We start from the raw sequence: 55461 nt of genomic DNA, 5'->3' as shown, positions 1-55461 counted from the left end.
GTCGTTGAAGAAGCCGGCCCAGCCCGGCCAGTCCAGGTTGATGGCGATGGTGCCGGAAGCAAAGCCCTGGCCGAGATCGTCCCAGAGATAGTTGGTGGTTCCGGCCGGCACGGCCTTGGCCTTGTAGAGGTTGACGAACCAGTCGAGCGCCCGGATTCCGGCCTCGGAGTTGAAGACCGGCTTGCCGTCCTTGTCGAGATATTCGCCGCCCTCGGCGACCACCATTTCATAGAAGCGGCCGTTGATCGCCTCTTCCTTGCCGGCGAACTGCGTGCCGTAGAAATTGGGCGGGTTGGCGAAGAACTCGGCTTGGTCCGTCACTTCCTTCCAGGTATCCGGCGGCACCAGGTCATAGCCGTATTTCGCCTTGAACTTAGCCTTGTTGTCGGCGTTCTCGTAGAGGCTCTTCTGGTAGTAGAGGGCGGAGACGTCGAACTGCGCGCGCGGCAGCATCTCCAGCTTGCCGCCAATGGTCGCCGCCTTGATCGTCGAAGGCACGAAGGCGTCGATCTCCGACTTCGGCAGCAACTTGCTGAGGTCGGTGTAGAGGCCCGTATATTGCGGCGCGAAGGACGAATGGTTCCAGCCGACGCACCAGTTGGTGCTGCCCGAGGCGATGTCGGATTTGAGCTCCTTGTCGATGTCGAAGCCGTTCTTCTTGGTCAGGATGTTGACCTTGGCGCCGGTGGCCTTCTCCCATTCGGGAATGCGCTCATAGAGCTTTTCATATTGCTGGCCGCCGATCAGCTTCACGTCGACGGTCACGCCTTCGAACTTGCCGGGCAGGTCGCCGGCAAGGGCAGTGCCTGCACCTGACGCAAGCACCAATGCACCGGCGCACACGCCGGAAAGCAGTCTGTTCATTTGGTTCCTCCCTGGGTGCGCCTTGGTGGCGACCGCAACTTGTCCGCGTGACAACAAGTGCTACATTCATATACAAACAAAACATTCATACATACGTCAAGGCGAATTTTGTTTCCGACACCCACGCGCCTGCGTATATGAAGAATCGAATTCACTGGAGGGATGCCCATGGACGACAGCGAAGACGAGCGCTACCGCGCGCCGGCGCTCGACAAGGGACTCGACATTCTGGAACTGTTGGCTGGTGTCGACGGCGGCCTCACCCAGGCCGAAATCGCCAAGAAACTCGACCGCAGCCCCAATGAGTTCTACCGCATGCTCGACCGGCTGGTGCGGCGCGGCTATGTCACAAGGCTTGACGGGGATCGCTATTCCCTGACCCTGAAACTGTTCGGCCTGGCGCAGTTGCACGCGCCGGTGCGGCGGCTGGTCTCCTACGCCACACCGCTGATGCGCGAGCTGGCCGAGACCTCGCAGCAGGCCAACCAACTCGTTGTTTTTGATCGAGGTTCCGCTGTTGTTATCGCGCAGCAGGAGGCGCCGAACTACTGGGGCATCTCGATCCGGGTCGGCTCTCATATCAGCCTTTTCGACACGGGTTCCGGCCACGTGCTGCTTGCCTTCCGCTCACCTGAGGAGCGGCAGATGATGATTTCCGAGCATGTCCGCAGCACCGACAAGACCGCACAATCGGCCGAATTCTACGCCCGCCTCGACCAGATCCGCGATCGCGGCTATGAGATGATGGCCTCGATGCAAACCGCCGGGGTCTATAATCTCTCAGCACCGGTGCGCGGTTCCGACGGCAAGGCGATTGCGGCGCTGTCGATTCCCTACATCAGCGTGATCAACACGCCTTCGGCACCGGATATGACCAAGACCATCGAGCTTTTGCTGGCCACGACCGGGAAGCTGTCGCACTTGGCTGGATCGGCTGTCGGCGCGGCGGCCTGAATTCTTATTTGAATGAAGAATTCCTCCGTGAGATGATTTGAAAATGCTGGAGGGAGGAGCCTCACCATGATCATCGACACCCATCTGCATCTCATCGATCGCTCGGCCCTGCGCTATCCCTGGCTTACCGGCGTGCCGCCGCTCAACCGTGATTTCTCCTATGACGAGTATGCCGCGGAGGCGCGGCGGGTCGGTGTCGAACGCGTGCTGCATATGGAGGTCGATGTCGATGCGGCCGACATCGAGGCGGAGACGACCAGGGTCGAAGGGCTGTCGCGGCAGCCGGGCAGCATGCTCGCCGGGGCGATTGCGTCCTGCCGGCCGGAAGAGCCTGGCTTTGCCGCCTATCTCGAGCGGCAGCGGACAAATCCCTTCGTCAAGGGCTTCCGTCGCGTCCTCCACGTCGTGCCCGATGACTTGTCGGAAGCTGCGCTGTTTCGCGACAACATCAAGCGGCTTGGCGGCACGGACCTGACTTTCGACCTCGTGGTCCTGCCGCACCAGATTCCCAAGGCGATCGCGCTGGCCGATTTGGCGCCCGACGTGCAGTTCGTGCTCGACCATTGCGGCGTCCCTGACATCAAGGGCGGGGGCGAACACCCCTGGCGCGAGCACATGGGCGAGATCGCGCGCCGGCCGAATGTCATGGCCAAGATTTCTGGCGTGGTCGCTTACGCCGATCCCGGCAGTTGGACCGTCGACACCCTGCGGCCCTATGTCGAACTCACGGTTCGTTCGTTTGGCTGGGACCGCGTCGTCTGGGGCAGCGACTGGCCGGTCTGCACGCTTGGTGGCGGCCTCTCGACCTGGGTGGCCGCGACACATGCGCTGCTTTCCGGCTGCGGCGTGGCGGAGCGCGAGGGATTGCTGTCCGGGAATGCCCGCAAGCTGTGGCGGTTGGAATAGTCGCGTTCAGATGGTCGTCCAGACGTGCCGTTCACGGCCGTAGAGCGAGACCAGCAGCACGATGATAAGGCCGAGCGCAGCCTGCACCGCCGAGGGTTGGAAGCCGAGCCCGATCAGCAGCGTGTTGATTTCGGTCAGCACCAGCACGCCGGCGATCGTGCCGAGATAGCTGCCACGCCCGCCGACCAGCGCGGCACCGCCGACGACCACGGCCGCGATGGTCTGGAACAGGTAGGGTTGGCCGACATCGCCATAGGCCGAACCGGTGAAGCCGAGCAGCAGCACGCCCGCGACGGCGGCGAAGAAGGCGCTCGCCGCATAGGTGACCACCCACATGCGGACCGGATCGATCAGTGCCAGCGGCGCCGCGCCCGGATTGCTGCCCAGTGCGTAGAGCCGCCGTCCATAGGGCGTCCGTTCCAGCACCAGGACGACGAGTGCCGCCAGCACGGCGAGACTGGGCACCAGCCACGGAACGGGCAGGGGGCCGGCCGATCCGCCGATCGATACGAAGCTGGAAACCACCGGTGGCGCGGAGCCTGACGGGAAGCCGGCGGTCCACAACAGCACCAGCCCCTGCACGATCATGCCGATGCCGAGGGTGACGATAAGCGGCTGGATGTCCAAACTGCGCGAGATCAGGCCGTTCAGTCCGCCGATGACCAGCGCCAGCACGCCGACGAGGCCGCAGACGAGAAAGAAGTTCCAGCCGTCGCCATAGAGCTGTGCCGCCACGACATTGGCGAAGCCGATGACGAAGGGGATCGAAAGATCGATGCCACCCATGATGACGACCAGCGTCTGTCCGATCGAGGCGACAGCCAGCAGCGACGCCAGCACCAGCATGGCGCGTACCGCGAACGGGGCCGAATAGCCTGGAATGAGAATGGTGCCGGCAAGGTGCAAAAGCGCGGCGACACAGAAAGCTCCGACGACGCGGGCATTGGTTGTCGCGAACAGGTTCCGGCCGGCCATTTCAGCGCCCCCTCGTGGCAAGACGTTCCTGCAGCGCGGTCAGCATCACCGCCAGCACCAGGATGGCGCCATAGGCGATCTGCAGCACGAAGGTGGAGACGTTGAAGGTCGTCAACACGCTCTGCAACAGGAAGATGTCGACGGCGCCGACAGCGGCGCCTGCCACGCCGCCACGTCCGCCGGCGAGGCTGACGCCGCCCAGCGCGACGGCGGCGATGGCGATCAGCGTGTAGGTCGGCCCGATATTGGGATCGGCGGAGCCGATCAGCGCGGTCAGCATCAGCCCGGCGCAGCCGGCTAGGATGCCCGCCATGACATAGGCGATGAAGCGTACGCGCGTGACATCGACGCCGGCGGTGTAGGCCGCGCGGTCGTCGCCGCCGACCGCCATAAGCTGATCGTAATAGGGCGTGCGCCGCACCAGCCACCAGGCGATGAACATCAATAGAAGCGGCAGCAGCGACAGCGGCCCGGCCAGCGCCTTGAGCCATGCCGGCGCCGGGCCGATCGGCGCCGGCAGGATCGTCAGCGTAATGCCGGTGAGGATCAGATAGGTGCCGAGCGTGGCCACGATCGGCTGGATGCGCACCACCGTCGCCAGGAAACCGTTGGCCGCGCCGACCAGCGCGCCGATGAGCAGGGCCGCCGGCACAAGCAACAGGGGCGACGAGATGCCTGCCTTGAGGAAAAGCACCTGGATCACGACAGCATTGACGAAACCCATCAGCGGCCCGACCGAAATGTCGATGCCGCCACGGCCGGCGAGGATCACCGGCGTCGAGGCGATTGCCGCGCCGACGAGAGGCGCGGCCAGTCCGACCAGCGCGCCCCAGGACCCCGGCTGGAAGCGCGCCGGGCTGAGGATGAGATTGACCGCAAGCAGGATGACCAGCAGCACGACAGCGAAGCCGACGCTTCGCGAAAGAGACGAAAGGCGCGGGTTCATGCCGCGCGTCCGAACATGGCTGTTATCACGCTATCGCTATTCATGGCTTCACCCGAGATTTCCGCGGCAACCTCGTTTTCCCTGAACACCAGCACGCGACCACAAAGCAGAAGAATCTCCTCGATCTCGCTGGACAGGATGACGAGCCCCATGCCGTCAGCAGCGAGACCGCGAAAGACATCATAGAGAACATGTCGCGTCGCCACGTCGACGCCGCGCGTGGGATCGTTGAGAAGCAGGATCGATGGCTGCAGCGCCAACGCCCGCGCCAGCAGCACTTTTTGCTGGTTGCCGCCCGACAGCGTGGTGATCGGCGCATCGGGTCGGGGTGCCGAAATGGACAGCCTTTCGCGATAGATGTCATAGCGCGCCTTGCGCGCCGCCGGGCTGATCAGGCCGAGGCGTGTATCGCGCGAAAGCGTCGCGACGGCGAAATTGTCGAGCACCGACTGTGTCGGAAAAATGCCGTTTGCGCGCCGGTCGCGTGGCAGATAGGCGATGCCGCTGGCGACCGCCTTGCGGAACCCGGTGATCTTGTGCGACGCGCCGGACAGGGCCAACTCGATCGAGCCGCCAAGCGGCGGAGTCAGGCCCGCGAGCATCTCGAGGAACAGTTCCTGGCCGTGGCCATCGAGACCGGCTAGCCCGACGATCTCGCCGGGAGCGATCAATTGCGTGATCGGGCTGGCTCTGGCCGCGATGACGAGGTCGCGGATGGCGAGCCCGCGAAAATCGGAGGCGGCGCGATCAGCCATGCGCCAGCTCCGCCGCCGTGCGCGGTGCCATTGCCTTCAACAGTTCAGCGGGCGTCGAAGCGCCGCGCTCTTCGGTGCGCACCACGCTGCCGCCGCGAAGGATCGAGATACGATCCGAAAGCGACATCACCTCGTCCATGCGGTGCGTAATGAACAGGATGAGGCAGCCTTCGCCGGCCAAGGTACGCATCAGCGAGAAAACGGATTCACGGTCGGCGAAGTCGAGCGCGGCGGTGACTTCGTCAAGGATCAGGATCTTGGGGTTGCGCACGACCGCACGGGCGAGAACAACGAGTTGCTGCGCGGCGAGCGGCAACAGGCCGGCTGGCTTGTCGAGAGGCACGTCGGTAATCGCGAAGCGCTTGAGCGCGGCGGCCGCCCGGTCGCGGCGCTCGTTGCGGGGCACTGTACGCCGGAGCAGCCCATCGAGGCCGAGCAGGATGTTGTCGGTCACGGTGCGGTCTGGTGCGATCAGCACTTCCTGAAACACCGTGGCGAAACCTTGCGCCTGGAAGGCCGAAGGGTTGCTGCCCGAAAACGGCTCGCCCTGCAGCAGGATCGTACCGCTGTCCGGCTGCACGATTCCGGACAAGAGCTTGACCATCGTGCTCTTGCCCGAGCCGTTCTCGCCCAGGATGGTGTGGATGGTCCCTGCCCGGAACGCGATCGAAGCGTCCGCGAGCGCGACCGTCTCGCCATAGCGTTTGGATATGTTCCTGATTTCAAGCATGCCGTGTTTCGAAGCTGGCAAGCCGGCTCCCGCAAAGAAGCCGGCCTGCTATGACTCTTAAGCCGGGCGTTACTTGGCGCAGGCGTCGGGCACCTTCGAGTAATCCCAGCCCTTGGTCGGTGCGGGGTTGGAGAAATAGGTGTCGAGCCATTCCTCCGGCATCGGGTCCTTCGGCGGGATCGGAAAGATCGAGACGGCATCCGGCGTCATGCAGTCCTTATACCAGGCGCCGAGATCGGCGTTGTGAACCGGCGGGATCGGGATCAGCAGCGTGTTCAGCTTCGGCTTTTGCCCGTCCAGCATACGCTCGCCAACGCGGAACAGCGTCTCGGCGGTCCAATGCGGCAGCACCGCATGGCCTTCGAAACGATACTTGTCCGGATTGGCTTTCCAGTAGCCCAAAGCATCACCCGTGATCGAACCGGTGATCAGCGGCGCCGGCCGGCCTGCCTCGGCGAAGGCTTCAGCGACGACACGGCTTTCGCTGCCGGTCGTCCACACCGCGTCGATCGGCGCCGGATTGGTGGCGATCGCCTGCAGCACGACCGTCTTGGTGACGTTCGCCGTCCAGTTACCGTTGACGGTGCGCGAGATCTTCAGCTTCGGGTTTTCCGCCAGCGCCTTGTCCGCGCCCTGACGCTCCTGCACCACGATCGGGTGGCCGGCAATGCCTTCGACCAGCAGGATGCTGGCGCCATCCGGCTCGGCCTTGCCGATCGCCATCATCATGTCATAGCCCCAGCGCGCATAGTTGGAATCGACATTGATCGCGTTCGGGCTGGTCACCGAACCAGCAGCCGTGATGAACGGGATGCCGGCCTTGGCTGCCGCGTCGATCGCATCGTCGAGCGCCGTCGCCGAGCCCGGGATCGAGGTGATGATCGAGCACTTCTTGTCGATGAAGGCGCGGATCTGGTTGATCTGCTGGCTGGCATCGTTGTTGGAATCCGACACTTCGAAGCTGGATACGGTGCCGTCGGCAATCAGCCCATCGACGAGGCGTTTCAACTCCTTGGTGACGGTGACCCGCCAGGGGTTGCCCTGATAGGATTCCGAATGGCACCATTTCCATGGCTTCGGCGGCGGGGTGAAATTGTCCCAGGCCGAAGGCAGCACCTTCTGCGGCGCGCCGTCATATTGCGCCTTGAGTTCGGTCGGCAGTCCGCCGATAACGCCCTGGACATCCTCGGCAAAGGCGGTCGTTGCAAGTGAGGCGAGTGCGGTTGCGGCCAGCAGGCCGTGGATCGTGTTTTTCATTATTGTCTCCTCCGTTCGGTTTTGGTTCAGGCTCCTCCACCGGCAGCGCCGGACACCTGCACTGGGTTACTTTCCCGGAACAGGCGATTGAGATCGGCGACGACCTGGCCGACGGGGTGGCCTGAAGTCACGCCGGAATTGACGCGATCGGACGCCGCTTGCTGGAAAGCCATATAGCCGTCATGGCGCGGTCGCACCCAAGCGCCCTCGAGCGTGGCACGCGTATCCCTGTAGAAATTGCCGGCCGCCGCATTGACCATCCGGTCTTCCCAGGCAGCGGCATGGCCCGGCTGACCGCCAGCGGCAGCATAGGGACCGCGTTGGACGTCGCCGCTGGAGATCCAGTAGGCGAAATCGATCGCGGCCTCCTTCGCCTTCGAGAAGGCCGATACGGCGATCCCGGTGCCACCGAGCGCCGAGCCGACCGGACCAGCGTTCCCGATGACCGGGATGTCGGCAAAGGCCAGCCGATTTGGGCGAAACCCGGCCATCGCATAGGAGACGTAGCCATAGATGAGCGGCGCGCAGACGATCCGGGAGCCGGCCTCTGCCATGCGTTCGGACACGGCAATCGGATCCATCTCGAAGCAGGCAGGATCGAGCAGCGCGGCCATCTCGCACATCCTCTCGAAAACTTCGCTGCCCGTCTCGACATCGATCAAATCGCGCGACGGATCGGTCGCGCAGGGATGCCCGAGATTGCCGGCCAGCGTATAGAAGGTCATCAGGCAATGCGGCGGCCGCAGCGGCAGCAGCACACGGCCTTGCCGGGCAAGATCGAGCACTTCGCTCCATGTCGCAGCCGGCGCATCGAGCGCCTCCGGCCGCCAGGCCTGGACCTGCGTCGCCGCATCGATGGGAAAGGCCCATTGCCGGCCTTGCCAGGCGTAGCTTGGATAGGACTGGCCGACACTGCCTGCGGCAAGTGCTGCGCGCTCGGCCTCGCGGCCCGCAACGTCGACGGATTCGAGGCAGCGCTCGGCCGTGATCTGCCCGACATGCGGATGGTCGATGACGATCAGGTCGTAGGCGCGCGCCAGTTCCTCGACCGGGAAGGATTCGAAATCCTGCAGCGAACGCATGTCCCATTCGATCGTAACGCCGGTCCGCTCCCGCCACAGCGCCGAGCACGCGACCATCGGATCGTGGCCGCGCGGATGGCTCCAGGTCATGCCCTTGAGCGAGGGTGCGCTCACAGGCCGAACTCCTCGCGGATTGCCACGCTGTGCTCGCCGATGCGTGGCGCCGCGCGGTCGACCTTGGCCCTGACACCATCGACCCTGAGCGGCGAACTGGTGGTGAGGATGGAAACATCGTCTTCGCGCGTCACCGTCTGCAGCATGCCGAGTGATTGGAATCCTTCGCTTGCCAGCATTTCCGGCCAGGTCAGCACCTTGGCGCACCAGATGTCGGCGGGCTCCAGGATGGCCAGCCATTCGTCGATCGTTTTGGTGGCGATCTTCTGCGCGATGATCGCCTTGATGTCGTCGCGGGCCGTAAACCAGGATGCCGGCTTGTCGCGATATGGCGCCAGTTCGTTCAGCGACAGCAGATCGGCCAATTTGGGGATCGGCGTCATGGCGATGGCGAGATAACCATCCTTGGCCGGATAGACTCCGTATGGCGCCGAGAGGTAGGCGTGCGCACTGCGGAAGCTCGATCGCCTGGGCAGGCGGCGGCCGTCATTGAGATGCGTGGTCAGCACCTCGAACTGGAAGTCGACCAATGCTTCCAGAAGGCTGGTCTCGATATGGCTGCCCTGGCCGGTGATGCCGCGCCGCACCAGGGCGGCCAGGATGCCTTGCGCGCAGGCCGCGCCCGCCAGCATGTCGCCGATGGCGAGCCCGAACGGCACCGGCCCCTGGTCCTCGTCGCCGTTCAGCCACATGACGCCGGAGCGCGACTGCGCCAGCAGGTCCTGGCCGGGGCGTTTCACCCATGGGCCTTCCTCGCCATAGCCGCTGATCGAGGCATAGACGAGCCGCGGGTTGATCTTGTGCACGGCCTCGTAGTCGAGGCCGTGGCGCTCGATGACCCCAGGCCGGAAATTCTGGATCAGCACATCCGCCTTGGCCAGCAATCCGCGCAACGCCTCGAGGTCAGCTTCGTTCTTCAAATCGATGGCGAGGCTTTCCTTGGCCCGGTTGATGGCATGGAAGATGGTGGAATCGCCGCCGATCTCGGTGTCGCTGAGATAGAGCCGGCGCGACAGGTCGCCGCCGTCAGGACGCTCGATCTTGATGACGCGGGCGCCGAGGTCGAGCAGCCTGAGCGAGCAGTAGGGCCCGGACAGGAACTGGCTCATGTCGACGACGACGAGGCCGGCAAGCGGCAATTCGGCTGCTGCCGGCATCGCTATTTCTCCGTCTCGCCGACGAAATCGGCGGGGTTGCGGTACTTCACCGTCTGCAGATGCTCGCAGTAGAGAACGAGCTCGCCTTCGCCCTTGAACACTTCGTAGCTGGCGCGGATCAGCCCCATCTCCTTGTAGCGGGGCTTCTTGTCGAGATTGGAGCGGATCGAATAGATCGTGTCGCCGATGAAGACAGGCTTGATGAACCGCAGCTTGTCGTAGCCATAGGAAAAAGCATTGACGCAGTTGGTTGCGACCAGCCCCAGCCCCGCCGAAAAGACGAAGGCGCCGGCGATCAGCCGCTTGCCGAATACGCCTTCGCTCTCGGCAAACATCTGGTCCTGCACATAGGGGTGGATGTCGAGAACCAGCGTATTGAAAAGATGGCTGTCGCCTTCCGCCATCGTGCGCCGCAACGAGCGGATTTTCTGGCCGACCGGCCAGTCCTCGTAGAACCAGTTCTCCGCGTTCCATACCGGCAAGACGGCGTGCTCTTGAGGCATGTTTTTGGGATATGTCGAAGCGACGCCGACAGTGGGGGCGAAATCATTCATGGGTGATGGCTCCGGCGCTCTCGCAGGAGGCTTCGAGCAATCGTTGAACACGCCTCAAAGCGTTCGAATGCACGACATCTCCTCCCAGCAATCTTCTTTTGTAAATAGTATTTTCACATATGGGGTTGCGTTGCAAGCGAGGACAGGCGAAATTTTGGGCGCTGGCGCGCTGAAGCGCCGGCGGGCAGGGGAGGAAAATCATGAGCAACGCGCGGCTGGTCTTTGTCGGTAGCCTGAACCGCGAGGCGCCCTATTTTCAGGGCGGGCGGGGCGTCGGCCTCGGCGTTTACAGCTTCGACGAGCAAACGCTGGAAATCCGGAAACTGGCCGAGACCAACGACGTCGACAACCCGACATTCCTGTCGGTCACCCCGGACGGTTCGCGCATCTACGTCAATTCGGAAGTGTTCACCTGGCGCGAGGGAACTGTCTCCGCTTACGGCTTCGATCGCGCCTCGAATGCGCTGAACTACCTCAACAAGCAGCCCTCCCTCGGCAGCATCACCGCCCACAACACCATCACCCGTGACGGCACGAAACTGCTTGTCGCGAATTACGGCATAGGCGAGGGCGGTCCGGACCGTGCCGTCGCTGTCTATGGTTTCGAAAGGGATGGCGCGCTGTCCGCGCCGCTCGCCAGCGTGTCGCACAAAGGCACCGGGCCGAATGCTGCACGGCAGGAGCGCTCGCACGCCCACAGCGTCACCGAAACCATTGGCGGGGGGACGGCGATCGTCGCCGACCTCGGCATCGACAGGCTGGTGTCCTATCGGATCGGGCCAGATGGAAGCCTGACGAAGTCAGCCGAATCCGCTTTGCCGCCGGGCGCCGGCCCGCGCCACATTGCCCTGCACCCAAACGGGCGCTTCGTCTTTGTCATGAACGAGCTGGATTCGACCGTGGTATCGATGGCGTTGGACCAAGCCAGCGGCAGGCTTACGGTCATCGACGCCAAGCCCGCGGTGCCGGCTGAGTCCCGCGACAGCAACCACTGCGCCGATATCCAGATCTCGCCGGATGGGCGTTTTGTCTACGGCTCCAATCGTGGCCACGACAGCGTCGTGATCATGGCCGTCGACCAGAACACCGGCGGATTGAGCCTCGTCGGCTATGTCCCTTGCGGCGGTGCGACGCCGCGCAACCTCGCGCTGACGCCGTCAGGCGGCCACCTGTTTTCCGCCAACCAGAACGCCGACCGCATTTCGATCTTCGCGCGCGATGCCGACAGCGGCCTGCTGACCGACACCGGGCGGGCCATCGAGATCGGCACGCCGATGTGCGTCAAAATCGTCGCTTGAGCACCGGCAAAGCCGCCAATTTTGTGGTCAAAACAGCAGCCGAAGGCGATGCCGGATCAAGCTTGCTGGATTGCCGATAGCTTCCAGTTCGAGCCGTTCTGACGCGTGAACGTCCACAGTTCTGTCGTCTCTGTCGGATGGTCTTCGTCACCCTCGACCACCTTGCCGCTGGCTCGATCGCGCATCACATCGCGCGACTCATAGCGTAGCGCGGCCGTGGCATAGTCGCGGTCGTCCTCGCGCCAGCTTTCGGCGATGTCGGCCTGCAGCAGGGTGACGTCGGACACGTCGTTCCTGAGGCCCTTCTGGGCATTTTCGGCCAATTCCTCCGACAGATAGGACACCATTTCGGGGGTCACCAATCGGCGCAACGCGGCATGGTCTTCACGCCCAAAGGCTTCCTGCACATCGGTCAACAGCTGCTGGAAGGCGTCGAGATCCGTCTGGGCCAGCGTGATCTCCTCGGAACCGGTGGCCGGGGAGCTTTCCCCTGAACCGCCGCCAAAACCGGGAATCGTGAAGGGACGTGCCGTGTCCGCACCATTTGCGCGGTTTTCAAACCGCGAAGCCTGGCCGTTGCCGGCTCCGGCTCCGGCGAGCGCGGGACCACGCGCGGATTGCGACCGGAAGAACCTGATCGCCAGCATGATCGCACCGCCGATGAGCAGGGCCTGAAGCAGGAAGCCGAACATGCCGGCCAGACCGCCGAAGCCTTGGCCGAGCAGCAGCCCGACCAGGCCGCCAATCAGCAGGCCGCGCATCATCGTTCCGCCGAAGCCGCTAAAGAAGCTGGGCCTCTGCAGCCCGGCTTGCGGCTGCCGGGCTGGACTGTTCACACCGGTGTTGGGCGTCATCGAACGTTCGATCGGCGCGGTCGGCGCCGGTGTGGTCCTGGTCGGCGGCGCCGATTGGAACGTACGCGTGCCGCGACTGCCGAAGCTGCCGCCGCGACGGGCTTCGGCATGATCGATCGCGACCATGGAGAATGCGAGGAACAAACCTGCAAAGAGAGCGGCAAATCGGTTTGTGCGGGAAATCATCGGGGCGGACCTTTGTCGATGCGGTTTCGGATGTTCTCGGCAAACACCGGCCCTGCAGGGGCCGGCGTCACACGGTCAATCGAACAGCTCTTCGAAGAATGACTTCTTTCGCTTCGGATAGCGGTGGCCATGCGAGCGGGAATAATCGTCATCGCGGCCTTGGCTATATTGCGGCTGAGCGAATTGTGCAGGCTGCGGCTGCGGTGCGGGCGCCGCGTCCTTGCTCGACCGCTCGACGATCTTGTCGAGCTCTCCGCGATCCAGCCAGACGCCGCGGCACTGCGGACAATAGTCGATCTCGATACCTTGGCGTTCGCTCATCACGAGCGCGACGCGGCAGGAGGGGCAAACCATACCAAGCAGGGAAGATGTCATCAGGGGCTCCAAACCTTTTTTAGAATGAGCCCGCTCGACCGAAACAATGGAAAGGGGCCCGTTATAGCGGTCCGACATCACGGCCGCTGAAAGCGGCAGTCAGAGGGGCCCGGCCCGCAACCGGGATTTAGGACTGGAGGGCCGGGCCTTCAAGGGCGTCGCAAGAATGATTTGTCCGCTATCGCGGATATGATCCTTCAAGCGCGGTCATTCGGCAGCCGCGCTGACGCCGGCGACGGCTTGAGCATCACCGCGATGTTGCCGGACAGTGCCGCCGATCCGCAGTCGAAGACACTCCCTTTAAGGTGTAGCGTTCCGGTGCCATAAGATGGCTGACGGAATATGCGCATCGCAGGAGAGACAGTTCATGACCAAAGGTTCGGATCTGTTCGTGGCGGCCCTCGAGAACGAAGGGGTCGAGCGGATTTTCGGCATTCCGGGCGAAGAGAATCTCGACATCGTCGAATCGATCCGCCGCTCGTCGATTCAGCTGATCCTGACCCGCCACGAGCAGGCGGCCGCCTTCATGGCCGCCACCTATGGCAGGCTCACCGGCAAGCCGGGCGTGTGCATCACCACGCTTGGTCCGGGCGCGCTCAATCTGACGAGCGGCTCCGCCTACGCGCTGCTCGGCGCGATGCCGATGATCATGATCACCGGCCAGAAGGGCATCCTTTCATCCCGGCAGGCACGTTTCCAGATCGTCGACATCGTCGCGGCGATGAAGCCGCTGACCAAGCTGTCGCGCCAGATCGTCTCGCCGAAGATGATCCCCTCGCTGGTGCGCGAGGTCTTCCGCGTTGCCCAGGAAGAGCGCCCCGGCCCCGTGCATCTGGAACTGCCGGAAGATATCGCGGCGGCCGAGTGCGAGCCGGTCGCGCTGGTGCCGACGCATCCGGTCGACCTGCCTCTGGCCAGCCCGGACGCGCTCGATCGCGCCGCCCGCATGATCATGGAGGCCAAGCGTCCGCTGCTGATGTTCGGCGCGGCGGCGTCACGCCCGCGCGTGACCCCTGATATCGCCCAGTTCGTGCTGCGCACGCAAATTCCCTATTTCACCACGCAGATGGGCAAGGGCACCGTGCCAGGCGGTACCGAGCTCTACATGGGAACGGCGGCGCTTTCGGAACGCGATTATGTGCACGAGGCCATCGAACAGGCCGACCTGATCATCACCATCGGCCACGACACGGTCGAGAAACCGCCCTTCATCATGGGCGCCAACGGACCGAAGGTCATCCATGTCGGGTACCAATCGGCCGATGTCGAGCAGGTCTATTTTCCGCAAGCCGAGATCGTCGGCGATCTCGGCCCTTCGCTGGCGCTGCTGGCCGATCGTGTAGAAGGCAAGATCCCCAACGCCCAGGCCCTGCTGCCACTGCGGGAAGGCATTTTGAACCGCATCGCCGCGCGCGCCACCGAAGACCGCTTCACGCCGCAGCGCATCGTGCACGACGTGCGCGCGGTGATGCCTGCGGACGGGATCCTCGCCCTCGACAACGGCATGTACAAGATCTGGTTCGCGCGCAACTACCGCACGCGCATGGCCAACACACTGCTGCTCGACAATGCGCTAGCCACCATGGGTGCGGGCCTGCCGTCGGCGATGATGGCGGCGCTACTCTATCCCAACCGCCGCGTCATGGCGATCTGCGGCGATGGCGGCTTCATGATGAACAGCCAGGAACTGGAGACGGCGGTCAGGCTCAAGCTCAACCTCGTCGTGCTGCTGCTGGAAGACCATGCCTACGGCATGATCCGCTGGAAGCAGGCGGTCGATGAGTTCCCGGATTTCGGCATGACCTTCGGCAATCCCGACTTCGTCAGATACGCCGAGGCCTATGGCGCCAAGGGGACGAGGGTCGATGCTATCACCGACCTTCGGCCCGCGCTGGAGCAGGCATTCGCCGGCGGCGGCGTGCATCTCGTCGTCGTGCCTGTCGACTATTCCGAGAACATCAGGGTGCTCGTCGACGAGTTGCGCGAGCGGCTGCCGGCGCCGCGGTCGACCTGACAGTTGCCGATCAAAGACGGCTGCGCGGCGTGGACAAAGTCCCGATCGCCGCGCAGCCGGACGTCCTATAGCTTGCAGTAAGGCGTCACCGGGGCGATCGTGCCGAAATCCTTGACGATCTCGTAGCTGATACCGTCCGCCGCCGCCTTGCCAACATAGGAATGGCAGAGCGTGTGATTGTTGCTGGCATCGACGCGGATCTTGCCTTGCGGCGCATCGAACTCGATTGTCGGCAGTGCCTTGAGCACATCGTCGTCCTTCAGCGATCCGGCCTTTTCGGCGGCCAGCGCATAGAGATGCAGGCCGTTATAGCCGGCTTCGCCGATGCCGTTGACCATCTTCTCCTGACCGAATTTCTCGCGGAAGCTCGAGATGAACTTCTTGTTGACCGGGTTGTCGAGCGCCATCCAGTAGGGCTGCGGCGCATAGGTGCCGGCGGCGACGCCGGGCGGCAGCGCATCCTTGTTGAAGACCTCGTCGAGCGGCGCGATCAGCGGCTGCTTGATGTCGAAGCTGCGATATTGCTTGAGCTGGGTGACGGCGTCGTTGCCGACCACCATCGACCAGACGACATCGGGCTTCAGCGACTTGATCTTCTGGAAGGCGGGGCCAAAATCCGTGGTGCCGAACGGATAATAGTCGGCGCCGATGATCTTGCCGCCGGCCTTCTCGTAGGCAGCCGTGATCGCCTCGGTCATCTTCTGCGGCCAGGCATAGTCGGAGGCCATGATGTAGATGGTCTTGCCGAGATTCTCGGCGACCCACGGCATCATCGGGTCGACCTGCTGCATCGGGATTGGTCCGGTGGCCACGAAGTAGCGGTTGCACTCGCCACCTTCGAAATTGGTCGGGTAGAAGAACAGCTTCTTGGCCTTCGAGGTCACGGAAAGCGTTGCACTCCGCTCGGGCGAAATGATCGTGCCCATGATCACGTCGACCTTGTCTTCGTTGAGGAGCTTGCGCGCCTTGTCGATCGAGCCCTTGGTCGTGGTCTGGTTGTCCTCGATGAACAATTCGACCTGGCGGCCGCCAATGCCGTTGGCGGCATTGAGTTCGGCGGCGGCCAGCTTGTAGCAATTGAGCAGCGTCTCGCCGAGGATCGCCTGCAGCCCGGTGATCGGGATCGACAGACCGACCTTGACGGTGTCGGCGGCACGCAGGATCGATGGCGCGCCGATCATGGCGAAGGCGGCGGCGGCGCCTGATTTCAGGACAGTTCTTCTGCTTATCATTGTTGTGTTCCCTTCCAGTCCAGGCGCGCCCCATGCACGCCTTACAAAGCCAAGAGGTCTTTCAGCAGGGTCTCGTCGGCGAACACCTCAGGGGTGCCTTCGTGCACGATCCTGCCCTTCTCCATCACCAGGCAGCGGTCCGCCGCCTTGAGAACGAGATCGAGATTCTGTTCGACGAGGACAATCGCGATGCCGCGCTCGCGGGCGATGCGCGGCACCAGTTCGGCGATCGACTGCACGATGTTCGGCTGGATGCCTTCCGAGGGTTCGTCGAGCAGCAGCACCGACGGTAGGCCGCACAGCGCGCGGCCGATAGCGAGCATCTGCTGCTGGCCACCCGAAAGGGTGCCGGCGACCTGCGCCTCGCGTTCGCGCAGGATCGGAAAATAGCCGAAGATGTCGGCCGGAATGCCGCCGGCGCCGCGATCTCGGGCGGCGCGGGTGCCGACTTCCAGGTTCTGCCGCACGGTCAGCTGGTTGAAGATGCCACGGCCCTGCGGCACATGCGCGATGCCCGCGCGCGCCCGGCGGAAGGCAGCGGCATTCGTGAGATCCTTGTCGCCGAGAACCACCGCTCCGCCGCTTACCTTCAAGCCGCCGGCGATGACGCGCAGCAGCGTCGTCTTGCCGGCACCGTTGCGGCCAAGCAGGCCGACGACTTCGCCCGGCGCGACGCTGAGGTCGATCCCGTTCAGCACCGGAAGCAGGCCGTAGCCGGCCGAAACAGCAACTGTCCGCAGCATGGTCAGCGCCTCCCCAGATAGACGTCGCGGACCATCTCGTCGGCCTCGATGTCGTGGAAAGGACCGCTGCGCAGCCGCCGCCCCTGATGCAGCACCAGCGTTTCGCAGTTCAACGCCCGCACGAAGCGGATGTCGTGCTCGACCGCGACGACCGAGAACTCGCCCTTGAGCCGCAGCAGCATTTCGGCGGTCGCCATCGTCTCCTGCGGCGTCATGCCGGCGGTCGGCTCGTCGAGCAGCAGCAGCCTCGGTTCGATCGCCAGCGCCATGCCGATCTCGAGCCATTGCTTCTGGCCGTGCGCCAGCGCGCCGGCCAGCGTGCTGGCGCGATTGCCAAGCGCGACCAGCTCCATCAGTTCACCGACCGGGCGAGCCGGCGAGGGCGCGCCCCACCGTGCGACCTTGAGGTTGTCTTCCACCGACAGGCTGGGAAAGACGGAAGGAATCTGGAACTTGCGGGCGATGCCGAGCCGCGCGATGCGATGCAGCGGCAGGCCGGCTATGTCGTGGCCGAGGAAGCGAACGCTGCCACTCGTCGGGCGAAGCGTGCCGGTCAGCACGTTGAGGAACGTGCTCTTGCCGGCTCCGTTCGGCCCGATGATGCAGCAGAGTTCCTTGTCGCGGACCGTCAGGTTCAACCCTTCGAGCGCTTGAAGCCCGCCGAACCGGATACCGACGTTTTCGGCCTGAAGCAGGACATCGCTCATTGCGCCTGCCTCCGGCCTTTGAACAGGCTCTTCAACCGCGCGTAGATCGACAGGATGCCGTCGGGCAGCAGAAAGACGATGATGACGAAGACGCAGCCGAGCAGAAGCGGCCACAGGCTCGGGTTGAAGCTGCTGATGGTCTGCTGCGCTCGTTGGATGACGATGGCGCCAAGCACCGGACCGAGCAGCGTGCCGCGTCCGCCGACAGCCACCCAGACGATGACTTCCGTCGACAGAAGCAGCCCGGAGAGGTCTGGCGCGACCAGCCCCGCCATGCAGACATAGAGTGCGCCGGCAAGCCCGGCGATTGCCGCCGACAGGATGAAGGTCACCAGCAGCCGCAATGGCGCATTGTGGCCGAGAGCCGCCGCCCGGACTTCATTGTCCTGGATGGCGGTCAGCACCGTGCCCCAGCGGCCACGGCTGATCGACCACAGCGCCAGCAAGACCAACGCGACGATGGCGGCCACGAAGATATAGGAGGGCAGATCCTGGCTGAGGTCGACATGCAGGCCGCCGACATCGAACGCGATCGGCGGGATGCCGATCAGCCCGCTGTCGCCGCCGGTGACCGAACTCCAGGAGACGGCGGCCTGCTGGCAGATCACGCCCATGGCCAGCGTGACGATGGTGAAGTAGCTGCCACGGATGCCGCCGAAAAACAGGAAGTAGCCGATGATGGCGGCGACGAAGGCAGCACCGGCCACCGCGCCCATGATGCCGAGCAGGCTGCCGAAGGGAATGGCGTCGTGGAGCGTGACCAGCGCCATGATGTAGCCGCCAATACCGAAGAAGGCGGCATGCCCGAAACACAGGATGCCGGTGCGGCCCCAGAAGAAATCGAGGCTCGCCGCGAACAGGCCGAAGATCAGCGCGTCGCGGATCACCGTCAGCTGGTAGCCGTCGGCCAGGAACGGATAGGCGACAGCAAGCGCCGCGCAGACGGCGAAGACCAGCAGCCAGTTGCGGTCCCGGGCGATCATCGCGACGCCCCGTTGAACAGGCCGTTGGGGCGCAGCCGCACGGCGACGATGGCCGCGAGCAGCACGATGGCTTGCGCCAGCGAGGGCGAGATCTGGTAGTTGAGCACACTGGTCAGTCCACCAACGAAGACGCTGCCGGCAACGAGCCCACCGATCGAGCCGACGCCCCCGACGATGACGACGAAGAAGGCGTTGGCGAGATAGTTCACTCCCATCTGCGGCAGCACGATCGCCAGCGGCGCGACCAGCCCGCCGGCCAGCCCGGCTATCGCCGCGCCGAAGGTGAAGGCGACGGCGTAGGTACGGCGCGTGTTGATGCCGACGCCCTCGGCCATTTCGCGGTTCTGGATGACGGTGCGGATATCGAGCCCGAAGGACGTCCGGTTGATCAGCAGGATGACGCCGAGCAGGGTCAGCATGGCAATCCCGATCAGGATCAGCCGGTACGCTGGATAGACGGTGAAGAACAGGTCGAGCGTGCCTTCGATGGGTGGCGTCACCGGCTTGGCTCCAAGACCGAAGGTCAGTTCCAGTCCTTGCTGCAGGATGAGGCTGACGCCCCAGGTGGCAAGCACGGTCGAGACCGGCCGCGAATAGAGATGGCGGATGATGGCGAATTCCAGGATGCAGCCGACCAGCGCGCCGGCAATCGGTGCGGCGGCCAACCCGACCCAGAAGGAACCGCCCACGCTCTGGACGAAGTAGACCGCGAAGGCGCCGACGGTGACGAATTCGCCATGCGCCAGGTTGGTGACGTTCATCAGGCCGAAGCTGATCGCCAGCCCGAGCCCGACCAGCATCAGGATGCTGATCAGTGTCAGCGCATTTAGCAATGTGGTGACGACAAAATCCATCGCGTCAGGCCGCGCTGGCGACGCGTTGGCGCAGGCCTGCGACCAAGCCTTCGGCGGCATCGATCACATCAGCCTGATGCGACTGCAACTCCTGCCCAGCCCACTCATCGATATGATCCGACAGCGGGTCGACCACTTCGGTCCGGTGATTGGCCAGCGTCTCGATGACGGCATGGCCGCAGAACGGCACATAGCCTTCCGAATAGCCGCCTTCATGGGTCATCATCAGCCGTCCGTTCGAAACTTCGGCGGCCAGCGCCACCATGCGCGCCGCGAGGCGCCGGAAGCATTCACTGTTCAGCATCATGCGGCCGAGCGGGTCGAAGCCCGACGCGTCGAAGCCGGAAGCGACGATGACGAGGTCCGGCTTGAAGGCGCGCAGTGCCGGGGCGACGACGCGGTCGAAGGCCGCCTCATAGGCGCCGGTCCCGCTGCCGGCCGGCAGGGGGATGTTGATGTTGTAGCCTTCACCTTCGCCTTGGCCAGTGTCGGCCAGCGCGCCGCGTCCGGTCGGATAGAGATTGTCCTGGTGCAGGGAAATGGTCAGCACCGACGGGTCGGAGTAGAACACCGTCTCGGTGCCGTTGCCATGATGCACATCCCAGTCGACTATCGCCGCGCGGTCCAGCAGGCCCTCATGCTGCAGCCGGCGCACCGACACACCGATGTTGGAGAACAGGCAGTTGCCCATTGCCTGGTCCGGCTCGGCGTGATGCCCCGGCGGCCGCGCCAGCGCGTAGGCGTTGTCGACCCGGCCGGTCAGCACCGCGCGCATCGCGGCATAGGTGGTACCAGCGGACAACAGGGCGATGTCGAAACTGTTGAGGCCGATCGGCGCCTGCGGCCCCGCGAAGCCGGAGCCGCGCTCGCTGAGCATTCTGATGTCGTCGACGTGGCGTTGCGTGTGGACGCGCAGGAGGTCTTCTACCGACACCGGTTCTGGAATGATCGGCACCAGATGGCGCGACAGGCCGCTGACCTGGATGAGGTTGTTGAGCCGGCGCTTCGACCCGGGCGATTCCAGGTGCCGGCCAGGTTCCACGAAACGGCCGGGCGGCATCATGTCGGCGCTGGAGCCGGTGTCGTGCCACATCAGCTGTTCGTGAAAAACGTAACCTGTCGCCATCCGCAACGTCTCCTAAAAACAAAGGGACGCTAGCAGGCTAACGATCGCGTAGCCCGACCCCAAAGAAGGGTTGCGCCGGATGTCTATACCCCTCCTTTCGGAGGGGGCCGGAGGTTTGCGGCGGCCTGCGCGGCGCGCACGGCCTGGACCCGGTTCGACACCGAGAGCTTGCCGAAAATGTTCTTCAAATGCCATTTGACCGTCGTCTCGCTCACCGACAGCGCGATCGCGATATCGCGGTTGGACATGCCTTCCGACAGGCAGCGCAGCAGCTCGGACTCGCGCTGGGTGAGCTGTTCCTTCTCGGCAACCGGCGCGGCCGGCTTGCGCGTCGCCACCGGCATTGTCTGCGCGGCATCGATGATGCGCGTTGCGTAGGATGACAGCGACGGGTCGGTCTTCGCCTGAGCTGCCCGCAGCCGCATCAAACTTTCGAGGACAGGCCTGCCCTCGTCGACGAAGGAGCGGATGAAGCCGGAGGGCCGCGCAAAGCGTAACGCTTCGAGGAGATGGCGATCGACCTCGCGCGGGTCATGGCCGGCGCCCTTGGCGCGCAGGATCAGCGCCAGTATGTGGCGGCGCATGCGCCCGCTGCCTTTCGTTCGCACCAGCAGATCGTCGAAAATCGCCGCGGCCGCGGCATAGGATTTCTCCGCCGTCAGCAGCCTGCCTTCGGCGAAGTATTCGAACTCGTTGGCAACGCTTGGGAAGGTCTCGCTCCGATCGCGGCGATGTTCGTCGAGCAGGGCGCGCGCTTCCACGGTGCGGTTCTGATCGATCAGCAGCCGGATGCGATCATGAACCAGAATTGAAGCGAGGCGGCGATAGACGGAGCCGCGCACACGCTGGTAGACGCGCTCCAGCATTTCCAGCGCGGCGTCGCCCCGACCGGTCAGCTGCAGCACGCGGGCATAGGTCGGCACGCTGGCCAGGGGATAGACGATGACCGCGGCGCCCTCGATCAGCGGCCCGAGATTCTCGACCAGCGTCAGCGCCTCGCCGGATGCGTTGGTCTCGTAGGCAAGTTCGGCAAGCAGCGTTCCGGCGAGCGCCTCGGCATAGGAATTCGCGCCGATCCGCGTCCTCGCCTCGATGATCGCATTACGCAGCAGCCGTTCGGCGGCGGGCAGGCGTCCGGCCGAGCGTTCGATGACGGCCATGTAGCAATTGGCGATGGTGACGCCGAGCAGGCTGCCGCTTCTCTCGTGAGCCTTGCGCGCGGCATCCACCGCCGCACGCGCCCCTTCGAGGTCACCGAGCGCATAGAGATTGTAGCCGATGACATTGGCGGTCGCCCCTTCCATGAACCACGCGTCGGGCGCGATGACACGCAGGGCGGCCAGCGCGGTGTTGCGTGCGTCCTCGAACTGTTCCAGCGTGCTGTGGACGGCGGCGGTGAGAACGGCGAGTTCGGCTTCGATCGTGGTGCCGGTCAGCGTGCCCGGATCCTTGCCATCGCTTGGCCCGGTTTCGACAAGCTTGCGCGCATTGCTAAGCGTGTGCTGGGCAAGCTCGGGCTGGCTGCTGTGCACCGCCAGCCACAGCACGACGAGTTGCAGACGGATGCGTTGGTCGACCAGTTTTCTGGGCAGCAGCGCCAGCAACTGGCGCACATAGAGAAGCTGGCACTGGGCGATGAGCTCAAGCGCATTGTTCTCGACGAACACCGCCGCGCGGGCCTGGTCACCGGCGGCCAGAGCGTGCCCGATCGCCTCGGTCAGCATCTTGCGTTCGCCGAACCATTCCGAAGCCGCAAGGTGCAGCGGCGCGATCATCTCCGGTTCACGCCGTTCCATCTCGCGGCTGAGGAAATCGTGGAACAGATGATGATAGCGGAACCAGCGCCGCTCTTCGTCAAGCGGCACCAGGAATAGGTTGCGGGTCTCGATCTCGGCGATATCGGCCTCTGCGTCCGCCGCGCGCAAAACCGCCCGGCACGCCTCGGCGCTGAAGCGCTCGAAGATCGAACTGTGGAGCAGGAACTTGGCCAGCGCTGGCGGCAGCTCCAGGAACACTTCTCCCATCAGGAAGTCGGCGACGTTGCGGTTGGCGCCGGTGAAATTGCCGATGACGGTTTCTGGAGCATGCGCGGCGCTGAGCGACAGCGAGGCAAGTTGCAGGCCGGCGGCCCAGCCTTCGGTCCGTGAGCACAGGGTCTCCACCGTGCCGCTGCTGACGCTGAGGCCGAGCTTGTCGTTGAAGAACGCTTCGGCTTCGGACGAGGCGAAGCGCAGATCGTCGGGGCCGATTTCGAAAACGTCGCCAAGAACCCTGAGCTTGCCGAGCTGCAGGTCGGGCAGGTTGCGCGAACCGATGACGAAGACGACGTTGGCCGGCGCCTGCCGTGTCAGCCGCTCCATGAACCGCTTCACCGCCGGCGCTTCGATGGCGTGGTAGTCGTCGAAGAACAGGGTTATGTCTGCGTCGCGCGCGGCAAGACCTGCCACAAGCGCCGCGAGCACGACATCGAGCTGCGGGATCGGGCTCGACTGGAAGGCAAGGTCGAGCTCGGCCGGGCTCTGGACGAGGTGGCGCAGTGCGCCGACCAGATGCGACAGGAAGGCGCCTTCGTCATTGTCCATCGCCTCGCAGGACAGCCATGCGGTCAACCGGCCGTGGCGCGCGACTTCCGCGGCCCACTGCGTCATCGTCGTCGACTTGCCGAAGCCGGCGGGCGCGGCAAACAGCACGATGCGCGTGTCGACATGCCGCTCCAGCTTCGACAGGATGGTCTCGCGCCGTACCCACCGGCGATGGTGGGGCGATGCCTGGCTGGCGGGGTGCGAAGACGGTCTCATCTGACGCCGGGCATCCATTCCGTTTCGATCAGCGGGATTTGCGGTGCGCAATCGCGTGGCAAGGTTCCCTTGATCCGGGGATCGTCGGTGATTTCGAAACCCGCCGCATACGGTTCAAATCCGCAAGCCCTGTAGAAACCGATGACGCTGTGATGATCGATGCTGCTGGTGTGCAGCCAGATACGGCTTGGGCCGAGGCTCCATGCCTGACCGAGCGCGCCGGCCATCAGCCGCTTGCCGAGGCCTCGGCCGGTCAAGGAAGGGAGCAGGCCGAAATAGGTGATCTCGATCTCGCTGTTTTCGGCCACTCGCAACTCGACCATGCCGACATGTGCGCCGCTCTCGTCGTGAGCGTAGTAGATATGCTGGCGAGGATCGGAAAAATGCGTGGCGATTTCGGCATCCGTCATTTCGGCGGCGCGATCCCAAAGCCAGGGAGTGCCGATCTCGAGGAAGGTCGCGCGGTAGGAGGCAGTGTCGGGCTTTGTGATACGGGTCATTGCCAGCGGTCGGGCGAGACCCGGCACTGGCGCGCGCGCCTCCATCCACGTCACCGCATTGACGATCTTGCCGGCCGGTACACGCCGGTAACCGGACGCGAGATCGGTGACTTCATCCGGCAATGTGCCCTCGGTGACCAGCATTTGTCCTCGATCTTTCGTCGCGCCGCATTGCCGGCCTGCAAGAAGCTGATGCCAACTCTGTGCTCGCCTGCCAAGAGGTTCCACAGGTGGGTCATGATTTTGGCCCGCCTGTCACTTGCATTTCAAGGGAATGGCATATGAGATATGATACACCATCCATAGGGAAAGCGGAACATCATGCCTGAGCGTATTGCCGACGAAGCCATTTTGCGCGCGGTTGACGACGGCTTCACGCGGCAGGTCGCGTTCCTGGCGGACCTTGTACGCTTTCCCTCTCAACGCGGCGAGGAGCACGCAGCGCAGAGCTTCATGGCGGCGACCTACGAGGCCAATGGCTACGCGGTCGACATGTGGCGTGTCGACGTCGACGACATTCGCGGCCTGCCGGGTTTTTCGCCGGTGGCGGTGTCCTATGACGATGCCTTCAATGTCGTCGCAACCCACACACCACGAAACGCGACCGGCCGCTCGCTGATCCTCAATGGCCACATCGATGTGGTGCCAACCGGACCGCTCGACCGCTGGGCCCGTGACCCCTACGATCCGGCGATCGAGGATGGCTGGATGCATGGCCGTGGCGCCGGCGACATGAAGGCCGGCCTGTCGGCTTGTCTCTATGCGCTGGCCGCCTTGCGCAGCCTTGGCTATCAGCCGGCCGCGAAAGTGTTCCTGCAGTCGGTGGTCGAGGAAGAGTGCACCGGCAATGGCGCGCTCGCTTGCCTGCAGCGTGGCTACCGTGCCGACGCGGCCTTCATTCCCGAACCGCTGGAACCGAGATTGATGCGGGCACAGGTCGGGCCGATCTGGTTCAGGGTCGAGGTCGACGGCGATCCGCAGCATGCGTCGGGCGCTTTCTCCGCCGGCGCCAACGCCATCGAAAAGGCCTTCGTCATCATCCAGGCGTTGAAGCAACTGGAAATCGTCTGGAACACGCGCAAGGTGGATGATCCGCATTTCTGCGATCACCCCCATCCGATCCGCTTCAACCTCGGCAAGATCGAAGGCGGCGAATGGACGTCGAGCGTTCCGGCGCGCTGCGTCTTCGAAATGCGGGTCGCGACCTATCCCGGCCAGAAGCTGGAAGACGCCAGGGCCGAGCTCGAAGCCTGCATCGCCGATGCGGCCCGGGCCGATCCATTCCTGGCCAATCGCCCGCCCAAAATGACCTATAATGGCTTCATGGCCGAAGGCTATGTGCTGGAGGGCGCCGACGAGATGGAAGCCGTGCTGCGGCGCAGCCATACCGCTGTGTGGGGCGAGCCGCTGCAGGAGCATGTCACCTCGGCGACAACGGATGCGCGTTTCTTCGGCCTCTATGCCGACACGCCGGCGATCGTCTATGGCCCGATCTGCCGCATGCCGCATGGCTATGACGAGGCGGTCGATCTCGATTCGGTGCGCAAGGTCACCCAGACCATCGCGCTGTTCATCGCCGGCTGGTGCGGTCTCGAGCCGATCGATCCCGAGGTGAGATCATGAATGCGTCAGTGCCCGATGCTTTCGGCGAAACGCTCGCCGAGGACGCGCCTGACGTTTCGATCGCCGATGCTTTGGCCATTTTGCGCCGACACTACGGGCTGACCGGCACCGCGCGTCCGTTGCCGGGCGAACGCGACCACAATTTCCACATCCAGACCGAAGGCGAGGGCGAGTTCGTCCTGAAGGTCTCCCATCCGGCCGAAGAGGCCGGCTTTACCGACTTTCAGAACAAGGCGCTCGACCATATCCTTGCAGTCGACCCGACCTTGCCGGTCCCCTCGGTGCGCAAAAGCCTTGCGGGCGATGCGCAGTTTGCGGTCAGCATCGAGGGAGCGCCGCAACGCATCATCCGGCTGGTCACCTATCTGCCCGGCCAGTTGCTCTCGCGCTCGCCCGCCTCGGAGGCGCAGGATCGCAATCTCGGTATCTTCCTCGCCCGGCTTGGACGGGCACTGCGCGGCTTCTTCCACCCGGCCGCCGGCAGCGACCTGCTCTGGGACATCCGCAAGGTGGCGAAGACCCGGCCGATGCTGGCGCATATCTCGGATGCTCGCCACCGTGCCATAGTCGAGCGCGTCATCGACGCCTTCGAGGAGCATGCGGCGCCGGTTATCCCCGGCCTGCGCGCGCAGATCGTCCACAACGACATGAATTCCTACAATGTGGTGATGGAGGCCTCGCGGCCGGAAATGGTGAGCGGCATCCTCGATTTCGGCGACATGATCCATTCGCCGCTGATCTGCGACCTCGCCATCGGCGCCGTCTATCGCTGGCCGGCGCAAGGTCATCCGCTGGCGCCCGCCGCCCGCTTCGTCTCCGGTTACCAGTCGGTGCAGCCGCTTGAAGCAGAAGAAATCGGCATCCTTTTCGACCTGATCCGTGCCCGCCTTGCGCTCATCGCCAACATCGCCAGCTGGCAAGCGGAGCGCTTCCCGGCCAAGCGCGATTATGTCCTGCGCCTCGCCACCGAAGTCTGGACCTCGCTCGAACGGCTGGACGAGCTGTCGTCAGCCGCCGCCCGCCGTTATTTTCTCGATCATTCCAATCCGGAGTAGATGCTCGTGTCCCAGTCCTCGCCATATGCTGCAAACGCCGTCGCTTCGGCGCAAGAGCACGCCCTGCTCGAGCGCCGCGCCAGGCTGCTTGGGCCGACCTACCGCGCCTTCTATCGCAACCCGATCCATCTGGTGCGCGGCAGAGGCGTCTGGCTCTATGATGCTCAAGGGCGCAAATTCCTCGATGCCTACAACAATGTCGCGTCGGTCGGGCACTGTCATCCGCGTGTCGTCGAGGCGCTGTCGGGTCAGGCCGGCACGCTCAACACACATACCCGCTATTTGAGCGAGATCATCCTCGATTACGCGGAAAGACTGCTCGGCAGCCTGCCGCCGCATCTCGGCCACGCCATGTTCACCTGCACCGGCAGCGAGGCCAACGACCTTGCCATCCGCATCGCCCAGCATTCGAGTGGCGGCACTGGCGTCATCATCACCGACTTCGCCTATCACGGCGCGACGATCGCGACCGCGCAGCTGTCGCCGGCGGCGGTCGGGGCCAAGGGCGTGCCGGCACAGCACAGGACCGTGGCAGCGCCGGACACATTCCGCGACCATGGCCGCGCCGCGCATGATTTCGCCAGGAATGTCGCCGCCGCCATCGAGGATATGCGCGCGCAGAATATCCGCCCGGCCGCGCTGCTGCTCGACTCGGCCTTTTCCAGCGACGGCATTTTCTTCCCCGAAGCTTCTGTCATGCGCGAGGCGGCGGATCACGTCAGGAAGGCCGGCGGCATCGTCATCGCCGACGAGGTCCAGTCCGGCTTCGGCCGGCTCGGCCAAGGCATGTGGGGCTTCGCCAATTACGGCCTCGAGCCCGATATCGTCACCATGGGCAAGCCGATCGGCGACGGGCATCCGATGAGTGCGGTGATCGTGCGGCCTCAGCTCGTCTCTTCGTTCGGCTCGAACACCGGCTACTTCAACACGTTCGGCGGCAATCCGGTCGCCGCGGCCGTCGGCATCGCTGTCCTCGACGTGATCGAAAGCGAGGGACTGATCGAGAATGCACGGGTGGTCGGCGCCTATACGCGCGACTTGCTCGATTCCTTGCAAGGCCGCCACGGCATGGTCGCCAACGTCAGGCACAACGGCCTCTATTTCGGCGTCGAGTTGACGGCGGGGAGCGATGAGGCGCTGGCTGCCAGCAAGACCTCTTCCGTCGTCGAAGCGATGCGCGAGGATGGCGTGCTGATCTCGTCGTGCGGTCCGCGCGGCAATGTGCTGAAAATCAGGCCGCCGCTGCCGTTCGCCCGTGACAATGCCGAGCAGCTGGCCGAGACGCTCGATCGCGCCTTGTCGAACTGGTGACCAGAGCGGGCCGCGCATGCTGAAGCTGGAACATCAAACCCTCAACGACCGCGCCTATGGCGCGCTCAAGCAGGAGTTGATTTCAGGCGGCTTCAGCCCGGGCCAGACGCTCGTCATCCGCAAGCTCGCCGAGACGTTCGGCATCTCGACCACGCCGATCCGGGAGGCGCTGCAAAGGCTGGTCGCCGAGCGGCTGCTCGAGATGCAGAACAACCGCTCGATCATTGTGCCCTTGCTGTCGGCCCCTGCTTTCGAGGAACTGACCCATATCCGTATCGCGGTCGAAGGGCTGGCAGCTGAGATGGCCGCGTCGCTGATGACGGAAGATGGGTTGGTGGACATACAGGCGACGCTGGCCGGTATGCAGCGCGCCATCGAGGCCGGCGATGCCAAGGCCTATCTCTCGCTGAACGAGGCCTTCCACTTCGCCATCTACCAGCATGCCGGCGCGCCGATCTTGTTGAACATGATCCGCGACCTCTGGGGCCGGGTCGGTCCTTATCTCAAGCTGTTGATGCAGGCCGATCGCTACATTCCGCGGTCGAACGACGCGCATCGCAGGATCGTTGCCGCCTTGGAGCAGCGCAATGGCCCCGCCGTTCGGGTTTCGCTCGAACAGGACATCGCAATGGCCGCCGCGGTTCTTTCCGAAAATCTTCGCACGGCGCGCTGATTGCAGGGCAGGCGCGGCCGGCTTATGCCGTCTCGTCCATCCGGTCGCGCAGAATGCTCCAGCCGAGCAGCATGTTGGGCGCATGCCGCAGCAGGGCGTGGAACGGGATCGGCGCCGGCGGCGCGAAAGGCAGCGGCAGGTCGCCGGCGTCGGTTCCAGCGGCCCAATCGGCCAGTACCTTGCCCATCGCCGTCGTCATGGCGATGCCGCGTCCATTGCAGGCACGGCCGGCGATCAGGCCGGGGCCGAGATCCAGGATGTGCGGCAGGAAATCCGGTTCGACCGCTGCCATTCCCGACCAGCTATAGGCAAGCGGCGGCAGGTCGGGCAGATCGAGGTGCTCGGCGAGCCGCCGCCAGATCGTTTGCGGAACGCGCGTGTCGGCACCGGCGCTCAGAATATGCATGCCGCCGCTGATCAGTCGGTTGTCGGCATCGAAGCGGAAGGTGAAGAGATTGCGCCTGGTGTCGCCGACACCCTGCCCGCCGGGAAGCAGGCGCGCGCGGGTTTCGAGTGGCAGGGGCCTTGTCGCGATCTGGAAAACTTTCAGCGGAAAATAGGTCCGCTGCAGCGTCTGAAAGAGCGGACCGCCATAAGCGTTTGTGGCGATCAGCACCTTGGCCGCGCGCACTGAGCCCGATGGCGTTTTCAGCGACCAACCATCGCCCATGCGATCAACCGACGTCACACGTGTCCGCTCGAAAATCCGCGCGCCCGCCCTTTCCGCCGCATCGGCCAACCCGCGTGCATAGGCGACCGGATTGATGACGCCGCCCGAACGGTCCATCCATCCTCCGACATAGCCGCGCGCGCCGGTCAGCGCTTCCACCTCCTGCCGATCCAGGGTTACGGCAGGCCGGCCCCGCAAGGCCCATTGTTGCGCACGTGATTGGACCTTTTCGAAGGTCGCCGCCGAGTGCGCCGGCTGGATCCAGCCGCTCTGTACGGCGTCGCAGTCGATGCCGTGCTGCCGGATCAGGCCGAAGACAAGGTCGGCACTGCCGGCGGCGAAATCGATCAGCCTTTCGCCTCGCTCCGGTCCGAGATGCGCGAGGATGCTGTCAGGGTCCATCTTGGCGAAGTTCGGCACGACGAAACCGGCATTCCGGCCCGTCGCGCCCCAGGCGATGATCTCGGCTTCGAGAACCGCGACCGAGATGCCTTTTCCGGCGGCGTGCAGGGCGGTCGAAAGGCCGGAAAAACCACCGCCGACAATGGCGAGGTCGACGTCGATCTCGCCATGCAGGGCAGGCCGCTCGCGGGGGCTGCGGCTGATGGCGTGCCAGAGCGAGGCGCCATGCGCCTCCTGCCGGACCACGGCATTCATGAGTTGGAACTGCTCTTGGCCGCGGCCAGCTTCGCCCGCTTGCCGAAACGTGGCCGTCGTGGCCTGTCGCCGAACAGCCCGTTCGGCCGGACCAGCAGGATGACGCAAAGCATGACGCCGATGGCGACGATCTGCAGCGAGGCGGCGCGCGCCTGCTGCTCCGGCGGGAACAGCACGCTGGTCAGCGTGCCCGACCCGGCCCAGATCGCCCAGACCAGGATGCTGCCGATGACGGCGCCGAGATTGCTGCCCGAGCCGCCGACGATCAGCATCACCCAGACCTGGAAGGTCAGGATCGGCAGATAATTGTCCGGCGCGATGAAGCCGGTGAAATGCGCCTGCAGCGCGCCGGCCAGCGCCATGATGGCGCCGCCGACGGCAAAGGCCTGGACGCGGTAGAAGCGCGCGCTCTTGCCGAGCGAAATCGCCGCTCGTTCGTCCTCCCGCAGCGCCTTGAGCACGCGGCCCCACGGGCTGCGTGACAGATGCTCCAGGGCGAGATAGGCGATCAGCGTGACAGCCGAGACGACGGCAAGGTTGGACAGGTTGAACAGCAGCGGCGTTTCGGCGAGGCTGCCGAAGGGACGCGGGACGAAACCGATGCCGAACGGCCCGCCGGTCAGCTTCTGTGCGTTGAGCGCGACCAGTTGTACGACCACCGCGACGCCGAACGTGGTGATCGCCAGGTAGTCCGACCTGAGGCGCAGCGTGGCCACGCCGGTCAGCGCCGCGGCAAGGCCGCCGACGATCATGGCGCCCAGCCAGCCGACGAGGATAGGCAGGCCGAAGCCGCCCAGTCTTGCGGCGTCATCTGGCGTGGTCAGCAGTGCGGACGTATAGGCGCCGATGGCGACGAAGCCGGCGAGGCCGACATTGAACAGGCCGGTCAGCCCCCATTGCAGATTGAGCCCCAGCGTGACCAGCGAGAAGATCAGCGCGGTTGTCAGGAAGAAGGCCCCGTAGCCGACGAGATCGATCATCTTTCCCTCACGCCAAAGAGGCCGATCGGCCGCACGAACAGCACCGCCATCAGGATCATGAAGGAGACGGCGGCGCGCCATTCGGCGCCGATCAGCTGCACCGCGCCGGCTTCGGCGAGCCCGATGATCAGGCCGCCAAGCACCGCACCCGGGATGCTGCCGATACCGCCGAGGATGGCGGCGGCGAACATCGGCAGCAGCATGTCGAAGCCCATGAACGGGCGGATCTGCACCAGAATGCCGATCATCACGCCGGCCACGCAGGCCAATGCGCCGCCGACGATCCAGGTGACGCGCACCACCTTGGCGACATCGATGCCGACGATGCGCGCCAATGCCGCGTTCTGGCTCAAGGCCTGCATCGAGCGGCCGGTCTGCGTGCGCGTCATCAACAGATGCACGCCGAGCACGAGGATAGCGGTCAGCAGCAGCAAGGCGATCTGGTCGGGCGTGATGCGGATGCCGAAGCCAACCGGCATGGCGATCTGGATGGCCCGGCTGAAATAGGTCGGCCGCGAGGTGAAGGTGAATTCGAGCAGGCTCCGCAGTGCCATGGAGGCGCCGAAACTCGCCATCACAACGATGATCGCCTGGCCTTGAGAGCGCAGCCGCGAAAACAGCACCTTGTCGAGCAGCAGCGCCAGCAGCGCGGTGAATGCCATGCCAATGATCAGCGCAACGATGAGCGGCCAGCCGAAGGACAGCGGCGCGATCGGCGCCACCTTGCCGAATGTCGCGCCGATGGCGCTGACCACGGCCAGTGTCGCATAGGTCCCCCAGGCCATGAAGTCGCCATGGGCGAAGTTGGAGAAACGCAGGATCGAATAGGTGAGCGTCACGCCGATGGCCCCGAGGCCGATCATCGAGCCGGTCAGCAATCCGTCGACGATGAACTGAAGGCTCATGCCGCGCCTCCCTGTCCGGCCTGTGACGTCTTTTCCGCCTTGAGCGGGCGCTGGCCGAGATAGAGTTCGGCGACGACCGGGTCGCTCCAAAGTTCGGAGGCGACGCCCTCGTGGCGGTCCTTGCCCTCGACCAGCACATAGGCCCGGTCGCCGATGGCAAGCGCTGCCTTGGCGTTCTGTTCGACCAGAAGGATGGTGACGCCGGACCTGCGGATGCTGGCCAGCATTTCGAACACCATGGAGACGAATTTCGGTGACAGGCCGGCGGACGGTTCGTCCAGCACCAGCACCTTGGGGTGGACGATCAGCGCCCGCGCGACAGCCAGCATCTGCCGTTGGCCTCCCGACAGGTTGCCGGCGGCCGTGCGGCGCTGGCGGACGAGGTCTGGGAAGGCGGCATACATTTCCTCGATGCGGGCAGGGATTTCCCGCCGCTCGAGGATGCCGCAGGCGACCCTGAGATTGTCCTCGACCGACATCAGCGGAAAGATGTTCTCGGTCTGCGGCACGAAGGCGAGGCCAAGCCGCACCATGGTATGGGCAGGTGCTGCGGTGATGTCCTTGCCGTCCAGCAACACCGTGCCGCCGGTGATCGGGACGAGGCCGGCGATCGCCTTGATGAAGCTCGACTTGCCGGCGCCATTGGGGCCGAGCACGACGACGATCTCCCCCTTGCTCACGGTGATCGAAGCGCCACGCACGATCGGCACGCCGGGTTCATAGCCGGCTTCGAGATTGCGGACATCAAGGACGGTCTCGCTCACGCCGCGCCTCCGAGATAGGCCTCGATGACGCGCGGATCGCGGGCCACTTCTTCCGCCGTTCCTTCGCTCAGCAACTGGCCGCTCGCCATGACGAGGACGCGATGGCAGAGCCGAGTCACCATGTCGATGTTGTGCTCGATCAACAGGAAGGTGATGCCGCGCGCATTGATGTCGCGGATGCGGTCGATGATGACTTCCAGAAGCGTCGCGTTGACGCCGGCCGCCGGTTCATCGAGCAGGATGATCGCCGGGTCGGCCATCATGACGCGGGCGAGTTCGAGCAGCTTGCGCTGGCCGCCCGAGAGCACGCGCGCCGGCTGATGGGCGAGGTGGGTGAGGGTGACGAGTTCCAGCAGTTCGAGCGCCTTTGTCCGGGCGGCTCCTTCCTGCGCCGCCACCCGCCACGGCGTGACGAAGTTGGCGAGCAGCCTTTCGCCGGCCTGGCCCTGCGCCGCCAGCATGATGTTTTCGATCAGCGTCAGATTGGGCAGCGGGCGCGGAATCTGGAAGGTGCGGCCGAGCCCGCGACCGATGCGCAGGTGAGCGGCTTCGCCGGAAACGGGCGTACCGTTCAGGAGGATGTCGCCGCTGGTCGGCAATATGCTGCCGGCCAGCAGGTCGAACATGGTGGTCTTGCCCGCTCCGTTTGGCCCGATCAGACCAAGGATTTCTCCTGCTTTGACGTCGAACGAGACATCATTGACGGCGACGAGGCCGCCGAAACGCCGCACGACGTTCCTTGCCGTCAGCACCGGCGCACGGGTCTCTCGCCCTTGCCGTCTGGCTGCCTCGCTCATCTAGACCCTCTGGCCGAAGACGATCGTCGCCGTCTCCTGATTTTTGATTTGTGATCACGCTTGCTTTGATCACGATATTCGGCTTTAATTTCCTCCGCAAGCCGAAAACGGGCCGAGAACGGAATTCCATGCAAAAGGCTGCCGTCGAAAAGAACAACGAGGCGATCGCGGCCCAGCTTGCGCCGGTCGGCCGCGAGACCGTGCAGGATCGCGTCTATTCCGAATTGCGCCGCGCCTTGATCGGCGGCCTGTTCGAACCGAGCCAGGTGCTGACCATCCGTGGGCTTGCCGATGCGCTGGTTACCTCGACCATGCCGGTGCGCGAGGCGCTCGGACGGCTGATCACGGAGAAGGCGCTGGAGGCGTTGCCCAATCGTTCGGTGCGTGTGCCGCCAATCACGCTCGATCGCCTCGATGATCTCCTGCGGGCTCGCATCCTGATCGAGGGCGAGGCGATCGCGCTGGCCGCCGCCCGCATGGGTCCGCGCCAGATCGCCACCATCGAAACCATTCTGGCCGAATGGGACGAAATGCGGGCGCTGAAGCACAAGAAGGATGTCGACCGCGAAGTGACACTCAACCAGAGCTTTCACTTCGAGATTTACCGCTCCTGCGGCTCGGCCGTGCTGATCCCGATGATCGAGAGCCTGTGGCTGCAATCGGGGCCATGCATCCGCGTCGCCATCTATGCCTTCTCGGAAGCCGGCGAGGTCGACACCGCGCAGTATCACCGCCGCATTGTCGAGGCGCTGGCCACGCAGGACGCACAGGCGGCGCGCGCCTCGCTGGTCGCCGACATCAGCCGGCCCTTCACCTTCCTGCGCAGCAAGCTGCAATCCGCGGCTGGGAAAGATCAGACATGACCTCCATCCGGATCACCGAACCACACTCGAAGCTTTCCGTCACGGCTGTGCTGCTGCCAGTGAAGGCGCCGGAAAACGCAGACTTCCTCACAGCGTATCTCGCCGCGCCACGCGTCGTCCCAGGCATCCATGCGATGTGGACCGGACCTGAGATTTCCTGTCCGGTTCCATCAGCCGATCTCGAGGGGCAGGCCTATGCCCGACCGCTGCCGGCGGAGAACGCCACCCTGACGCCGCAGCCCGGAGATATCGTGCTGTCCTACGTGCCGCCGCGCATGTGGGGCGGCAATCCCAATGCGATCTTCGACATCGGCCTGTTCTATGGGCAAGGGGCGCGGCTTCTGTTCCCGATCGGCTGGCTGGCCGGCAGCGTGGTGGCACAGGTGGTTGCCGAGGAGCGCGAACAGTTCGCAGCCGCCTGCGGCGTCATCCGCCGCACCGGCGCCTGCGATATCACTTTCAGCCTGATGGGGGTCTGACATGGCTGACGACAGTTTCGAACTCTTCGATCTTCGCGTCGAGGCGGTCATCCCCGAAGGCAAGCCGATCTATTGCGGCGCCAAGGCCGGCGACTATTTCGAACTCAAGGGCGAGATGCTGTCGATGCCGGCCGGACAAGGCTTTTCGATCTATTCGCTCGCTGCCGTGCTGCCGCTGCTTGCGGCAAAGCAGCGCCCGACCCACGCCAATGACTGGATGACCTCGGACGCCGAGATCGCCTGTCCCGATCCCAATTGCGCCAGCAGGCTGCGGATCGTCAGGCTGGCCAAGCGGCGGTTCAGCCATGCCGAAACCACGGCCGTGCCGCTGCCGAAGGAGAATGAACAGAGATGAGTGCCAAGACCTTCGAACTCGGCCCCGGCTACGCGATCTCGCGCGTCATCCGCGGTGGCTGGCAACTCGCCGGCGGTCACGGCGCCATCGACCGCAGCCAGGCGGTGACCGACCTGATCGCCACTTTCGATGCCGGTATCTGGACCTATGACTGCGCCGACATCTACACCGGCGTCGAGGAACTGATCGGCGCCGCGCGCCTGCGGCTTGCCAATGAGCGCGGCCTCGATGCGGCGGCCAGGATGAAGGTGCATACCAAGCTGGTGCCAGATCTGGAACGGCTGGCCGGCATCAGCCGCGACTATATCAGGGGCATCGTTGATCAGTCGCTTCGCAGGCTGAAGACCGAGCGGCTCGATCTCGTGCAGTTCCACTGGTGGGACTATGCGCAGCCTCGCTATGTCGAGGCGATGGGCTGGCTCGACGAGCTTCGGCGCGAAGGCAAGGTGCGCAATCTCGGCACCACCAATTTCGACACGCCCCGGCTCGCCGAAATCCTGGCCGCCGGCATCCCGCTGGTCAGCCAGCAGCTGCAATATTCGGTGCTCGACCAGCGGCCTGCGCACAGCCTCGCCGCACTTGCGAAGACAAACGGCGTCAGCTTCCTCTGTTACGGCTCGGTGGCGGGCGGCTTCCTCAGCGACAGATGGCTCGATGTGGCCGAACCCGCGACGCCGCTCGAAAACCGGTCGCTGGTCAAATACAAGCTGATCATCGATGATTTCGGCGGCTGGGACCTGTTCCAGCAACTGCTTCAGGCGTTGAAGATCGTAGGCGATCGTCACTGCGTCGACATTGCCACCATCGCCAGCGCCTGGGTGCTGGAGCAGCCGCAAGTGGCCGCCGTCATCGTCGGTGCCCGCAACCAGGCGCACGCGCTGGCCAACGCCAAGATCATGGATATCGAACTCGATGCCGATGACCGCGCGCGGATTGCTGCCGTCATAGCGCAGGGTGCCGGTCTTGAGGGCGACGTCTACACACTGGAGCGTGACCGCAATGGCCGCCACGGCTCGATCATGCACTATAATCTCAACGCGGGCCGGGTGTGAAACGATGGACGACAGGCTGTTTTCGCAGGCCAGCGCCGAAGTCATCGACCTGCACCGCTTCTTCACCGACTGGTTCGTCGCCGCGCGCGCCGACAAAGTGGATTTCGGCCGCTTCGAAGCCGTCATGGGCGAAGGCCTGACCATGATCGCACCAGGCGGTCAGATACTCGATCGTGACGCCGTGGTTGACCACGTCCGCTCCAGCCGCGCCACATGCGACGACGGCTTCGCCATCTCGATCGAGGACATCAAGCCCGGCTGGCAGGGCGGCGATACGATCGTCGTCCTCTATGTCGAGGCGCAGTTGCGCGGCGGCAAGCATAGCCGCCGCCAGTCGAGTGCCGTTTTCACCACCAGTTCATCGGCGCCCAATGGCGTCCAATGGCGGCATCTGCATGAAACCTGGCTGCAGGTGCCGGAACACTGACACTTTCCAGACGTCAAACCAGTTCGTATAAACTCAAGGGGAACAACAATGAGAAAGACGATACTCCAACTCACCACCGCGCTCGCTCTTGTCACGATTGCCGGTGCCGCGCAGGCCGCCGACTGCAAGATCACCGTCGGTCTCGTCATGGAACTGACCGGTCCCGCCGGCGAATACGGCCAGGCCGGCGCCAAGTCTGTCGAAATGGCCTTCCGCGACATCAATGACGCCGGTGGCGTGCGCGGCTGCGATCTCGTCACCGACACGCGCGACAGCCAGAGCCAGGGCAACATCGCCGTCGATGCCGCGACCCAGTTGGTTCAGGTCAAGAAGGTGCCGGTCATCATCGGCGGCATCATCTCTTCGGTGTCGATCCCGATCCTGACCTCGGTGACCGCGCCGGCCAAGATCGTCCAGGTCTCGCCGGCGTCGTCCTCGCCGACGCTGACCGCGCTCGGCCGCGAGGGCAAGACCAACGGCATCTTCTTCCGCACCATCACCTCGGACGCGCTGCAGGGCGTGGCCGCGGCCAAATACGCCATCGACAGGGGCTTCAAGAAGCTGGCGATCATTCACGTCAACAACGATTTCGGCGTCAACATGGTGGCCGAATTCTCGCGCGCCTATAAAGCGCTCGGCGGCACCATCGTCTCCGACACGCCTTACAACGAGAAGCAGTCGAGCTATGCTTCCGAGGTCACGGCGGCGATGGGAGGCGAGCCGGACGGACTCTATCTGGTCAGCACGCCGGTCGATGGCGCCACCATCGCCCGCACCTGGATTTCGCAGGGCGGCGTACAGAAATTCCTGCTCAATGATGGCATGAACAGCCCTGACTTCATCGAATCGGTCGGCGCCGATTACCTGAAGGACGCCTATGGCACGTCGTCCGGCACCAGCCCGACCGCATCGACCGAGTATTTCACCAAGAACTACAAGGCGTTCTCCGGCATCGAGCCATCGAACCCGGCGGCCGACCGTTCCTATGATGCCGGCGCCATCGTCGGGCTGGCCATTGCCATAGCCGGCTCCGAGGATCCGGCCAAGATCAGGGATGCCATGTACAAGGCGGTCGACCCCGCCGGCACGCCGATCTTCGCCGGCAAGGAGGAATTCGCCAAGGCGCTCGGCCTGATCAAGGACGGCAAGCCGATCCGCTATGAAGGCGTCATCGGTCCGGTCGCCTTCGACAAATTCGGCGACATCACCGGTCCGTTCCGGCTGTGGAGGATTGTCGACGGCAAAGTGACCACCGACGGTGAAATGACCACCGACGATGTTAACGCCTTGCAGGCCAAGCTGCAGTAAGCAGATAACATCCTACCAGCATCGATCTCGTCTCTTCGAGATTGATGCCGGTAGGAGGTTTCGTCCCGTCGCTTGCGGACAAGCCGATATCGCTTGCATGGCGGGCGATGACGAATAAGGTCGGTCGGCCGAAGTTGAAGGGTGGCGAGCGTGTTGAACAAGGATCATCATCGGACCATCCTGCTGCTAGAGACGACCTCTCTCGCCGCACGGACGCCTGAGCTCGATGTCGCCTGAAACGGAACGACTTCTGTCCGCCCTTGGCGATCGGCTGGGCGCGGGCGGCGTGCTCGCTGGCTCCGAGGTGGACCAGCGCTATCGCGACGATCCCGACGGCAAGCTTGGCGTCCTTCCCGAAGTAGTGCTGCGCCCACGCGATACCGTTGGTGTCGCGGCAGCACTTGCCGGATGCAACGCTGTCGGCCAGCCGGTCGTCGTCCATGGCGGACGCACCGGGCTGGCTGGTGGCGCGCGCGTCCAGCCCGGCGAGATCGTGCTGTCGCTGGAGCGCATGACCGGCCTTGCCGCTCCGGACGTTCAGGCCGCCAGCATCGTCGCCGAAGCGGGCGCGACGCTGCAGGTGGTGCAGGAGGCAGCCGATGGCGCCGGATTGATGTTCGGCGTCGACATCGGCGCGCGGGGTTCGGCCACTGTCGGCGGCAATATCGCGACCAATGCCGGCGGCATCCGCGTGCTGCGCTATGGCATGTACCGGGCGCAGGTACTAGGGCTTGAGGCCGTGCTCGCCGACGGCAGTGTCCTGACCTCGCTCAAGGGCCTGCCCAAGGATAATTCCGGCTACGACCTCGGCCAGCTCTTCATCGGCGCGGAAGGCACGCTTGGCGTCGTCACCCGCGCCGCGCTCAGGCTGCATCCCAAGCCGGCATCCGAGGTGAACGCTTTCTGCGCGCTGCCTTCGCTCGATGCGGCGATCGCGTTGCTTGGGCTGCTGCGGCAAAAGCTTGGGCCGCTACTTTCCGCTTATGAGGTCAACTTCGCGCCGCTTTATGACGTCATGGTCGGCAGCATGGCCATGCCGGCACCATTGCCGACCGGCTCACCGGTCTATGTGCTGGCCGAGATCCAGGGCAGCGAGCCCGAACGCGACGGCGGGCGCTTCGCCGAGGTTCTGATGCAGGCGGTCGAGGACGGCGTGGTCGACGATGTGGTCGTCTCGCAATCGCCGCGCGAATTCCGTGCGCTCTGGGACGTGCGGGAGGACGCCAATCGTGTCCTGTTTTCGATCAAAGGCCTGATCGGCGTCGACATCAGCATCCCGTTGGCGCGCATGGGCGCCTTTCTGCGGGAAGCGGACGCCGCCATCCATGCCGTCGATCCCAGCGCCGACATCTATGTCTTCGGCCATCTCGGCGACGGCAACCTGCACTATCAGGTCCTGACGGCGGACCCGGCGGCGGCATATGGCATCATCTATCGCGGCGTGGCGGCGGCGGGAGGCGGCGTTTCGGCCGAGCACGGCATCGGCCTCGACAAGAAGCAGTGGCTGCATCTGGTGCGCGGCGAGGCCGAAATCGCCACGATGCGGCGGCTGAAGACAGCGCTGGACCCGAAGAACATCCTCAATCCGGGACGGATCTTCGATCTTTAACCCGACTGCCTTACCGCGATGACAGGTGCTCGGTAACTCAGGCCCGTTCCGTCGCCATCTGCCTGGGGATCAGAAAACGGGCGGCGAGTACGCAGAGCAGCACGGTGAACATCAGGATCAGCGCAACCAGCGCATTGATGTCGGGCGAGAAGCCAAGCCGCATCATCGCCCACAGCCTGACCGGCAGCGTGCTTTGCGTGCCGGTGACCAGGATGGTGATCATCGTTTCGTCGAACGACAGGGCGAAGGCAAGGATGGCACCGCCGACCATGGCGCTCGACAGGTTCGGCAGGATGACGCGCCAGAAAGTCTGCCAGCCGGTGGCGCCGAGATCGAAGGACGCTTCGACCAGCGTGCGGCTCATCGACTGCAGCCGCATCAGCACGGTGCGATAGACGATCGCCAGCACAAAGACGGTATGGCCGATGATGACCGTCAGTAGCGAACGTTCGAGGCCGATCTCGCGGAAGAAGATCAGCAGCGCCAGTCCACTGATGATCGGCGGCATCAGGAACGGCAGGAAGATGATGAACTGCAGCACCGAACGTCCTGAGCGGCGGCCGTGATAATAGAGCGCCAGCAGCGTCCCACTGACCACCGAGAGCACGACGGTGCACAGGCCGACGATCAGCGTGGTGCGCAGGGCGGCCAGTATGTCGTGGTTCCCGGCCAGCGCCCGATAGGTCGACAGGGTCGGCGACGACCAGTCGACATCGCCATGCGAGATGGTGAAGAACGACGAGACGATCGGCACGAATAGCGGGCTGTAGAGCAGCACGGCGACCAACGTCGTGATCGCGGCCAGGAAGAGGGTGGAAGGCCGGGGCAGGGCGCTCATATCGAGGTCCCCCGGCTGCGTCCGAACCGTTCGCCGATGAGGATTGCGCAGATCACCACGATCGCAAGCGCCACCGAGAGCGCCGCGCCGAACGGCCAGTTATAGGCGGTGCCGAACTGGCTATAGAGGATGCGGCCGAAGGTGAAGCCGCTGATGCCGCCGACCATCTGCGGCGTCAGGAAATCGCCGATCGCCAGCACGAAGACGAAGCTCGCCGCCGAGGCGACACCGGGAAGACTGAGCGGCAAGGTGATGCGCAGGAACGTCTGCAAGCCGCTCGCGCCAAGGTCGTCCGAGGCGCGCAGCAGGGTCTGCGGGATCCGTTCCAGCGACAGGAAGATCGGCAGGATGGCGAAAGGGATCAGAAGCAGGCTCAGCGTCAAAAGGATGGCGTTCATGTTGAACACGAAAAGCGTCGACGGCTGCTCAAGGGTGCCGGTCGCCACCAGCGCCTTGTTGAGGAACCCGTTAAGGCCGAGGATGCTGCGGATCGCATAGATCTTGATGACGTAGCTCATCAGCAGCGGCACCAGAAGCAGCATCAGCAAGGCATAGCGCCACCGCCCTTTCAGGGTCGTCAGGAAATAGGCGGCGGGATAGGCGAGCAGGATGCAGATGATGGCCACCGAAACACACAGCACGATGGTGTTCCAGAACACCGGCAGAAAGATCGGGTCGCTGAAGAACCTGACATAGTTGCCAAGTGTGGGCGCGTAGACGATCGTGCCCTGGTCGACGCTGAAGAAACTGTAGATCAGGAAGATCGCCAGCGGCACGAGGATAAAGACCACCGGCAGGGCAAATGCCAGCACCGTCACCAGCAGCGACAGGTGCCCTTGCTCAGCGTGTGTCGAGCCGGCCTTGCTCATGCCAGCACCAGATGGCCCTCATGCGGCGCGAAGGAGAGCGAGACCGCCTCGCCGGATTTAAGCGCGCTGCCGTCGATCCGGCTCGGCATGCGTAGCCGCAGGCGTTGCGCGGCATTGTCCGTCCCCGCCATGACCGTGGCGACCGTCGACGAGCCGGCGAAGGCCAGATCGGCGATCATGCCGGAAAGGTGGTTGTCGCCGTCGGCGCCATCGGCAATGCGCAAGGCCTCGGGACGGAACGCCGCGAAGGCGCTGGCGCCATCCGGCGCGGCCTTCAGATGCGGCTGGCCGCTGATCGAGCAGACCAGGCGACCGAGCGCCGTCTCGATCGGTCGCTGCTCGCCCTGGACCGTCCCGAGTTTTCCGGCGACCAGATTGTTCTCGCCGAAGAAGCGCGCCACGAACTCGCAGTTCGGCTTGTAGTAAAGCTCGTGCGGTGTGCCGAGCTGGCGGATATGGCCAGCCTGCATGACGCAGATCCGGTCGGCCATGCCGATGGCTTCCTCCTGGTCGTGGGTGACGAACAGGAAGGTGGTCCTGATCTCGCGCTGGATGGATTTCAGGAATTCCTGCATCTGCCGGCGCAGCTCAAGGTCGAGCGCGGCGAGCGGCTCGTCGAGCAGGATCAGGCGCGGCTGGCAGATCAGCGCCCGGGCGAGTGCGACGCGCTGGCGCTGGCCGCCCGAGAGCTGTGCCGGGAACCGATCGGCGAAGCGCCCAAGCTGCACCAGCTCGAGAGCCTCAGTGACGCGGCGCGCGATCTCCTTGCGCTGGACATGACGCACCGAAAGCCCGTAGCCGACATTGCCGGAAACGGTCATATGCGGGAACAGTGCATAATCCTGGAACACGGTGTTGAACGGCCGCCGGTTGATCGGCATGCGGCTGATGTCCTGGCCCTCAAGGCGGATCTCGCCAGAGGTCAGCGGCTCCAGCCCACCGATCAGCCGCAGCACCGTGGTCTTGCCCGAGCCCGACGGTCCAAGAACAGTGAGGAACTCGCCGTCCCGGATCGACAAGTCGATGTCGTGCAGCACGGGGACCGGGCCGTAGGATTTCGAGACGGACCGCAGCGTCAGCAGGTCGGTGTTCTGGTTCATGAAATGCTCTCGCTTACGCTGCGGCGGTCCGGAACGTCCGAACCGCCGGGCCTTGAAGGTGGGCAGCGAAATCAGGGCGTTGCCTTGACCTCGTTCCACATGTCCGAACGCTTGAGCGGGTCTTCGACATTGTTGAGCCAGACCAGCTTGTCGTTGCCGCCGGCGCTGCTCGTCTCGACCACTGTGTTGCCGAAGCCGGTGCGCTCGGAAAGCTCGCCGCTGACCTTCTTGCTCAGCATGAAGTCGATCCATTTCTCGGCCGCCGCATTGTCGCGGACGCCCTTGGAGATCACCCAATTGTCGAGCCAGGCGAGCGCGCCTTCGCTCGGGTTGATGTAGGCGACATGGGCGCCGATCTTCTGTAGCGCCTTGACCTGCTGCTGGCCGTAATTGGCCCAGATCAGCGCAACGTCGTTGTTCTGGTAGATCTGCTGCGCCTCGTCGGCGGTGGTGTAGAAGCTCAGCACATTGCGCTTGAGTTCGACCAGCTTGGCCTTGACCGCCGCCATCTGCTCCGCGCTCAGGTTGAACGGATCCTTGTAGCCGAGCGTCAGCGCTGTGAACGAGAAATTGTGCTCGCCATTGTCGTAGGCGAGGATCTTGCCCTTATAGGCCGGATCCCACAGCACCGACATCGAGGTCGGCGCCGGCTTGACCTTGTCGGTGTCGTAGATCAGCCCGATGGAGTCGAAACAGAACGGGATGCCGTAGACCTTGCCGTCCTTGGTGACGCCGCTCACCGTGCTCAGGTCACGGAAACGCGGCAGCACCTCCTTCTGGTTGGGCAGCTTGGTGATGTCGATCGGCGAGACCAGGTCGGCCTTGATATAGCGCTGCAGCTGGGCGGTGTTGACGGCGAAAACATCGAAGTCCTGCCCTTCGCTGCCCTTGATCTTGGCCCAAATCTCGTCATCGCTGCCGATGAAGACGACATCGACGCCGATGCCGGTCTTGGCGGTGAAGTCCTTGACCCAATCGGCGTCCGCATAGCCATCCCAGGCCAGAACCCGAAGGTTGGCGGCGAATGCGGCCGAGGTCATCAGGCCGATGCCCAGGCCGATCGCCATCTTCAGAAACAGTTTCTTCAGTCCCATTTTTAATCTCCCATTTTCATTCTGGTGGACCGTATTTTCCGGACTTTGCCGTCACAGCTGGGTGACGGTGACCAGTCCTTCGTCCGGCACCGAAACCATCCGGTTGCGCAGTGGCTTGCCGAATGTCGGTGCCTGGATTTCATACTCGTCGCCGGAGGCCGTCTTGATGCCCGAGGCGTAGCTCATCACCGCCGCGCCGAAGAAATAGGCGTGCAGGTCGCCTGGCCGGCGATGCATCGGGTAGCGGAAATGGTAGTGTTCGAGATTGGCGATCGAGTGCGACATGTGTGCCTCGCCCGACAGGAACTCCTGTTCCCAGATGACCGCGCCGTTGCGCGTGATGCGGGAATGGCCGCGCACTTCTTCCGGCAGATCACCGATCAGCAGTTCCGGACCGATCGAGCAGGAACGGAGCTTGGAATGGGCGAGATAAAGGTAGTTCTCGCCCTCCGTCACGTGGTCGGAATATTCGTTTCCGAGCGCATAGCCGAGGCGATAGGGATGGCCGTCCGGTCCGTTGAGATAAAGCCCGACGATCTCGGCTTCCTCGGCCCCGGCCTTTGCGAATGCCGGCATCGGCAGCGGCGCGCCGGGCGGCACGACACAGGTGCCGACGCCCTTGAAGAACCATTCGGGCTGGATGCCGATCTTGCCAGCGCCGGGCTTGCCGCCCTCCAACCCCATGCGGAAGATCTTCAGGGAATCGGATTCCGCGGCACCTTCGCCATGGGTTAGCACATGCATCTGGTTGCGCGCGGCCGCACTTCCGGTGTGGGTCAGGCCGGTGCCGGTGACAAGGAAACGCGCCGGCTCGGCATGATCGACGGGGGCCAGCACGCGGCCTCCATTCAACAGTTGGCCGTAGTCGACCTGTTCCGCCGTCGTGCGCTCCTCGACGAGCGCCGCGATGGACACGCCACGCGCGATCGCGGCTTCCGCCAGTTCCAGGACGGTGGTCGTTCCCTTGAGCGGATGCAGGTGGTCGCCATCCTTGGAGACGCGGCCGACGCGCCGGCTTCCATCGGGCATTTTGAACTGAACAAGACGCATGAGATTCCCTTCCTCTTTCGGGGTGTCCGGGTCACACCCAGCCCCCATCGACGATGAACTGCTGGCTTGTGCACATGCGGCTGTCGTCGGCCGCGAGAAACAGCGCCATGCGCGCGATATCGGAGGGCTGCAGCCGGTCGGGCAGGCATTGCCTTTCCTCGATCTGGCGTTCGCCGGCCGGGTTCAGCCACAGTCGCATCTGGCGCTCGGTCATCACCCAGCCGGGCACCATGCAGTTGACGCGGATGCGCTCGGGGCCGAGCTCGCGGGCCAGCGCCCGCGTCATGCCGTAGACCGCGGCTTTCGCGGTGACATAGGCCGGGCAATCGGGATCGCCGACCATCCAGGTGATGGAGCCGAAATTGATGATCGAGCCGCCGCCCTGCGCGCTCATCTGCGGCCTCACCGCCTGGGCCGCGAAGAACTGGTGGCGCAGATTGACCGCCATGCGGTCGTCCCAATAGGCTGGTGTCACGTCCTTGGTCTGGTGGCGGTCGTCATTGCCGGCATTGTTGCACAGCGCCTGGATCGGGCCGTTGTGCTGTGCCGCCTGCGCCGTGACTGCCTGCAGTTCCTCGACATTGCGCAGGTCGCAGGGAATGAACAGCGGCGCGGCATGCCCCTCGGCCGCGATAGCCTCGACCAGGCGCCGTGAAGGCTCCTCCGCCAGGTCGACAAAGGCGACGCGGCTGCCTTGCGCGCAGAAATGGCGCACCAGGCTTTCGCCGATGCCGCTGCCGCCGCCGGTTACGAATACGCTGCGGTCCCTGAGGCTGGGATAGGTCGCGTAGCTGCCGATCTGATCCGTCATCGCGTGCCTCTCTAGTGGGAATGCCGGGGGATGCCGGCGTCACGCCGGCCGACGAGGAAGTCGAAGTCGCAGCCCTTGTCGGCCTGCAGCACGCGCTCGACATAGAGGCTCTGATAGCCGCCTTGAGGCGGCGCCGGCGGCTTCCAGTCTCGACGGCGGATCGCCAGTTCCTCTTCCGATACCAGCAGCTCCAGGCGGCGCCCGGCGACATCGAGCTCGATGAGATCGCCGTCGCGCACCAGGGCAAGCGCGCCGCCCGCTGCGGCCTCGGGCGCCACATGCAATACGACGGTTCCGTAGGCGGTGCCGCTCATGCGCGCGTCCGAGATGCGAACCATGTCGGAGACGCCTTGCTTGAGCAGCTTGGCCGGCAGCGGCATGTTGCCGACCTCAGCCATTCCGGGATAACCGCGGGGTCCGCAGTTCTTCAGCACCATCACCGACGAGGCGTCGATATCCAGACCCGGATCGTCGATGCGGGCGTAGTAATGTTCGATGTTCTCGAAGACGACCGCCTTGCCGCGATGCTGCATCAGTTCGGGCGTTGCCGCCGACGGTTTGATGACCGCCCCATTGGGCGCCAGATTGCCGCGCAGGATCGAGATGCCGCCTTCCTTGGTCAGCGGCTCGCTCAGCGGCCGGATGACCTCGCGGTTGTAATTGGGGGCGCCATCGATCAATTCGCCGATCGTCTTGTCGCTGACGGTCATGGCGTCACGATGAAGAAGCCCCACTTCATCAAGCGACGCCATGACCGCAGCTAGCCCCCCGGCATAGTAGAAATCTTCCATCAGGAACCGGCCCGACGGCATCAGGTCGACAATGGTCGGAACGTCGCGTCCAAGGCGATCCCAATCATCGAGGCCGAGATCGACACCGATCCGGTTGGCGATGGCGATCAGGTGCAGAACCGCGTTGGTCGATCCGCCGATGGCGCCGTTGACGCGGATGGCATTCTCGAAGGCTTGCCTGGTGAGGATCTGCGAAATCGTCACGTCGCGGCGGACCAGGTCGACGATCTGGCGCCCGGCCAACTGGGCAAGCACCCCACGGCGCGAATCCACCGCCGGGATCGCGGCATTGTCCGGCATGCCGATGCCGAGCGCCTCGACCATGCTGGCCATGGTCGACGCCGTGCCCATCGTCATGCAGCTGCCCGCCGACCGGCTCTGGCCCTGCTCGGCTGAGAGGAAGTCGGCGACCTGCATGCGGCCGGCCTTCACGTCCTCGGCGAATTTCCAGACATGGGTTCCCGAGCCGATATCCTGCCCACGGAACTTGCCGTTGAGCATCGGCCCGCCGGAGACGGCGATGGTGGGCAGATTGCAGGACGCCGCGCCCATCAGCAGCGCCGGCGTGGTCTTGTCGCAGCCGACAAGCAGGATCACGCCGTCGATCGGATTGCCGCGGATGGATTCCTCGACATCCATGCTGACCAGATTGCGGAACAGCATGGCGGTGGGGCGCATATTGCTCTCGCCGAGCGACATCACCGGAAACTCCAGCGGCAGGCCGCCGGCTTCATAGACGCCGCGCTTGGCGTGGTCGGCAAGCGCCCGCAGGTGGGCATTGCAGGGGGTCAGTTCCGACCAGGTGTTGCAGATACCGATCACCGGGCGGCCGTCGAAGGCATCGGCGGGTATGCCCTGGTTTTTCATCCAGCTGCGGTGCATGAAGGCGTTCTTGCCTTCACCGCCGAACCAGGCTTCGGACCGCAGTTTGCGTTTGGTCTCGGTCACGATTGCTGGCCCCGGTCGTTGCGGCGTTTGTTGCGGTTCTCGACGCTGCGGCGCACATCGTCCTCGGCATTGTCGATGAGCACCAGCAGTGCCTTTTGCGCGCCGGGCGCGTCACCGGCGGCGATCTTCTCGGCCACCTCGCGGTGCAGCGGCAAGGAATGGCGCTGCCCTTCCGGATTGTCGTTGGAGAGCCGAAAGCTCATTACCAATGCGGTTTCGACCAGCGCCGCCAGCGAGCCGATCAACTCGTTGCCGGTCATGCGCAGGATCGTCTGGTGGAACACCAGGTCGGGCTTGGCGAAGCGGTCGCCGTCGTCGCTGAGTGCTTCCATTTCGGCCAGCGCGGCGTGGATATCGGCGATCTGCGCCGGGGTTGCGCGCTGGGCGGCGAGCGCGGCAGACATCGGTTCGATGGCGCGGCGCAGTTCGAACAGCGCCCGGACATCCTCGGCGATGACGCCGCCGGCATAGCGCCACGACAGAACATCCGGATCGAGGAAATTCCAGTCGGATCGCGGGCGCACGCGTGTGCCGGTCTTTGGCCGCGATTCGACGAGCCCCTTGCCCGCCAGAACCTTGATCGCCTCGCGTAGCACCGTGCGGCTGACGCCCAGCATCTCGCTGGAATCGTCGGCGTTGGGCAGGGCCTCGCCAGGCAGGAAGTCGCCCTGCACGATGCGCAAGCCGATCTGCTCGACGACGGTGGCGTGCAGCGCGGTGGAGCCGCTGGAGACCGCCACCGCGACCCTCGACGCGCGCGCCGTGCTAAAGGATTTTCTATTCTTCATACTATTCATATGATATGTTTTAAAGGGATGACGACGGGAGTCAAGGGAGGGAATGGCGATGACAAAGAATTCCACCGGGCGGCACACGGAGCTGGTCTCGATCGGCGACGGCCTAGCGACGGCAGAGATTGCTCCGGCCACCGGCGGCGCGCTGGCGTCGTATCGCTGGTGGCGAAATGACGCTGCCGTGGATTGGCTACGCCCGGCGGATCCGGCGGCGATCGATCGCCGCGATGCGGGCGCCATGGCCTGCTTTCCGCTCGTGCCCTACTCCAACCGCATAAGGGGCGGCCGCTTCGAATTCGCCGGACGCATCGTTGAGCTGCCGACGGCCCCTGACGATCCGCATCATGAGCATGGCCATGGTTGGCGCAGGCCATGGACTGTCGCGCGGCACGAAGCTGGCGCGGTTGTCTTGCGCTATCGCCACACCGCCGATTCCTGGCCATGGAGCTATGAGGCCGAGCAGGAAATCTTGCTGGCCGACGGCAGGCTTTGCGTGACCGTCACGGTGCGCAATCTGTCGGATGCACCGATGCCGCTCGGCTTCGGGCTCCATCCCTATTTTCCGTCGACGCCGTGGACGCACATCCAGGCGCCGGTGTCCGGCATGTGGGAAACGGATGCGGAGGTCTTGCCAACGCGCCACGTCCTGCCGCCGGCGGGGGCCGATCCGTCCACTGGCTTTGACGTGTCGGAGCTGGACTTCGACACGGTCTTCACCGGATGGACCCGCCGCGCCCGGATCTCCTGGCCGGAGCAGGGACGGCAACTGGACATCGAGGCCGAGGCGCCGCTCGATTTCCTGGTCCTCTATACGCCGCCGGGCGAGCCGTATTTTTGCGCCGAGCCGGTCAGCAACATCACCGATGCCTTCAACCGGCCAGGCGGCGAGGAGACCGGCCGCATCGTGCTGGCGCCCGGTCAGATGCGATCCGCCAGCGTTCGCTTCACGCCCTCACTGGCTATTTGACGCTCGGTAGCTCAAGGCGGGGGCGGGTCAGAACGGATAATGCTGGCCCGGATCCTCGATCGTAACCCAACGCAGGTCGGTAAATTCGGCGATCGAGGCCTTGCCGCCGAAACGGCCATAGCCGGAGCCCTTCACGCCGCCGAACGGCATCTGCGCCTCGTCGCCAACGGTTGGACCATTGATGTGGCAGATGCCGGCCTGGATGCGGGCGGCGACCGCCATGGCGCGCCTTATGTCGCGGCTGAAGACCGCAGACGACAGGCCGTATTCCGTATCGTTGGCAACGCGCACCGCCTCGTCCTCGCCTTTGACGCGGATGACCGGCTTGACCGGCCCAAAGGATTCTTCCGCGTAGACGCGCATCGACGGAGTGACATGATCAAGCACCGTCGCTTCCACGACAGTTCCGCTGCGCTTGCCGCCCGCCGCCAGGGAGGCATCCTGGCCGAGCGCGTCGGCGACCAGTTCCTCCATCTTGTCGGCCGCCTGGCTGCTGATCAGGGAGCCCAGGACGACATGGCCGCGCGGATCGCCGGCCGGCAGTTTCGAAGCACGGGCGGCAAGCTTGGCCACGAACTCGTCGGCGATCTTTTCATCGACGATCAGCCGTTCGGTCGACATGCAGATCTGGCCCTGGTGCATGAAGGCGCCGAACGCCGCGGCATTAACCGCGGCGTCGATGTCGGCATCGTCGAGCACGATCAGCGGCGCCTTGCCGCCAAGCTCGAGCAGCACCGGCTTGAGATGCCGTCCGGCGAGCTCCGCGATGATGCGGCCGACCTTGGTCGAGCCGGTGAAGTTCACGCGCCTGACGGCCGGGTGCGCGACCAGTGTCTCGACGATGGCGGCGGCGTCCTTCGGATCGTTGGTGACGACATTGATGACGCCCTTCGGCAGCCCGGCCTCGACCAGCACCTGGCCGATCAGCCGGTGCGTGCCGGGGCATAGTTCGGAGGCCTTCAGCACCACCGTATTGCCGCAGGCGATCGGCATCGCCACGGCGCGTGTGCCGAGGATGACCGGCGCGTTCCATGGCGCGATTCCGAGGCATACACCCGCGGGTTGGCGGATTGCCATGGCGAGCGTCCCCGGCTTGTCGGAGGGGATGATCTCGCCCGAAATCTGCGTCGTCATGGCGGCTGCCTCGCGCAGCATGTTGGCTGCCAGCATGACATTGAAGCCGGCCCAAGGGCCAGTGGCGCCAGTCTCTTCCATCATCAGCCTGGTGAATTCATCGACCTTGGAGGCCATCACATCGGCAGCCTTTGACAGCAAGGCGCGGCGTTCGCCGGGGCCGGTTTTCGACCATGCCGGAAAAGCGGCGGCAGCGGCTTCGACGGCTGCGTTGGCATCGGCCACACTGGCAGCGGCGGCGCGTGTCGCCAGCCTGCCGGTGAAAGGGTCCAGGCGTTCGTAGGAAGCCGAGCCTGTTGCCGCCCTTTCATCGCCGTCGATCAGAAGTCCGATATCCATTGTTCTCTCCCTCGCTCTCGATGGAGCCTTACAAGTAGCGTGTTAGAAGCCGAGCGCTTCGGCATTGATCGATGCTTCGAGCCCGCCATCAACGGGCACGTTGGCGCCATTGATCCAGCGCGCGCCATCCGAGCACAGGAACAGCACGACGGGCGCGATATCGCCCGATGTTCCGGCGCGACCGACCCTGGCAATGTCGCTGTCGACGCGGGCATCGCCAAGCACGGTGCGGAACTGTTTCAGGATCGGCGTCTCGACCGGCCCTGGGCTCACAGCATTGACGCGGATGCCACGGCGTTTGAATAGATCCTGATGCGCCGCGCGAAAGGTCCACAAGAGCAGCAATTCCTTTGAAACGGGATAGGCTTCCTCGTTTCTGACCGCGTGATCGGCTACCACCTTGGCGACGTCGGGAAAGCCTTCGATGCCGACCATCGAAGCGGCGCGGTTGAGATTGGTGCGCCAGCCATAGCCGGCGATCGAGGCGACATTGACGATCGCGCCACCTTCGCGAAGCCTGGGCGCGAGGCCTTCGGAAAGTGCACGCAGCCCGAAGAAGTTGACGGCCAGCGTCGACACCGCGCCGGTATTGCCGGAGAGGCCGGCCACGTTGCAAAGCGCATCGAGCCGCCGCGGCAGGCGCGCGATGAGATCGTCGACGCCCGCCTTCGACGAGATGTCGGCCTTGACGAAACTGCCGACCGATGCAGCCGGCTCGCGCACATCGACGCCGATCACATCCGCGCCGAACTGGCCGGCGAGTTCCGCCGTGCGTGCGCCGATGCCGGAGGCGACGCCGGTGATGAGGATCGTCTTGCCGAAAAGCATGGTCATGCCTTCTCCTGATGCTGTGTGGTTTGCCGCGTCGAAGATGCAATGCCATCGTCGGCCGGCGCTGCCGGGTTCTCGGGAAGCCTGACGCGGTAGCCGACCGGCAGCAGGCGCAGGCCAAAGCGCTCCTCGATCGTTCCCCACAGGCCGCGCGGCAGGAACAGCGAGAACAGCACCGCCGTGGCGCCGAGGCCGACGAGATACCAGACGCCGGTGCCGCCGAACCATGTCTCGATGAGGAAGAACACCAGCGCGCCCAAAATGGCGCCCTCGAAGGTGCCGATGCCGCCGACCAGCACCATGAAGATCATGTAGGCGGTCCACTGGACGTTGAAGTAGGTCTTCGGCTGGAAGGTGATGGAGGTCGCCAGCCACAAGGCACCGGCAATGCCGATCCCGAAGGCGGCGAGCACAAACAGCAGCCGCTTGGTGCCGGTGACGCGCACGCCGACCGAAGCGGCGGCATCCTCATTGTCGCGGATGGCGCGGATCGCGGCCCCCGTGCTGCCGCGCAGCAAGCCGAAAAGGACGGCGAGCAGGGCGGTCATCGATGCCAGCGCCAGCCAGTAGATCGTCACCCGCCTGGTGCCGGCGTCGTAGACATTGAGCGAGATCAGCGAGGTGCCGGTTTCGCCCTGCACCAGCCGGTCGAGATTGACCAGGAGATGCGTCAGGGCCGCGATCACCCACATGCCGATGGCGAACTCGCCGTTCTTGAGCCGCAGCATGAACAGCGACAGCGGCCAGGAAACCGCGCCGACAACGATTGCGGAAACGAAAAGCGCGGCGAAAGGGTTGAGCCCGGCATCGGCCAGCCGGATGGCGAAATAGGCGCCGAGCCCGAAGAACACCTGCTGCCCGACCGAGACCAGCCCGCCGAAGCCGGCCAGCGCGTTCCACATCGCCGCCAGGATCACATAGATGAACAGCGCCGTCATGCGGTCGACCGCGCCGGCCGACAGGAATTGTGGCGCGACCGCGAGCAGTGCGATGACGAGTGTGGCCGCGATCGCGGCGATCCGCGACGTCGTCGTGCCGCGCTCGATGACTGGCATGGGGGCGGAGGCGCTCATGGCGCTCTCCGGGAAGGCAAGCGCAACAGGCCGCGCAGGCCCTGGCCCGAGGCGGACAGCCGCACGAACAGCACGACGAGGAAGACGGCGTGACCACCGATGAGGAAGCCTTGCGGATGCACCTGCGCGCCGAGTGTCTGGGCAAGCGCCAGCACGATGCCGCCGATCAGCGTTCCCCATAGCGAACCGGCGCCGCCGATCACCGCGGCTTCGAAAGCAAACAGCAATTGCGGTGCGCCGGCATAGGGATCGAAAGTGGCGCGCATGCCGAGGAAGGCGCCGGCAAGGCCGACCGTGACCATGGCGATGGCCGCTGCAATGGCATTGGCGCGGCGCGCATCGACGCCGACCAGCCCGGCGGTGTCGGGGTCTTCCGATGTGGCGCGGATCGAACGGCCAAGCCTTGTGCGGGTCAGGAACAGCTGCAACCCGCCAAGCAGGATCACCGCGGTGGCGAACATGATCACGGCGAGCTTGCCGACATAGATGCCGCCCGGCCATTCCCATGAATCGTAGGAGAGGCTGCCGATATAGGGCGCCAGCGAACGCGTGTCGGCGCCGAACTGCTCGAACAGCATGTTGTCGACGACGATGGCGAGGCCGAACGTGGTCAGGATCGGCAGCAGCGCGCCGCCGCGCGCGCTGCGCTCGAGCAGGAAGCGCTGCAGCGCCCAGCCGATTGCCGCCATCAATGGCAGCACGATGAGCAGGCCCAGAAATGGCGAGACATAGAATCGCGAGGCGAGCAGCCACAGCGCAAAGGCGGCGAACACGGCGAGGCTGCCATGGGCGAGGTTGATGATGCGCATCACTGAGAACATGAAGGACAGACCGCAGGCGATCAGCGCGTAATAGCCGCCGAGCAGAATGCCCTGGATGATCTGGTTGCTCATGCCGGAACGTTCCCGCTTTTCCGATGCAGACCGAAATAGGCTTTTGTCACCTCGTCGCGCGAAACCTCCTTGCTTGGCCCTTCGAGCGCGACACGCCCTTCGAGCATGCAGATGACCCTGTCGGAGACCGCGAGCGCGCGGTTGAGATCCTGCTCGACCAGGATGATCGTCGTGCCGGAAGCGATCAGCCCCTGGAGCGCCGCGTAGACGCGGTCGACGATTGCCGGCGACAGGCCGAGCGAAACCTCGTCGAGCAGCAGCACGTCCGGATTGCTCATCAGCGCCCGGCCGATCGCCGTCGCCTGCTGTTCGCCGCCCGAGAGATGGCCTGTCTGGGCATGCCTGCGCGGCTTCAGGTTTGGGAACATCTCCAGCACCCTGTCGACACTCCAGTCGCCCGGCCGGCGAGCGGTCCTGCCGAGCAGCAGGTTTTCTTCAACCGTCATCTGCACGAACAGTTTTCGCCCCTCCGGTACCAGTGCGATGCCCATGCCGACGCGCCTGTGCGACGGCACGCTGGTAAGATCGGCGCCGTCCAGCAGCACCCGCCCGGCGGCGGGCTGGTGCGCGCCGGCAATCGCCCGCAGCAGCGTCGTCTTGCCGGCGCCATTGGCGCCGACCAGCGCCAGCGTCTCGCCGCGTTCGACGTTGAAGCTGACGCCGCGCACCGCCTGCAGCAGGCCGTGCCGGACAACCAGGTTCTCGACCGACAGCAGGCTCATTTCGGGCCTCCGCCGAGATAGGCGTGGACCACCCGCGGATCGGCCATGACCGTTTGCGGATCGCCGTCGGCGATGATCTTTCCCGCGTCCATGCAGATCAGCCGCTCGGCCACCTGCAGCAGGATGTGCACGATGTGCTCGATCCAGACGATGCCGATCTTGCGCCGGCGCAACTCCTTGATCGTGTCGACGAGCTCGCCCGCTTCTGCATCGGTCAGGCCGCCGCCGATCTCGTCCAGAAGCAGCAGCATCGGCCTGGCCGCCAGCGCCCGTGCCAGTTCCAGTCGCTTGCGGTCGAGCAGGCCAAGCGTCTCGGCTCGCCGGTTGGCAACGCCCAGCATGCCGCAAAGTCTCAGCGAGCCGAGCGCCTCCTCATAGGCTTCGTCGCGGCCGAGCCCGGCGCCATGCGACGCGGCGACGAAGACATTTTCGAAAGTGGTCATGCCGCTGAACGGTTTCGGCACCTGGTGCGTGCGCACAAGGCCGAGCCGGCAACGCCCTGTCGCCGGCAGCGCCGTCACATCACCGCCCTTGAAGCTGACCGTGCCCGAACTGGGCGGGAAGGCGCCGGCAAGCACGCTGAGCAGCGTGGTCTTGCCGGCGCCGTTCGGGCCGACAATGCCGACGGCTTCGTCGGCTGCCATGGCGAAATCGACGGCATCCAGCACCACGAGCGCGCCGAAGCGCTTGTGGATAGCTGTGGCAGCGAGGATCGCCTGTTGTTGCGGATGGGTCACCACGCGATCCTCGTCAGCGGTCCATCAGCCGTTGTAAGGAAGAAGCTTGGCCCCGACCGGAACCTTCGGATCGGTGGCGTTCTCGGTCACCACATAATCGAGCGGGAACTTCGATCCTTCCTTGGCGGCGACCCATTGCGTTCCGATGATGGGACCAGGCGAGACATTGGCCACGGGCCCGCTGGTGAAGTCGACCTTGCCAATCATGGTTTCGGTCTTGAGCGTGCTCAGCGCCTTCGCCACCGCCGCCTTGTCCTTGGCGTCGGTGCTCGCCTTCAAGGCCTCGAAGCCGGCATCGAGCAGCGACATCGAGGCGCCGAGTTGTTGTGTCCACTGCTTGCCGCTCGCCGCCTCATAGCCGTCGGCCAGTTCGATCCCCGAAACGCCCGTCAGCGGCGATCTGTAGGGGAAGGCCTTGTGCCAGTAGGCGGCGCTCGAAATCTTCATGCCGAGGTCGCCGAGCGCCTCGATATCCGATGGGAACAGGCCGGTCTTTGCGACCTGGGCGATCTTGATCTGCCTGATCAGGCCCTGCTGCGCCGCCTGGCGCCAGAAGGCGGCGAAATCCGGCGGGATCGGGAAGGAGTTGAAGATCTCGACGCCTTCTTGCTTGAACAGCGCGATCTGCGAGGAATAGTCGGTGGTGCCGGTTTCGTAGGCGCCGGGATCGACGATGGTGAAACCCTGCTTGGCCAGCAGCGGCGCGAGATTGGCGCGGATGGCGTTGCCGTCGGCGTCGTTGGGATACATGACGCCAACCTTCTTGTTGGTCTCGATCAGGTTCCATTGCGAAATGTAGGTCTTGAAGAACTCGCCGACGCCGAAGCCGAAATGATAGGTCCATTTGAACGGCGAGGGCGCGCCGGGCTTCGCGCCACGGCCGAAATACCAGGCTTCCCACGGCATGACTGTCGATAGACACGGCACGCCGGCGGCTTCGCAGGCGTCGGCCACTGGATTGATCACCTCGGGCGTCGA

General features: G+C 64.6%; 55 protein-coding genes (2 of these 55 cut by a window edge). 16 read left to right on the top strand and 39 right to left on the bottom strand.

The genetic code is table 11. From position 1 onward, the window contains the following. Positions 1-864, bottom strand: partial view of a sugar ABC transporter substrate-binding protein gene (locus FJ934_RS04375; protein ID WP_140607429.1) — the 5' portion only. 456 nt of this gene lie to the left of the window's left edge; only the first 864 of its 1320 coding nucleotides appear in the window; its start codon is at positions 862-864; its stop codon lies off the left edge, out of view. Positions 865-1032: 168 nt separating this feature from the next. Between FJ934_RS04375 and FJ934_RS04370 the strand changes: the two genes are divergently transcribed. Together FJ934_RS04370 and FJ934_RS04365 are read left to right on the top strand one after the other, a co-directional pair. Continuing rightward, positions 1033-1818 carry an IclR family transcriptional regulator gene (locus FJ934_RS04370; RefSeq protein ID WP_140607428.1) on the top strand — a complete coding sequence of 262 codons (786 nt, stop codon included), beginning with the start codon at positions 1033-1035 and terminating at the stop codon, positions 1816-1818. Positions 1819-1884: 66 nt separating this feature from the next. Then, on the top strand, positions 1885-2724 hold the full coding sequence (locus FJ934_RS04365; RefSeq protein ID WP_140607427.1) for an amidohydrolase: 840 nt from the start codon (positions 1885-1887) through the stop codon (positions 2722-2724). A 6-nt stretch (positions 2725-2730) separates the two neighbouring features. Here FJ934_RS04365 and FJ934_RS04360 read toward each other — a convergent pair whose 3' ends face one another. The 8 genes from FJ934_RS04360 to FJ934_RS04325 all read right to left on the bottom strand — a co-directional run bounded on the left by FJ934_RS04360 (position 2731) and on the right by FJ934_RS04325 (position 10294). Next, on the bottom strand, positions 2731-3699 hold the full coding sequence (locus FJ934_RS04360; protein ID WP_140607426.1) for an ABC transporter permease: 969 nt from the start codon (positions 3697-3699) through the stop codon (positions 2731-2733). A gap of 1 nt (position 3700) precedes the next feature. After that, positions 3701-4645 (bottom strand): ABC transporter permease, encoded by a 945-nt coding sequence (locus FJ934_RS04355; protein WP_140607425.1) that lies wholly within the window; start codon positions 4643-4645, stop codon positions 3701-3703. Continuing rightward, complete coding sequence (locus FJ934_RS04350) at positions 4642-5400, bottom strand: ATP-binding cassette domain-containing protein (protein WP_140607424.1); 759 nt, start codon at positions 5398-5400, stop codon at positions 4642-4644. Before FJ934_RS04350 ends, FJ934_RS04355 begins: the two co-directional genes overlap by 4 nt. Further along, on the bottom strand, positions 5393-6130 hold the full coding sequence (locus tag FJ934_RS04345) for an ATP-binding cassette domain-containing protein (protein WP_140607423.1): 738 nt from the start codon (positions 6128-6130) through the stop codon (positions 5393-5395). Before FJ934_RS04345 ends, FJ934_RS04350 begins: the two co-directional genes overlap by 8 nt. A 69-nt stretch (positions 6131-6199) precedes the next feature. Continuing rightward, positions 6200-7387, bottom strand: coding sequence for an ABC transporter substrate-binding protein (locus tag FJ934_RS04340; protein WP_140607422.1), 1188 nt, complete (start codon positions 7385-7387; stop codon positions 6200-6202). A gap of 26 nt (positions 7388-7413) precedes the next feature. After that, positions 7414-8559: an ABC transporter substrate-binding protein gene (locus FJ934_RS04335; RefSeq protein ID WP_181165513.1), complete on the bottom strand. Its 1146-nt coding sequence runs from the start codon at positions 8557-8559 to the stop codon at positions 7414-7416. A 20-nt stretch (positions 8560-8579) separates the two neighbouring features. Then, complete coding sequence (locus FJ934_RS04330; protein ID WP_140607420.1) at positions 8580-9740, bottom strand: CaiB/BaiF CoA-transferase family protein; 1161 nt, start codon at positions 9738-9740, stop codon at positions 8580-8582. Between the two features lie 2 nt (positions 9741-9742). After that, positions 9743-10294 (bottom strand): MaoC family dehydratase, encoded by a 552-nt coding sequence (locus tag FJ934_RS04325; protein WP_140607419.1) that lies wholly within the window; start codon positions 10292-10294, stop codon positions 9743-9745. 200 nt (positions 10295-10494) lie between these two features. Here FJ934_RS04325 and FJ934_RS04320 point away from each other — a divergent pair, with 200 nt between their 5' ends. Beyond that, positions 10495-11592, top strand: a complete 1098-nt coding sequence (locus FJ934_RS04320) for a lactonase family protein (RefSeq protein WP_140607418.1) — start codon at positions 10495-10497, stop codon at positions 11590-11592. Between the two features lie 56 nt (positions 11593-11648). On the opposite strand, the gene FJ934_RS04315 is transcribed toward FJ934_RS04320, so the two are convergent. Together FJ934_RS04315 and FJ934_RS04310 are read right to left on the bottom strand one after the other, a co-directional pair. Further along, on the bottom strand, positions 11649-12632 hold the full coding sequence (locus FJ934_RS04315; RefSeq protein ID WP_140607417.1) for a Tim44 domain-containing protein: 984 nt from the start codon (positions 12630-12632) through the stop codon (positions 11649-11651). Positions 12633-12707: 75 nt separating this feature from the next. Continuing rightward, positions 12708-13007 carry a zf-TFIIB domain-containing protein gene (locus FJ934_RS04310; RefSeq protein ID WP_181165512.1) on the bottom strand — a complete coding sequence of 100 codons (300 nt, stop codon included), beginning with the start codon at positions 13005-13007 and terminating at the stop codon, positions 12708-12710. 367 nt (positions 13008-13374) lie between these two features. On the opposite strand from FJ934_RS04310, the gene FJ934_RS04305 reads away from it, so the two are divergent. Continuing rightward, entirely contained in the window at positions 13375-15021 is a 1647-nt protein-coding gene (locus tag FJ934_RS04305) for an acetolactate synthase large subunit (protein ID WP_140607416.1), read from the top strand. A 65-nt stretch (positions 15022-15086) separates the two neighbouring features. On the opposite strand, the gene FJ934_RS04300 is transcribed toward FJ934_RS04305, so the two are convergent. From FJ934_RS04300 to FJ934_RS04265, 8 genes are all read right to left on the bottom strand, one after another. Next, positions 15087-16253: a substrate-binding protein gene (locus FJ934_RS04300; RefSeq protein WP_140607415.1), complete on the bottom strand. Its 1167-nt coding sequence runs from the start codon at positions 16251-16253 to the stop codon at positions 15087-15089. Positions 16254-16294: 41 nt separating this feature from the next. Beyond that, a complete protein-coding gene (locus FJ934_RS04295; protein WP_140607414.1) occupies positions 16295-16996 on the bottom strand; it encodes an ABC transporter ATP-binding protein in 702 nt (233 codons plus the stop codon). Between the two features lie 2 nt (positions 16997-16998). After that, positions 16999-17703 (bottom strand): ATP-binding cassette domain-containing protein, encoded by a 705-nt coding sequence (locus FJ934_RS04290; protein WP_140607413.1) that lies wholly within the window; start codon positions 17701-17703, stop codon positions 16999-17001. Continuing rightward, on the bottom strand, positions 17700-18686 hold the full coding sequence (locus FJ934_RS04285; protein WP_140607412.1) for a branched-chain amino acid ABC transporter permease: 987 nt from the start codon (positions 18684-18686) through the stop codon (positions 17700-17702). The genes FJ934_RS04290 and FJ934_RS04285 overlap by 4 nt, the downstream gene beginning before the upstream one ends. Continuing rightward, positions 18683-19540, bottom strand: a complete 858-nt coding sequence (gene urtB / locus FJ934_RS04280; protein WP_140607411.1) for an urea ABC transporter permease subunit UrtB — start codon at positions 19538-19540, stop codon at positions 18683-18685. Before urtB ends, FJ934_RS04285 begins: the two co-directional genes overlap by 4 nt. Before the next feature lie 4 nt (positions 19541-19544). After that, on the bottom strand, positions 19545-20666 hold the full coding sequence (locus tag FJ934_RS04275) for a class II histone deacetylase (protein WP_140607410.1): 1122 nt from the start codon (positions 20664-20666) through the stop codon (positions 19545-19547). A gap of 83 nt (positions 20667-20749) precedes the next feature. After that, positions 20750-23464 (bottom strand): LuxR C-terminal-related transcriptional regulator, encoded by a 2715-nt coding sequence (locus tag FJ934_RS04270; protein WP_140607409.1) that lies wholly within the window; start codon positions 23462-23464, stop codon positions 20750-20752. Continuing rightward, on the bottom strand, positions 23461-24108 hold the full coding sequence (locus FJ934_RS04265) for a GNAT family N-acetyltransferase (RefSeq protein WP_181165510.1): 648 nt from the start codon (positions 24106-24108) through the stop codon (positions 23461-23463). Before FJ934_RS04265 ends, FJ934_RS04270 begins: the two co-directional genes overlap by 4 nt. A gap of 177 nt (positions 24109-24285) precedes the next feature. Here FJ934_RS04265 and FJ934_RS04260 point away from each other — a divergent pair, with 177 nt between their 5' ends. From FJ934_RS04260 to FJ934_RS04245, 4 genes are read left to right on the top strand one after another with little or no spacing between them, the layout of a single operon-like run. Next, positions 24286-25587 (top strand): ArgE/DapE family deacylase, encoded by a 1302-nt coding sequence (locus tag FJ934_RS04260; RefSeq protein ID WP_181165509.1) that lies wholly within the window; start codon positions 24286-24288, stop codon positions 25585-25587. Further along, positions 25584-26642: a phosphotransferase gene (locus tag FJ934_RS04255; protein WP_140607407.1), complete on the top strand. Its 1059-nt coding sequence runs from the start codon at positions 25584-25586 to the stop codon at positions 26640-26642. Before FJ934_RS04260 ends, FJ934_RS04255 begins: the two co-directional genes overlap by 4 nt. Then, positions 26643-27953 carry an aspartate aminotransferase family protein gene (locus FJ934_RS04250; protein WP_181165508.1) on the top strand — a complete coding sequence of 437 codons (1311 nt, stop codon included), beginning with the start codon at positions 26643-26645 and terminating at the stop codon, positions 27951-27953. Positions 27954-27969: 16 nt separating this feature from the next. After that, positions 27970-28626 carry a GntR family transcriptional regulator gene (locus FJ934_RS04245; protein ID WP_140607406.1) on the top strand — a complete coding sequence of 219 codons (657 nt, stop codon included), beginning with the start codon at positions 27970-27972 and terminating at the stop codon, positions 28624-28626. Between the two features lie 22 nt (positions 28627-28648). Here FJ934_RS04245 and FJ934_RS04240 read toward each other — a convergent pair whose 3' ends face one another. Genes FJ934_RS04240 through FJ934_RS04220 form a run of 5 tightly spaced genes read right to left on the bottom strand, consistent with a single transcriptional unit; the run spans position 28649 to position 33399 of the window. After that, positions 28649-29953, bottom strand: coding sequence for an FAD-dependent oxidoreductase (locus FJ934_RS04240; protein WP_140607405.1), 1305 nt, complete (start codon positions 29951-29953; stop codon positions 28649-28651). Next, positions 29950-30933, bottom strand: coding sequence for a branched-chain amino acid ABC transporter permease (locus FJ934_RS04235; protein WP_181165507.1), 984 nt, complete (start codon positions 30931-30933; stop codon positions 29950-29952). The genes FJ934_RS04240 and FJ934_RS04235 overlap by 4 nt, the downstream gene beginning before the upstream one ends. Then, complete coding sequence (locus tag FJ934_RS04230; protein WP_140607404.1) at positions 30930-31838, bottom strand: branched-chain amino acid ABC transporter permease; 909 nt, start codon at positions 31836-31838, stop codon at positions 30930-30932. The genes FJ934_RS04235 and FJ934_RS04230 overlap by 4 nt, the downstream gene beginning before the upstream one ends. Further along, the gene (locus FJ934_RS04225; protein ID WP_140607403.1) at positions 31835-32602 is read right to left on the bottom strand and encodes an ABC transporter ATP-binding protein; all 768 of its coding nucleotides are present in this window, start codon (positions 32600-32602) and stop codon (positions 31835-31837) included. Before FJ934_RS04225 ends, FJ934_RS04230 begins: the two co-directional genes overlap by 4 nt. Beyond that, entirely contained in the window at positions 32599-33399 is an 801-nt protein-coding gene (locus tag FJ934_RS04220) for an ABC transporter ATP-binding protein (RefSeq protein WP_140607402.1), read from the bottom strand. The genes FJ934_RS04225 and FJ934_RS04220 overlap by 4 nt, the downstream gene beginning before the upstream one ends. 128 nt (positions 33400-33527) lie before the next feature. Between FJ934_RS04220 and FJ934_RS04215 the strand changes: the two genes are divergently transcribed. The 7 genes from FJ934_RS04215 to FJ934_RS04185 all read left to right on the top strand — a co-directional run bounded on the left by FJ934_RS04215 (position 33528) and on the right by FJ934_RS04185 (position 39492). After that, on the top strand, positions 33528-34262 hold the full coding sequence (locus FJ934_RS04215) for a GntR family transcriptional regulator (protein WP_140607401.1): 735 nt from the start codon (positions 33528-33530) through the stop codon (positions 34260-34262). After that, the gene (locus FJ934_RS04210; RefSeq protein WP_140607400.1) at positions 34259-34741 is read left to right on the top strand and encodes a DUF3830 family protein; all 483 of its coding nucleotides are present in this window, start codon (positions 34259-34261) and stop codon (positions 34739-34741) included. Before FJ934_RS04215 ends, FJ934_RS04210 begins: the two co-directional genes overlap by 4 nt. A 1-nt stretch (position 34742) precedes the next feature. Next, positions 34743-35096 carry a TIGR04076 family protein gene (locus tag FJ934_RS04205; RefSeq protein WP_140607399.1) on the top strand — a complete coding sequence of 118 codons (354 nt, stop codon included), beginning with the start codon at positions 34743-34745 and terminating at the stop codon, positions 35094-35096. Further along, the gene (locus tag FJ934_RS04200) at positions 35093-36148 is read left to right on the top strand and encodes an aldo/keto reductase (RefSeq protein ID WP_140607398.1); all 1056 of its coding nucleotides are present in this window, start codon (positions 35093-35095) and stop codon (positions 36146-36148) included. The genes FJ934_RS04205 and FJ934_RS04200 overlap by 4 nt, the downstream gene beginning before the upstream one ends. A 4-nt stretch (positions 36149-36152) precedes the next feature. Continuing rightward, positions 36153-36575 carry a DUF4440 domain-containing protein gene (locus FJ934_RS04195; protein ID WP_140607397.1) on the top strand — a complete coding sequence of 141 codons (423 nt, stop codon included), beginning with the start codon at positions 36153-36155 and terminating at the stop codon, positions 36573-36575. Between the two features lie 48 nt (positions 36576-36623). Then, complete coding sequence (locus FJ934_RS04190) at positions 36624-37883, top strand: ABC transporter substrate-binding protein (RefSeq protein WP_140607396.1); 1260 nt, start codon at positions 36624-36626, stop codon at positions 37881-37883. A gap of 226 nt (positions 37884-38109) precedes the next feature. Next, on the top strand, positions 38110-39492 hold the full coding sequence (locus tag FJ934_RS04185; protein ID WP_140607395.1) for an FAD-binding oxidoreductase: 1383 nt from the start codon (positions 38110-38112) through the stop codon (positions 39490-39492). Positions 39493-39529: 37 nt separating this feature from the next. Here the strand turns inward: FJ934_RS04185 and FJ934_RS04180 are convergent, their stop codons facing one another. The 8 genes from FJ934_RS04180 to FJ934_RS04145 all read right to left on the bottom strand — a co-directional run bounded on the left by FJ934_RS04180 (position 39530) and on the right by FJ934_RS04145 (position 47733). Then, positions 39530-40330 carry an ABC transporter permease gene (locus FJ934_RS04180; RefSeq protein ID WP_140607394.1) on the bottom strand — a complete coding sequence of 267 codons (801 nt, stop codon included), beginning with the start codon at positions 40328-40330 and terminating at the stop codon, positions 39530-39532. Further along, positions 40327-41199 carry an ABC transporter permease gene (locus tag FJ934_RS04175; protein ID WP_140607393.1) on the bottom strand — a complete coding sequence of 291 codons (873 nt, stop codon included), beginning with the start codon at positions 41197-41199 and terminating at the stop codon, positions 40327-40329. The genes FJ934_RS04180 and FJ934_RS04175 overlap by 4 nt, the downstream gene beginning before the upstream one ends. Next, positions 41196-42299 carry an ABC transporter ATP-binding protein gene (locus FJ934_RS04170; protein WP_140607392.1) on the bottom strand — a complete coding sequence of 368 codons (1104 nt, stop codon included), beginning with the start codon at positions 42297-42299 and terminating at the stop codon, positions 41196-41198. Before FJ934_RS04170 ends, FJ934_RS04175 begins: the two co-directional genes overlap by 4 nt. Before the next feature lie 71 nt (positions 42300-42370). Continuing rightward, positions 42371-43393 (bottom strand): ABC transporter substrate-binding protein, encoded by a 1023-nt coding sequence (locus FJ934_RS04165; protein WP_140607391.1) that lies wholly within the window; start codon positions 43391-43393, stop codon positions 42371-42373. Positions 43394-43444: 51 nt separating this feature from the next. Continuing rightward, positions 43445-44443 carry an AraD1 family protein gene (gene araD1, locus FJ934_RS04160; RefSeq protein ID WP_140607390.1) on the bottom strand — a complete coding sequence of 333 codons (999 nt, stop codon included), beginning with the start codon at positions 44441-44443 and terminating at the stop codon, positions 43445-43447. 31 nt (positions 44444-44474) lie between these two features. Then, a complete protein-coding gene (locus FJ934_RS04155) occupies positions 44475-45254 on the bottom strand; it encodes an SDR family oxidoreductase (RefSeq protein WP_140607389.1) in 780 nt (259 codons plus the stop codon). An 11-nt stretch (positions 45255-45265) separates the two neighbouring features. After that, the gene (locus FJ934_RS04150) at positions 45266-46993 is read right to left on the bottom strand and encodes an IlvD/Edd family dehydratase (RefSeq protein WP_140607388.1); all 1728 of its coding nucleotides are present in this window, start codon (positions 46991-46993) and stop codon (positions 45266-45268) included. Further along, positions 46990-47733, bottom strand: coding sequence for a FadR/GntR family transcriptional regulator (locus FJ934_RS04145; RefSeq protein ID WP_140607387.1), 744 nt, complete (start codon positions 47731-47733; stop codon positions 46990-46992). Before FJ934_RS04145 ends, FJ934_RS04150 begins: the two co-directional genes overlap by 4 nt. A 106-nt stretch (positions 47734-47839) precedes the next feature. On the opposite strand from FJ934_RS04145, the gene FJ934_RS04140 reads away from it, so the two are divergent. After that, positions 47840-48754 (top strand): aldose 1-epimerase, encoded by a 915-nt coding sequence (locus FJ934_RS04140; protein WP_140607386.1) that lies wholly within the window; start codon positions 47840-47842, stop codon positions 48752-48754. Between the two features lie 27 nt (positions 48755-48781). On the opposite strand, the gene FJ934_RS04135 is transcribed toward FJ934_RS04140, so the two are convergent. The 7 genes in view from FJ934_RS04135 to FJ934_RS04105 are tightly spaced (at most 42 nt apart) and all read right to left on the bottom strand, a layout consistent with a single transcriptional unit that may run on beyond the window. Then, complete coding sequence (locus FJ934_RS04135) at positions 48782-50227, bottom strand: aldehyde dehydrogenase (RefSeq protein ID WP_140607385.1); 1446 nt, start codon at positions 50225-50227, stop codon at positions 48782-48784. Positions 50228-50269: 42 nt separating this feature from the next. Next, the gene (locus FJ934_RS04130; RefSeq protein ID WP_140607458.1) at positions 50270-51055 is read right to left on the bottom strand and encodes a coniferyl-alcohol dehydrogenase; all 786 of its coding nucleotides are present in this window, start codon (positions 51053-51055) and stop codon (positions 50270-50272) included. A 2-nt stretch (positions 51056-51057) separates the two neighbouring features. Then, a complete protein-coding gene (locus FJ934_RS04125; protein ID WP_140607384.1) occupies positions 51058-52131 on the bottom strand; it encodes a branched-chain amino acid ABC transporter permease in 1074 nt (357 codons plus the stop codon). Further along, positions 52128-53024 (bottom strand): branched-chain amino acid ABC transporter permease, encoded by an 897-nt coding sequence (locus FJ934_RS04120; RefSeq protein WP_140607383.1) that lies wholly within the window; start codon positions 53022-53024, stop codon positions 52128-52130. The genes FJ934_RS04125 and FJ934_RS04120 overlap by 4 nt, the downstream gene beginning before the upstream one ends. Then, positions 53021-53746, bottom strand: a complete 726-nt coding sequence (locus FJ934_RS04115) for an ABC transporter ATP-binding protein (RefSeq protein ID WP_140607382.1) — start codon at positions 53744-53746, stop codon at positions 53021-53023. The genes FJ934_RS04120 and FJ934_RS04115 overlap by 4 nt, the downstream gene beginning before the upstream one ends. Then, the gene (locus FJ934_RS04110) at positions 53743-54486 is read right to left on the bottom strand and encodes an ABC transporter ATP-binding protein (protein ID WP_140607381.1); all 744 of its coding nucleotides are present in this window, start codon (positions 54484-54486) and stop codon (positions 53743-53745) included. The genes FJ934_RS04115 and FJ934_RS04110 overlap by 4 nt, the downstream gene beginning before the upstream one ends. A gap of 21 nt (positions 54487-54507) precedes the next feature. After that, a protein-coding gene (locus FJ934_RS04105; RefSeq protein WP_140607380.1) for an ABC transporter substrate-binding protein crosses the window boundary here: on the bottom strand, positions 54508-55461 show its 3' portion. The gene runs 363 nt beyond the window's last position; 954 of the gene's 1317 nt are visible here — the last part of the coding sequence; the start codon falls outside the window, past its right edge; the stop codon is at positions 54508-54510.

Origin of the sequence: Mesorhizobium sp. B2-4-12, from assembly GCF_006441575.1 — a bacterium.
In the GTDB taxonomy this organism is placed as follows: domain Bacteria; phylum Pseudomonadota; class Alphaproteobacteria; order Rhizobiales; family Rhizobiaceae; genus Mesorhizobium.
The sequence above is the reverse complement of the archived record's forward strand: the minus strand, read 5'-3'. Positions and strand labels throughout refer to the sequence as shown.

Excerpts from the sequence above, each read along its gene's own strand:
- FJ934_RS04200 (WP_140607398.1), top strand. The coding sequence starts at position 35,093 with ATGAGTGCCAAGACCTTCGAACTCGGCCCCGGCTACGCGATCTCGCGC.
- FJ934_RS04155 (WP_140607389.1), bottom strand. The coding sequence starts at position 45,254 with ATGACGGATCAGATCGGCAGCTACGCGACCTATCCCAGCCTCAGGGAC.
- FJ934_RS04245 (WP_140607406.1), top strand. The coding sequence starts at position 27,970 with ATGCTGAAGCTGGAACATCAAACCCTCAACGACCGCGCCTATGGCGCG.
- FJ934_RS04190 (WP_140607396.1), top strand. The coding sequence starts at position 36,624 with ATGAGAAAGACGATACTCCAACTCACCACCGCGCTCGCTCTTGTCACG.
- FJ934_RS04115 (WP_140607382.1), bottom strand. The coding sequence starts at position 53,746 with ATGAGCCTGCTGTCGGTCGAGAACCTGGTTGTCCGGCACGGCCTGCTG.
- FJ934_RS04220 (WP_140607402.1), bottom strand. The coding sequence starts at position 33,399 with ATGAGCGAGGCAGCCAGACGGCAAGGGCGAGAGACCCGTGCGCCGGTG.
- FJ934_RS04180 (WP_140607394.1), bottom strand. The coding sequence starts at position 40,330 with ATGAGCGCCCTGCCCCGGCCTTCCACCCTCTTCCTGGCCGCGATCACG.
- FJ934_RS04325 (WP_140607419.1), bottom strand. The coding sequence starts at position 10,294 with ATGAATGATTTCGCCCCCACTGTCGGCGTCGCTTCGACATATCCCAAA.
- FJ934_RS04290 (WP_140607413.1), bottom strand. The coding sequence starts at position 17,703 with ATGAGCGATGTCCTGCTTCAGGCCGAAAACGTCGGTATCCGGTTCGGC.
- FJ934_RS04170 (WP_140607392.1), bottom strand. The coding sequence starts at position 42,299 with ATGAACCAGAACACCGACCTGCTGACGCTGCGGTCCGTCTCGAAATCC.
- FJ934_RS04345 (WP_140607423.1), bottom strand. The coding sequence starts at position 6,130 with ATGCTTGAAATCAGGAACATATCCAAACGCTATGGCGAGACGGTCGCG.
- FJ934_RS04270 (WP_140607409.1), bottom strand. The coding sequence starts at position 23,464 with ATGAGACCGTCTTCGCACCCCGCCAGCCAGGCATCGCCCCACCATCGC.
- FJ934_RS04330 (WP_140607420.1), bottom strand. The coding sequence starts at position 9,740 with ATGCCGGCAGCAGCCGAATTGCCGCTTGCCGGCCTCGTCGTCGTCGAC.
- FJ934_RS04215 (WP_140607401.1), top strand. The coding sequence starts at position 33,528 with ATGCAAAAGGCTGCCGTCGAAAAGAACAACGAGGCGATCGCGGCCCAG.
- FJ934_RS04305 (WP_140607416.1), top strand. The coding sequence starts at position 13,375 with ATGACCAAAGGTTCGGATCTGTTCGTGGCGGCCCTCGAGAACGAAGGG.
- FJ934_RS04240 (WP_140607405.1), bottom strand. The coding sequence starts at position 29,953 with ATGAATGCCGTGGTCCGGCAGGAGGCGCATGGCGCCTCGCTCTGGCAC.
- FJ934_RS04175 (WP_140607393.1), bottom strand. The coding sequence starts at position 41,199 with ATGAGCAAGGCCGGCTCGACACACGCTGAGCAAGGGCACCTGTCGCTG.
- FJ934_RS04335 (WP_181165513.1), bottom strand. The coding sequence starts at position 8,559 with ATGACCTGGAGCCATCCGCGCGGCCACGATCCGATGGTCGCGTGCTCG.
- FJ934_RS04320 (WP_140607418.1), top strand. The coding sequence starts at position 10,495 with ATGAGCAACGCGCGGCTGGTCTTTGTCGGTAGCCTGAACCGCGAGGCG.
- FJ934_RS04250 (WP_181165508.1), top strand. The coding sequence starts at position 26,643 with ATGCTCGTGTCCCAGTCCTCGCCATATGCTGCAAACGCCGTCGCTTCG.
- FJ934_RS04260 (WP_181165509.1), top strand. The coding sequence starts at position 24,286 with ATGCCTGAGCGTATTGCCGACGAAGCCATTTTGCGCGCGGTTGACGAC.
- FJ934_RS04365 (WP_140607427.1), top strand. The coding sequence starts at position 1,885 with ATGATCATCGACACCCATCTGCATCTCATCGATCGCTCGGCCCTGCGC.
- FJ934_RS04205 (WP_140607399.1), top strand. The coding sequence starts at position 34,743 with ATGGCTGACGACAGTTTCGAACTCTTCGATCTTCGCGTCGAGGCGGTC.
- FJ934_RS04120 (WP_140607383.1), bottom strand. The coding sequence starts at position 53,024 with ATGAGCAACCAGATCATCCAGGGCATTCTGCTCGGCGGCTATTACGCG.
- FJ934_RS04275 (WP_140607410.1), bottom strand. The coding sequence starts at position 20,666 with ATGGCGACAGGTTACGTTTTTCACGAACAGCTGATGTGGCACGACACC.
- FJ934_RS04230 (WP_140607404.1), bottom strand. The coding sequence starts at position 31,838 with ATGAGCCTTCAGTTCATCGTCGACGGATTGCTGACCGGCTCGATGATC.
- FJ934_RS04255 (WP_140607407.1), top strand. The coding sequence starts at position 25,584 with ATGAATGCGTCAGTGCCCGATGCTTTCGGCGAAACGCTCGCCGAGGAC.
- FJ934_RS04310 (WP_181165512.1), bottom strand. The coding sequence starts at position 13,007 with ATGACATCTTCCCTGCTTGGTATGGTTTGCCCCTCCTGCCGCGTCGCG.
- FJ934_RS04135 (WP_140607385.1), bottom strand. The coding sequence starts at position 50,227 with ATGGATATCGGACTTCTGATCGACGGCGATGAAAGGGCGGCAACAGGC.
- FJ934_RS04360 (WP_140607426.1), bottom strand. The coding sequence starts at position 3,699 with ATGGCCGGCCGGAACCTGTTCGCGACAACCAATGCCCGCGTCGTCGGA.
- FJ934_RS04315 (WP_140607417.1), bottom strand. The coding sequence starts at position 12,632 with ATGATTTCCCGCACAAACCGATTTGCCGCTCTCTTTGCAGGTTTGTTC.
- FJ934_RS04195 (WP_140607397.1), top strand. The coding sequence starts at position 36,153 with ATGGACGACAGGCTGTTTTCGCAGGCCAGCGCCGAAGTCATCGACCTG.
- FJ934_RS04285 (WP_140607412.1), bottom strand. The coding sequence starts at position 18,686 with ATGATCGCCCGGGACCGCAACTGGCTGCTGGTCTTCGCCGTCTGCGCG.
- FJ934_RS04235 (WP_181165507.1), bottom strand. The coding sequence starts at position 30,933 with ATGATCGATCTCGTCGGCTACGGGGCCTTCTTCCTGACAACCGCGCTG.
- FJ934_RS04370 (WP_140607428.1), top strand. The coding sequence starts at position 1,033 with ATGGACGACAGCGAAGACGAGCGCTACCGCGCGCCGGCGCTCGACAAG.
- FJ934_RS04295 (WP_140607414.1), bottom strand. The coding sequence starts at position 16,996 with ATGCTGCGGACAGTTGCTGTTTCGGCCGGCTACGGCCTGCTTCCGGTG.
- FJ934_RS04350 (WP_140607424.1), bottom strand. The coding sequence starts at position 5,400 with ATGGCTGATCGCGCCGCCTCCGATTTTCGCGGGCTCGCCATCCGCGAC.
- FJ934_RS04210 (WP_140607400.1), top strand. The coding sequence starts at position 34,259 with ATGACCTCCATCCGGATCACCGAACCACACTCGAAGCTTTCCGTCACG.
- araD1 (WP_140607390.1), bottom strand. The coding sequence starts at position 44,443 with ATGCGTCTTGTTCAGTTCAAAATGCCCGATGGAAGCCGGCGCGTCGGC.
- FJ934_RS04125 (WP_140607384.1), bottom strand. The coding sequence starts at position 52,131 with ATGAGCGCCTCCGCCCCCATGCCAGTCATCGAGCGCGGCACGACGACG.
- FJ934_RS04185 (WP_140607395.1), top strand. The coding sequence starts at position 38,110 with ATGTCGCCTGAAACGGAACGACTTCTGTCCGCCCTTGGCGATCGGCTG.
- FJ934_RS04355 (WP_140607425.1), bottom strand. The coding sequence starts at position 4,645 with ATGAACCCGCGCCTTTCGTCTCTTTCGCGAAGCGTCGGCTTCGCTGTC.
- urtB (WP_140607411.1), bottom strand. The coding sequence starts at position 19,540 with ATGGATTTTGTCGTCACCACATTGCTAAATGCGCTGACACTGATCAGC.
- FJ934_RS04265 (WP_181165510.1), bottom strand. The coding sequence starts at position 24,108 with ATGCTGGTCACCGAGGGCACATTGCCGGATGAAGTCACCGATCTCGCG.
- FJ934_RS04300 (WP_140607415.1), bottom strand. The coding sequence starts at position 16,253 with ATGATAAGCAGAAGAACTGTCCTGAAATCAGGCGCCGCCGCCGCCTTC.
- FJ934_RS04140 (WP_140607386.1), top strand. The coding sequence starts at position 47,840 with ATGACAAAGAATTCCACCGGGCGGCACACGGAGCTGGTCTCGATCGGC.
- FJ934_RS04130 (WP_140607458.1), bottom strand. The coding sequence starts at position 51,055 with ATGCTTTTCGGCAAGACGATCCTCATCACCGGCGTCGCCTCCGGCATC.
- FJ934_RS04165 (WP_140607391.1), bottom strand. The coding sequence starts at position 43,393 with ATGGGACTGAAGAAACTGTTTCTGAAGATGGCGATCGGCCTGGGCATC.
- FJ934_RS04340 (WP_140607422.1), bottom strand. The coding sequence starts at position 7,387 with ATGAAAAACACGATCCACGGCCTGCTGGCCGCAACCGCACTCGCCTCA.